The organism is Bacillus sp. FJAT-27225, from assembly GCF_001685025.1.
Lineage (GTDB): Bacteria > Bacillota > Bacilli > Bacillales > Cytobacillaceae > Bacillus_D.
In genome coordinates, this window is the sequence record NZ_MAYU01000022.1 from 458327 (window position 1) to 512472 (window position 54146).

The window sequence follows — 54146 nt, forward strand, 5'->3', positions numbered from 1 at the left end:
CATAGCCCTATCGTAAATCATTGGCGCTTTTTATTTTGTGAATTATATCACGGGGAACTTGTGAAATTTTAATCCTTCTTTCTTTTCCCTTTCCCTAAAAAATCATGCCAGAGGAGCATACAAATAGGGACGTTCCCATTCGCCGCGGCAAATGGGAACCGTCCCTGTTAGCTACTGAGCAATCGCTGCGCCTTTTTCAAGAGCCTTCTTATTTATATGAATGAGTGAGTGCTTTTCCTTTGATAGAACCTTTTTTAAAGAAGTGAGCACTGCTTCTTCCGAGACGATTCGTATCCGTTCAATAAACGCCCCGAGCAGGATCATATTTGCCGTTTTTCCATTTCCGAGTTCATTTGCAAGTGAAGTGGCGTCGATTTCAATGACGGAAATATCGGTCCGGCTTGATTTTTTATCAACAAGTGAACTGTTAACGATCAGCAGCCCTCCAGGCCTTACTTTTGGCTCGAACTTTTCAAAGGATGGAATATTCAAAACAATCGCTGCTGATGGAGCACTGACAAGCGGGGAACCAACAGGCTCATCACTCACAACAACAGCGCAGTTGGCTGTGCCTCCTCTTTGCTCTGGCCCATATGAGGGAAGCCAGGAAACATTCTTTCCTTCATGCATTCCTGCATAGGCAATTAATTGGCCCATCGACATGACTCCCTGCCCACCGAAACCTGCAATAATGATTTCTTCAAGCATCAGCTTTTCACTCCTTCAGCCTGCTTGTAAATGCCTAGTGGGTAGACGGGAACCATCTTCTCCTTGATCCAATCAAGTGATTCATGCGGGTCGAGCCCCCAATTTGTCGGGCATGTTGACAACACTTCGACCAGTGAAAAACCAAGAGCTTTTTTCTGGATTTCAAATGCCCGGCGAATCGCCTTTTTTGTTTTAATAATATTGGGGACATCATGGGAAGATACCCGTTCAATATAAGCTGCACCATCGAGGGTTGCCAGCAGCTCACTCACCCGAATTGGCGACCCCTGCAATGCTTTGTCACGTCCAAAGGGGCTGGTTGCCGTTTTTTGCCCAATTAGGGTAGTCGGGGCCATTTGGCCGCCCGTCATTCCATAAATGGCATTGTTTACAAAAATAACGGTAATATTCTCCCCCCTCGCAGCCGCATGGATGACTTCACTGATGCCGATGGAAGCAAGGTCACCGTCGCCTTGATACGTAAAAACGAACCGGTCGGGAAGCACCCTTTTAATTCCTGTGGCAACGGCCGGGGCGCGCCCATGGGCAGCCTGTGTCATATCACAATTGAAATATTCATAGGAAAGTACGGAACACCCTACCGAGGCAACCCCAATCGTGTCTTCCAGGATATCCATTTCTTCAAGGACTTCACCGACAATCCTATGGATAATACCATGTGTGCAGCCCGGGCAATAATGGGTTGGGTTGTCGGTCAGGCCCGTTGTTTTTTCAAAAACAGTTTTCATGCCCATACCGAAACCCTCCCTGCGAGCTCGATAATTTTCCCGAATATATCCTCCTGTGTCGGGACAACTCCACCTGTCCGTCCGTAAAATTCGACAGGTGCCCTTCCTTCCACAGCTAGCCGGACATCTTCAATCATTTGCCCTGCACTCATTTCCACAGACAAGTAACATTTAACCCGGTCCCTTGACTCTACAAAAGGCGCGGCAGGGAATGGCCAAAGTGAGATTGGGCGGACCAATCCGACCTTTATCCCCTGCTGGCGGGCTTTATTGATTGCATTAGTGGCAATCCTGGCTACAGTTCCAAAAGCTGTGATGATGATTTCCGCATCCTCGGTAAGGTATGTCTCATAACGGACTTCGTTCGTCTTAATCTCGGCAAATTTTTTCTGAAGCTGTATATTCCGTTGTTCTAGGCTGTCAGCATCCAACTCAAGAGAGGTTATCACTCTTCTTGCACCGTCTCCCCTAGTACCTGTTGTCGCCCATTCTTTAACTGGAAGCTCTTTTTCATATCTGTCAGTAAACTCGACCGGCTCCATCATCTGTCCCAGCATTCCGTCCCCCATCAGAATCACTGGCGTCCGGTAACGGTCAGCAATATCAAAGGCTTCCTGTGTCAAATCAACAATTTCCTGCAAGGAAGCAGGCGCCAGCACAGGGGTATAGTAATCGCCATGGCCTCCGCCTTTCGTTACTTGAAAATAATCTGACTGGGCTGGCTGGATATTCCCAAGCCCCGGTCCGCCTCTTACAATATTTACTATTACTGCCGGAAGCTCTGCACCGACTAGATAGGAGATTCCCTCCTGTTTCAGGCTGAAGCCTGGACTTGACGACGAAGTCATTACCCTTACTCCAGTCCCGGACGCGCCGTACACCATATTGATAGCCGCCACTTCACTTTCAGCCTGAAGGAATAGGCCGCCTGCTTCTGGGAGTCTCCTTGCCATATAGGCAACCAATTCGCTTTGCGGAGTGATCGGGTAGCCAAAAAAATACTTGCAGCCTGCATGAACGGCAGCTTCCGCAATCACTTCATTCCCTTTCATCAAAACCTTAGCCATATTGCTCCTCCTTCTTATATGGTGGCCCGCTTCCTCTCCGGGCGGTATACGGTGATAACGCCATCCGGACAGATTTGACCGCATTTTGCGCAGCTGATGCATTCTTCCTGCTCACTGACAGTTGCCGGCCGGTATCCTTTTCCATTCAGATAATCGGCGAGAAAGATAACGTTCACAGGGCACACCTTCACACACAAACTGCAGGACTTGCATGCATTTTCATTAAAAACAACCCTCGGTTCCATATCCTGCCTCCTCATTCCCATGGCAATTTCATAAATCTATCAATGAAAACGATATCGTCCCTCCCAGCAAATTCCGGGCAACTGGCAAGCCTTCTATCTATTGTGCTTCCAATGAACGAGATTCCCAGTTTCCTTGCAACCGCCTTCGCCAGCTGTTCCCCGGCAACAATATCCTCTATGGCTGTCTCTGCTCCGAGATTTGTATTATTAATAATCCCATTGATTGGAAGCCTTGCTGCCTTTTCAATTCCCGAGATTGCCTCTATGACCCCTTCCACGCTGCTAACATAGGGCCGCCTTGCATTCAGCACAAATATCATTGAAATATCATAGCTTCTCCACTCGTGAACATACTGGCCGAGGACCGTTGCCCCGTCCTTTTCACCTCCCGCATCAATGATGAGGTTGTACGACGGGTCATGGATCACTCTATACAATTCGCCCGATACGATGGGCAAGTCAGATGACGCCAGCCTCTTGGTTGGACCGATTAACTCAACTCCGATTTCATTCAATGTGGCAGCTATATCCCTTGACCGAAAGTAGGGATTTATAACATCAAGATCTGCCAAAGCCCTCCTTCCCGTCCCATTGCGTGTAAAGTTTAATGCCAGTTCAGTTTTGCCGCTGCCAAAATGCCCGGTCAAGATGATAATTCTCGAGAACACCTTCATTTAAACAAACCTCTTTTGTAACCGCTTTCAAAAAATAATGAACCTTTCCATCCCTATTATAAAATAACCCTTCTTTGCTGGCTTTGACCTTTGCCACACACGAACCAGAGATATGAGCATCCAACATTTTATCTGCTAATATTGCCGTTAAAATCCCTAATTCTACTTAGGGAAAAGAAAGCGGGTTCCTTGTTACGGAACCCGCCTTTACGATCAGCTCATATAGGTCAATATGACTTTTTGGGGAATCATATATGTTGCTCCTGCTTTTTTCACTTGCCCACAGGAAGGCATTTCGAATGAGAAGTCCTCTACTTCAGAAGGAATGATTCCAGTTTCCTTCAGTTGCTCAAACACCCTTTGCATTGCATCCTCGGTCGAAATTGATTCCTTTGTTTCCTCTGTCTCAAAACACTCGACGCATGTCTCGACAATATTTTCATCAATCTGTTCCTGCGCAAATACCAACCTGCCACGGGCCATATCCTCAACTTCACGGTTTTCAAGTTCAATGATTGTGGTGATATTCATTCAGTCCACCTCCGTAATTGATACATCCATTATAAAAAACTTCCACCGTGTTGTTTTCATAAACGGTTTGTTTTCGTATTTTCTTCATATGTTTTTAACAAATTTATGTCTTTTTTACAATCAGGAAAATTTCCAGTTGATTTCCTCTTCAGATGGATCACTATTCACTTTTATCATAGCACCAGTATCCGCTAAAAGTTTGGTAAGCGGCCTATTCTTTTGTTACACCGAAGCTGTCTCCAAGGTAATCGTTTTAGAGAGAAATTCCAGAGCTGAGTTTGAATTCAGGGGCTTGGCAATAGAGAATCCCTGGGCAAAATCACACGAACTGCTAGAAAGGAATTCAAGCTGTTCCCCAGTCTCGACTCCTTCTGCCACCACCTTCAAATTCAGGCTATGTGCAAGCGAAATGACTGCAGCCACTATTGATGCGTTTGCCTTGTCTAATTCCAAATTATGAATAAATGATTTATCAATTTTTAATACACTTATTGGAAAGTGTTTCAAATAGCTTAAAGAGGAAAAACCAGTTCCGAAGTCATCTATGGCGATCGACACTCCCAATTCCTTTAAAAGGTGAAGGATTTTCGCAGTTTCTTCCGGATTTTTCATAACCGTTCCTTCAGTCAGTTCAATTTCAAGCGAGTTGGAGGAAAGTCCGGTTTCTTGTAAAATTCCGCCTACTAACCTGACAAGGTCCTGTTTTTGAAATTGCAATGGAGAAAGATTAACACTTACCGTTAGTCGGCCAAATCCCATGTCATGCCATTCCTTGCATTGCCTGCACGCCTCGCGCAGCACCCATTCCCCTATTGGGACAATCAGTCCAGTTTCTTCTGCCACTTCGATAAACTCATTCGGATATAGTACATCCTTCCCGTCCCTTTTCCAGCGAATGAGAGCTTCCATTCCAACTATTTCTTTGTTACTTAGATTGTACTTCGGCTGATAGTGAAGAAGAAACTCGTCATTTTCAAGTGCCTGCCTCAGCATAATTTCCTTTTTCATTCGTTCCATTACCTGAACATTCATTGAAATGTTATATAATTGGTAACCGTTCCTGCCCAGTTCCTTTGATTTATACATGGCGAGGTCAGCCCTCTTAAAAAGACTATTCATCTCATCCCCATCCTTGGGGCTGATACTGATTCCAATGCTTGCTGTGACTGAAAATTTTTGGCCATTCAGTTCAAAAGGCTGTTCCATGACTGAGTTTATAGTTTCACAGGCTATAAGCGTTTCTTCCTTCGCCTTTACTCCAGGCATTAGTACAACAAATTCATCCCCACCAAACCGGGCTACAATATTTCCCTGGCCACAAGCCTTTTTAAGTCGATCGGCTACCTCCTTAAGCAGCAAATCACCTGCCTGGTGGCCCAGGCTGTCATTTATGATTTTGAAGTGATCCAAATCCAAAAGCAGGAAGCCAAGCTTCTCCTTTTTCTCACTTTCAAAATAGCTTTTGATAAAAAAATCAATAAACCATCTGTTCGGGAGACCGGTCAATGCATCATGAAACGCCATATGTTTAACAGTTTCTTCAGACTTTTTCCTATCCCTGATATCTCTGCATAATGCAAGATACAGGGTACTATCCCCGATTGTAATAAGCCGGATATTGATGTCGACCGGAATTTCTTCCCCTTTCTTCGTAACAATTCGGTCTTCGTATTGGCAGGAGTTTGAAGGGATTTGGCCCTTCCGGATTTCTAGCATTTTTTCCGGAAGTACCTTAAACAGATCCTTCACGTTTAACATTAACAACCTTTCCTTCTGGTAGCCAGGCAGTTCGGCTCCTGCACGGTTCACATTCAAAAAGTCTCCTTCGAGTGTGATCAGGAACAAACCATCTGCAGCCTGGTCGACAACATTCCTGAACTTTTCCTCACTTTCACGAAGTTTCTTCTCAGCTTTGACCCGGTCTGTAATATCAAGTCCAAATCCGAGCATAAAATCCTCATGCTCAGTATGGATAATGGTTTTTCCGGTAAACATCACTCTTTCTTCACCTTTGAAGTTAACGGGAACCTCCTTTGTAATGAGCTTCCCCTGTTCCCATACTTCAAGGTCATTCTGTCTGTTAATTTCGGCGATAGGGGGAGGGAAAAAATCAAAAACGGTCTTCCCCTTCAGCTCCTCCTGTGTCATTTCATGTGCCTTAAGCACCTGTTCATTCGCAAATAAGGTTCTTCCCTCTTGATCTTCCAAGAAAATATTCAAGGGCAGCGCATCAAGGATTTTTAATTTTAACGACTCACTTAATCTGAGTTTTCTTGAGAGTTCTTCCTCTTTTTTTTCCAATTCATAGATGCGGCGAAGTAAATCATTATACGTAATTTCATCCTGGTTGTTCATTATAGTAATCGGTTGGTTCATTGCCATTGGCGGCTGCCTCGCTTTTGTTTTCTATTGGTAACAGATGATTTTCTATCTTTTTATTAGGCTGTGTTAAAGGAAATTGTTGATTTTTTAAAGTGTGATTGCAGCGTAAGGCGCGAAGACTCGTTCGAAAATGCAAAGAGCGCATTTTCTCCTGCGATGCTTTTTCTTGGAAGCTTATTCAACGTCCTGCGGGAGAAAAGGTCAGTGGGAGACCCCACAGGCGCTCGCGCCGAGAAGAAAGAAAAGCGGAGGCGACTGCCCAGCTCCGACCAGCGCTCCTCGAAAAAGCTAAAGCTTTTTTCTTCGTGCGATGCCTATGCTTCCGAAGCTTACTCTTGTGCAGGGCCTGAAGCAGAAGTCGTTCTTTGACTTCAGCTGAAGGACCGAAGCGTCCTCGAGGAGCTAGGAGCCGCAGCTAGACAGGCTCCCAGACCGCCCGCGGAAAGCGAAGCGCCTCGTGACAGGCAAAGTTCGCCTGTCCCTGCGATGTTGATTCTTTGGAGCTTCCCTTTGTGGAGCGAAAATCAACATCCTTGTTTAACAGAGCCTTTTATTAAAATAGGACTATTTCTTCACCAAAATGGAAGAAACATTCATTCTATAACCATATTTTATAATGGCAATATAAACAATACGTGTACATTTTTAACAAATTCATGAAAACAGGATAACTTTTCACAGTAAATGCTTCTCAGTCCAGACACAATGTAATCAATAAAGTGTTTGGAAAGGGCAGAAAAAAGAGGCCGTCCCATTTGCAGAACGCCTCTTTTTCGCATTTTTATTAAATTCATCCTAGTTTCCATCGGTTCCATTTACCAATGTTACCTCTGCCGTCTGCTTGTCTCCTCCACGATAGAACGTGATATCAACCGTATCACCAGCCTTTGCCTCTTTATAAAGGAAGCTGCGTAAATTCGGAACGTTTTTTATTTTATTTCCATCCATTTCAACGATTACGTCAAGTTTCTGAAGACCCGCTTTTGCAGCCGGAGACCCAGGGCTTACTTCCATGATGATAACTCCTTCGGTAACATCTTTCGGCAGCCTAAGGGTTTCCTGCCAATACTGTGACGGTATGTCCCGAAGTGATAATGGGCCTACACCTAAATAAGGTCTGCTTACCTTCCCATTCTTTTCGAGATCTTCCATGACTGGCAATGCTACATGTACAGGGATGGCAAACCCAATTCCTTCGACAGCATCCTGGGCGATTTTTGCCGAATTGATTCCTATCAACTCGCCGTTAATATCTATCAAGGCGCCACCGCTATTCCCCGGATTAATGGAAGCATCGGTTTGAATGACCTCAGTCTGCCAGTCAACGGCTCCATCTTGATTCACATCGACAGGCATCGTACGCTCAGATGCACTGATTACCCCTTTTGTTACAGTACCTTCTAGGAATCCCAAAGGATTTCCAATTGCAATCGCGGAAGCCCCAGGCAGAAGGTTTGTGGAGTCACCCAATTCAACAACGTCTTCAATTTCGCTCCCATCCACCGAAAGGACGGCCAGATCAGTTAAGGGGTCAGACCCCAGCAATTCTGCAGGTATTTTAGTACCGTTACTTAGCGTGATTTCAAGCTGGGCTGCTCCGTCAATTACGTGGTGGTTTGTGACAACAAGTGCCTTTGAACCGTCTTTCTTATAAATGACACCTGAGCCTGAGCCTGCCTTGGCCAAAACATTGCCTTCCCAAATGTTCCCGCCTTGGAAATTCGCTACACTGACAACCGAATCCCTTGCTTTTTTGACAGCTTCTGTTACTTCCGATTCACGATTGTCATCATCTGCCTTGGCAGATTCCGCAACTTTTAAAGGAGGAGCCGCATTTTCCTTCCCATTACCTTGAAAAATTCCATTCACCGCTAAGCTTAGTAAAATGCCCCCGACCATCCCGATCAGCAGCAAAGGCAGCCAGCTTTTTTTGTTATTCTTTTCTTTTTCTACCATTTCCGCAGCTCCTTTCGTTTAGTTTGCCAACATATGCACATTACCTTCTTCCCTATACCGTATTGGACCAAAACTTATAGTTTCTTCCAACCCAATAAGGCAGTTGCTGTCGGAAATATTTATAAATTATAACTTCAACTAAAAAAACATAACCGGGCAGTCATGATGCTGCCCGGTTATGTTTTTTTCTCCCTTTTCAAAACAAGCTCGTATTCATATTCCAATGTTTTTAGAGGAGCATCGTATAAATGCTGGTGATCCGAAGTTTTGTAGACATTCTTAAGGATAAGCGCCTCAATTAGTTCCTCTTTTCTCCTTTCCACAAGCTCCGACAATCTTGCCATTTTCATCTCCTCCATTTTCAATACTATAATCTTAACAATGCCAAAAGAAAAACCCTCATCCTGGTGGAAGAGGGCAACATTTACGAGTTTGCTTATCTTCCAGGATTTATGTCCTGATGGATTTGGCACAGTACCCTGCAGGCCTGTTGCCGAGGCTTCAAAGGGCCATTCCCTCCACCTCTCTTGATAAGTGTATTCTTTAGTTTTCAACAAAAAATAAAAACCCTTTCCAATAAGAAGAGGGCTGCTGTTTCTCTTCTTATCTTTCAGGCTTTCGCCTGCCGGATTTGGCACAGTACCCTGCTCAGGCCTGTTGCCGAGGTTTCACAGGGCCAATCCCTCCACCTCTCTTGATAAGAACACTATTAGGTTATCAAAACCAACTCTATCGTGAAACGGATAGAAAGTCAATATCATTTATGATTGACTTTTCCGAAAAGTATTTTCAATTTCTGACATGGTGTTTTGTCCTTGAGGCCTTTGCTCAAGTACATTTCGACGGCACTGCACCCCTGTCGTCATCATTCATTTTTTTATAAATAAATACAAAAGGCTGACCTCTTCTGGGTCAGCCTCCTAGTTTTCATTCTAATGGTGATGGCCGTGGCCGCCTTTGCTTGGGTTCGTAATGACAAATTCCTCTTGTGGCACATAGAAATATTGAATCCAGACCCCATCAAGGAATTCTTCACGCTTATCCACAATGATATCGATGTCTTTATCGGTTTTCACAACTTCATCATGCTCAGTGGGTGTATCGAGGACAAGATCATAATGGGCGTGGTCCCCGTGCATATGTGTGATGACTACGCGGAACAGCTGTCCTTCCTCTGCCTGGTTCTTTACCATTTCCTTCAGGACCTTTGCGGCATTGCGGTTAATTTTTACTTTCATTCCTGTATTCTCCTTCCGGGCCAATTCACCCTATTATCTCATTTCCTTCGAAAAAAGAAAAACGAGCCGACTTTAATCCTGGTTATCCAAAGGCTCAGAAACAAATAGGCTTGGATTGAAATTTCCATTGAACACTTGCCTGGATGCCCATAGGTTCCCAAGCAGCCGTGGTACCATCTGCATGGATGGGACGATTTGATAGTGAATAAAATAGATAAAGTAAAGCAAATAAAGATAAGCGTTTGATTTTAAGTGAACCTCTTTGAAGTACTGCTCATTTTCGGTTATCGTTGCAAACGAATGGGTCTCCACCCCGGCAACATACCTTGTTTCCATTCCTTTAAACATATTCCGGACGAAATGGATGTTTGTAACGACTGTCGGGTCATCGTCTCCATCAACATTAGCCAGTCTTGCCTGGGTATCGGCGTTTACATTGGATAGCTTGTCAGTCAAAACACCAACATGGGCAAATGCTTTATCAAACCCTGGATTGGCAGCTTGAAGCCCTTCTTCCTCTAGTAAATTGTAGAGCGGAAGGGACAGATCCTCTTCCATATAGGAAGGCGGAACTGACTGCCTTGCCCATTTCAGGCCGGCAAGATTGCTTGATGTAAAAAAAGTGAGAAAATACCATTTATTATAATTATCCCTTGCCAGAAGCACCTTAGGCCCATCATCTACCCTTTCATATAATGTAAACCTAGCCTGCTGGTCAAACATGAAGGGTTCCGGGTCCTTCCTTCTGAAACCTCCCAGGTATTGTTCGGGCGGCTGTTCAATCGGCACCGCTAAGTGGATGAATAATTCGGTTAACATATATACACTCCTAACATTGTAATCTCCTTATCCATTCCTAAATCGGTCCGCCCTACACAGGTTGTCCGATAAAACTTTCGTTTATAGCAACGCAACTATAAAAACTATTTGATAATCGTACATTCTGCAGCAATAAACAAACCATTGTAATACGTTTGAACTTTTTCAATACGGACACTGTTTTCTTTTAATAGAGCTAACGTATCCCTATCCAAATGGCAGCCGTCGCAAACTCTTTTCCAAACAGGTGTCAGCAGTTGCTGGGCCTTTGCCATGGCAGGCTGCGGCATTCTGACATGCTCGAAAATCAAAAGTCTGGCATTGGGCTTTGCTACCCTTTTAATTTCTGTAAATGCACGTACCGGATCTGGGATTGTACAAAAAACTAAAGTAGCTACCACCGTGTCAAAGCTGTCATCAGGAAACGCAAGCTTCTCTGCTCCCATTTTATGAATCCGGATAGGAACTGTAGCTTTTTCCAGCCGGCTTTGTGCCCTTTTTATCATATGTGGGTTTGGTTCGATGGCATCGACACTTTCGGCTGTTACATAGAGAGGAAAATTAATCCCCGAACCAAAACCGATTTCAATGACCTTCCCTTCTGCTTTTTGCAAGAGCTCCTTCCGAATATCTTTAAAAGTATTCTCCTCAAATCCCTTCATTGCTGCATCATATATCGCAGGAAACCATTTTCCCATCTCATTTTCTCCTCATGAAAATAAGGCGGCAGTCAAAGACCGCCGCCTTTCCTATTATTTCAGCACGTATGCTGCCAGGACGCTCTGAAGCTCGTAAATATTCAGGCTTTTGTTAAATTGCTTCTGCAAGGGCAGCTGGCTTCCTGAAATCCAGATTTTCAGCTCCGCATCAAGGTCGAAGCTTCCAGCTGTTTCAATACTGAAATGGGTAATATTGCGATAAGGAATCGAATGATACTCAGTTTTCTTACCTGTAATTCCCTGCTTGTCAACCAAGATTAAACGGCGGTTTGTGAAAATAAACATATCACGTACCAGCCTGTATGCTTTTTCAATTTTTTCTTCGGGGGCCAATACTTTGGCGAACTCCTTCTGAACTTCCGGCAGGCTTACTTCTGATGCATTCCCCATTAATCCATCCAAAAATCCCATTCTGCTCTCCTCCTCTTTTGATTTACTTTTTATTATTCCCTTTTTAAAGATATTGAAAAGTCCCTTTCTGTATAACTATCAGCTTGAAAAGTCCGTTCCGTATACGAAAGCTGCCCTTCCTCCATCAACAGGACCGTCGAGCACCTCGTCCCATAGCCTTCACTTTTTATAAACATTGGCGAGAGCATCCGTTCAAGTTCAAGGCCAACACCAGTATCAGGCAGGTCGGCATCATTAGCGGGATCGGCATTTTTAAGGAGAAAGAATAAATCAGTTTTCAAAGTTGCATCTTCTTTATGAATGAGCTGTTCCAGACCCCTTTTCCCTCGTTCCACCTTTGGCCAAGAAGTATTCAAAAGATGATTGCTGACACCGTGTATGCCTGGTGCAACTTCTCGGACGACACCTTCGATATTGGAAAAATAATAGAGGCTCGATTGATCCCCCGCCAGAAAATTAAAACCTGGATAAAGGCTTCCCTTTTGTGCGGCAGCATTCATATACTCTTCCGGAGTAGCTTTTCCCCGTAAAAAATCCGCAACAAGCTCACCTCTCGACAGCTTTCCAGTCGCCTGCATTTCCTTTGGATCCCGAAAATTGGTCAAGGCTGCGAAGCGGCCGAACTTCGTCACCCCCATCCAGGTTCCCATTTTCTCGAGGTCCCTGCCGGCAAGAATCGCGGGCTCATCCTCCCAAAAATGAGCAGGCGAAGTTGGCCGCTCGTAGCTTTCATCCCGATTGGCCGCTACAATTAATGGATATCTTGGATGGACTTTATAAGCAAACAAAATTAAGCACATTGTTATCACAGCTTCCTTATGATCTTATTACACTAATAGTATCCCACTTTAAAGAGCGTTGTCTCATGATTTTACTTTATGTGGAGATACTAACAGCAATTCTGTTTAAAGGGGTGGGATGATTGAAGCGAAAGATACTAATCTGGCTGGCAGCAATTTTTTGTTTAACAGCACTTGTCCTGTTCATTTACTTTTTTAATAAAGGGGATTCTTCACGCTGGCAGGTTGCCCTGGGCGGTATTGGTGTTAGCGCTTTGCCGCTTTTGCTTCTGATTGCAAAAAAAATACCATTCAATATCCCAATCATTATCGGATATTATATAGCGATTCTTTGTACAACGTTTCTTGGTTCGATTGCCTCCTTTTATTTAAAACATAAGTGGTGGGATTCTACCCTCCATTTTTATAAAGGAATATTGGTTAGCTTTGTCGGAATTGCTTTATACAAACTGCTTGTTCCTGCAACTTCTCGGATTGGCGTCTCCAGGCTATTGGTTTTCCTGTTCACTGTCTCCCTGGCCGTAACGTCAAGTGTCATATGGGAAATATATGAATATGTTGGTGATTTATTTTTTACACATACGATGCAGCTTGGAGGGAATAAAGATACCATGCTGGATTTGCTTGCCGGGACTTCAGGCGGCCTGGCTGCCAGCCTCTATTCATTAGCCAGAAAGGAAAAGTTATAAGGGGAGTGGTAGTATGAACCGGAAATTCATAATAATTCTTTGTTTACTATATAGCGGATTTATGGCTTTTCTTGCGTTCACCTTTCATGAACAGGGAGAATCATTTAAAGTTTCAGTTGCAGCAGCCGGGGTTGGCTGCGGGCTCGTTCCGCTCATCCTTGGCATTTTCACGAAGTGGAAGTTTAATACTCCGTTAGTGGTCTCCTATCTAGTATTTTTAGTCTGTTCCCAATACCTTGGTTCGATAAAAGGCTGGTATGGTCTTGGCTGGTGGGACACATTGCTGCACGGATTGAGCGGAGCGTTGCTTGGATTCACCGGTATTGCCCTATACGAAAGGCTTGTCCACCGGGGAGCGGGTACGCAAATTTCGGCCTGGTTCGTGTTTCTTTTTGTTTTCTCATTTGCCGTTTTCGGAGGGGTAGTGTGGGAGATTTATGAATTTGCATCCGATCAGCTTCTTGGCATGACGCTTCAAGGCGGAGGTAACAAAGACACGATGACTGACCTGATAGCTGATTCAATGGGCGGACTGGCCGTAGCAATCTGGGCTGGACTGAGGACTGAGTTTAAGAATAAAAGATGATGCGGACTGGCCTGAAACGGCCGTCTTCTTTGTTTAAACCATTCTTCATAGCTGGGAACTGTTTAACGCCTGCCTTTTAAAGGAATAGTTTCCGTAATGATTATGTAAGGGCAGTGATAGGATGACTCTATGGAGTTTTATTTTTGCGGTTGGGTTAACTGCAGTGCATCTTGGTTCAAAATACTTGAAATTTCTTGAGTCCATGCCAAGAAGCAAGTTATTATCAGTAGCTGGGGGCATTTCTGTAGCGTATGTATTTTTGCATATTCTTCCCGAACTTAATGTCCATCAGCAAGAGCTCAAATACTCAGGACTGGAAAACAAGATGGGTTTCCTAAAGCACCATGTTTACCTTGTATCCATGATTGGGCTCGCCCTATTTTACGGACTTGAACGAATGGCCCGCCTGTCAAAAAAGGATTCAAAAGGCAACAAACGGATATTCTGGATTCATATGGGCGCTTTTACTTTGTACAATGGACTTATCGGCTATCTGCTAATTAGGGGAGAAATAAAAACTCTATCAGACATGTTCCTCTTTTTCCTGGCACTGGCTGTCCATTTTATATCGAATGACCAGAGTCTTCGCCAATCCCATCGGAAAACGTATGATCTATATGGGAGATGGCTGCTTGCTGCTGCTATTATGGGTGGCTGGGTTATCGGTTACTTTAGCAGCATCGACAAAGATACTGTGGCCGTATTTTTTGCACTCCTGGCTGGTGCGATTGTATTGAATGTTTTAAAAGACGAGCTGCCGGAAGAACGCAAGAGCAGCTTTTGGGCATTTTTAGGCGGTATGGCTGTTTATACAGCATTGCTGCTGGCACTTTAATCACTGTGGTTTGCCTTAATCACAGATGTACATTAAAGAACCATCCCAAAATTTTAAGCCAGCCTTTTTCGGCTGGCTCATTGGTTATGCATATTTCTTTTCCTCATCGGAGAAGAAGCTCTTCATTGCGTTAAAAACATCGGCTTTTTGCTTAAGAATGTAATACCTGAAGGTTTCATTTTTAATATTTTTGTATGCAGACATTAGAGTTGAGTGCCGGTTGTATTGGTTTACCTCGCCATACCCGAACATGTTAGATACTTCCATCAATTCCTCAACCAGCTTCACACACCGTGCATTATCCGAAGTCAGGTTGTCACCGTCCGAGAAGTGAAACGGATAAATATTGAATTTTACCGGGTCGTACTTATGGTTGATTAATTCGAGTGCTTTTCTATAGGCGGACGAGCAGATTGTTCCTCCGCTCTCACCCTTTGAGAAAAAGTCCTCTTCCGACACGACCTTCGCTTCGGTGTGGTGGGCGATAAATTCTATCTCGACAGTTTCATATTTCGTCCTCAGGAAACGCGTCATCCAGAAAAAGAAACTGCGAGCCATGTACTTTTCCCAGAGTCCCATTGAGCCAGTTGTTTTGTTTTAACTATATAAATGAAAACTGATTATAAGGGCAATGCTGTATCGAAATTGATTTCTTTAATCATCTCATCCTGGAACACAATGCTATCCACAAGCTTATGGAAAACAAGCCTTTTATGGGCAATGTCTGCTGTTTTGTGGTTTTTGAACTCATTATATAGAGCTACAATATCCAATCGCTTGTCTTCATCACTCAGTGATTGAAAAGCCTCTTCAAGTTTGCCTTTTTGTTCCCGCAGCTTAACAACTTCCTGTTGCAGCTCGTTATTTAATTCAATAAAAGTTTCAATATCATAAAATTGTCTGGACTCCAGAAGCGTCTTGGAAGCATTTAACTTCTTCTTCAACATCCCTTCAATCTGATAGATGTCGGTAAGGATCTCTTGTTTCTTGTTGTCTTTTTCCTTTACCTTGTCCGTCATATCGAGGTCTTCAAAATGCTTTAATTTCTTTTCTATAAAGTTCCAAACATCCTCTTCCAGATGGTCAGCATTTACATTGGCTTGAGGACAGACGTTTCTCCCCTTTTTATGGTAAGTAGAGCAGACGTAATAGCGGTATTCAATTTTAGTGCCATCCTTCTTCTTGTTTGTTCGTTTCTGACAGATCATAGGTGCTCCACATCTGCCACATACCAGCAACCCAGTGAGAGGATGTTTAGCAGCATTAAATTTTCTCGGATGTGCAAACATCTTTTTATTCTCTTCAATTTTCGCTTGTGCCATATAAAAAACTTCCTTTTCAATGATTGGTGGATGAGCTCCATCACATCGGGCCCAATCTTCCTCATCAATATGGACTACTTGTTGAACTTTTTTATTTCCTATTTCATCTTCAATGTAATTGTAACGAGTTTTCCCATATACAATATTTCCAATGTAAGCTTCATTTCCAAGAATATCAATTATGCTTTTATCCTGGAACAACTCTCCCTCCCTTGTCCTATATCCCAAGTCATTAATAGTCGATGCTATTTTTTTTCGGCCCATATTTTCTTTTACAAAAAGATGAAAGATTTTTTGTACAACATCTGCATACTCGTCCGGATGTAAGGATTTAGGACGCCTGCCTTGAGCTATGAGAGCATTTCTTAGTTCTTCATCGGGTAAATCCTTTACTTTCTTATAACCGATTGGCGTAGTGGTCCCCGGCCAGTCACCATTACGCGCCTTTTGTTTATTTCCTAACGATACCCGAATAGAGGTTTTCCTAGATTCTTGCTCAGCCATGACAGCATAAATTTGGAACATTGTGGGCTCGTCTCGAAATGAATCATAATTTTCTTCAAGGCTCAATACTCTGATACCTTTATTTCCTAGCCTTTTGGCTGTTGTAATGGTTTCCCCTGAATCACGAGCAAAACGGGAAATTCCCTTAAAAAAGACCGTATCAACTAAGCCTTTATCTATATCACCAAGTAAACGTCTCATAGCTGGCCGTTGCAAAAGAGTCGTTTTGAAACCTGACTCTCCATCTTCCTCATAAATAAACTTATCGTCAAAAATAACGTCCATATTGGTCCGTTTGGCAAATTCTTTTATCATAGCTACCTGGTGCTCAACTGTATCTCCTTGCCTAGCCTTCCCCAATGAACTGCGCGCGTATATAGCTGCGAATTTCATAAGCTCTTCCTCCAATAAAAAAGAATGCTGTTTATAGTTAATACTATAACCCAACATTCTCGAATTAACTATAATATTTTCATTTCTATAACTGGTCTGTCATGCAAATTATTAACATAATCCACAAACAACTCACATATCAATTCCTCTGCTTTCGCTTTAAAAGCTGATTCATCAATATTAATCTTTGTATCTTCAGTGATGAAACTTTTCCTCTCCATTGTGAATCACCTCTTGCTTAATAAATATGAGGTTCAAGGCCTGTCCTATTCAGCCGATTTTACAACTGCAATATTCAAGTTTAGAGCCAATCTATAAAAAGCTTTCCAGCGAATTTTGTTATAGGTAGGTGCTGATATTGGCGGCTGGAACACGAAGCAATAAACTTTATAATCAGTAATATATTCACTGTCTTCTGACATGTAGCGTTCTTCAATTAGGAATTTTTCCATCTTAGGCAATCTACTGACAGCTCTCTCAATGCGTTCACAATAGCTTTTCCTTTGCATTTGCAAACTGGCATTATGTACAGCTATGTCCCCTGTTTGGTCGCTGGTGTGGTTAGTTGGGCCATGATAACGAACTTCGCTGCTGGCTGTAATGGATGCTTCACGTTCTTCTAAAGTGAGGTATTTAAATAGGCGGTATTTTTCTAATGCTGATTCAACAGCAGCCTGTGTTGCTTTCCGATCCAACTCGGGCAATTCGAAACTCATTATCTTACCCCCATCCTTTGCAGGCACCCAGGGCTACCAAACAGCAACCCCGGGCTCTCTCTTTAATCTAGAAAGTCTTCATCTTCAAAATCAGGTTCAAAATCAGGATCATCCTCAAAATCGGGTACATCATCAAACGGCAGCCTGTCATCCTCGGCAACTTCTTCGAGTGTCATTTGGTCTTTAACAGTGGCAGTGCCATCCTTGTCGACTGGATACTCAACACCTTCGTGACCGTCTTTATCGTAAAATTCATCAATGCTCATCTGAGATTCAACGATATGCAAAGTGACATCTGAACCGGCTTTCTTGTAAAAATTGAAGGATTGCTCTGCGGATGTATCACCTTTGACGATAAATTCCAGGACTGTCTTTTTGCTGTCCTTGGTCGTTTTGTTGAACTCACAGGTTAACTTCTGGTCAACTCCCTCAATGGAAAGCTCCACTACTTCACGAGTCATCTGGCTGATTTCCGGCTTTTTCTCGTCCTCGCCCTTGACGTAAAACTGAATGAGCTCCTTTTTGGAGTCTTTGGTCTGTTTGTTGAAATGCGCTTTTACGGTTGCTTGCATGGTTTTAGTCTCCTTATAATTTTATTATATTACGACCTCGTAATTTTAGGAATACAGGTCGTTGCGACCTCGTTACGACCTATCCCCCTCGAAAAGTCTTAACGCCTCTCAGAAGGGCAGGAAACAGGGTCTATGAACGTGTTTTATCTTTTGGATGATTAAGCAATTCTGGATTGTCGTAAATGTTGCCGATGACTTCTACGTGATTACCACGCATAAATAATGTTCGGTCCCAACGTTGCTCCCCACTAGAATGTTTCATAATATAAAGTGTGCTGGGAGCAAGGGTTACTTCATAACGGTCAACATTTTGTCCACCTGCCAAAGGGTTATGCCATCGTTCCTCAACAACATCCCCTTCATAAATCTCCCTACCGTTCTTGTCTTTCAGGCCGGTGTATTGAAGGAATGTTAAGAACTCATGTGTTTCAATTGCAGAAAACTTCCATGTGCTTTTAAGAGAATCCCAATCGTGCATAAATTTATTTCTGTTATCCCATGCCCGAAACTTAATTTCACGCATCTTAATCAATCCTCCTGGTCAGGAACACGATGTATATTTCCAACCACTTTCACAGGAAACTCGGAAAGTAACTCATCGCTTTGTGGCCGTTCAAGTAAGGATTCAAGATAGTAAGAGCCGTTTTTAAAAACAACCTTATCCCTGCTGCCCTCGGAACGGACAATATCACCTTCAAATATTTCAACCCCGTTCTTATCGATAATCCCTGTATATTGGCCAACCGTTCCCTTGTCGACTTGACTTACCATCATATCCCCGTATTTATCCAGGCTTGCTATTCCCAGTGATCCATCATTGTCCATGGACACAAGAGAACCATAAATCCATTTGCCAGATTTTAAATCTACACCACGAAATTTTATATCACGCATCATCACGTATCTCCTTCCCAGGTAACGGATACTCCATCAAAATGCCAAGCCCATATCCGTACTCTTTAATTTCACTTGACCGTATCCACCCTCGGTCCTCATGGCTTTTAATGACCAAGTTAATGCTGTGAGTATTCATTCCATAGACAATCTTCTTGAGTATTCTTGGATGTGCTTGCTTCCAGCTGTAGCCCATTAGTTCACTTTCCCATCCATTTTTTAATTAGATTCAAAAACTCGGTTGCATTTCGGGCATATATATCCAAAAAGCTTGCTCCAAGGTTGTATCTCAACTTCTCCTTCATGGTTACAAGGCTGTTGTTTTTGCTCCTGTTCTTCAATCAACTGCTCTGCAATGGCACGGGCAACTGCGGATACTTGCACTATCTCTTTCAATGCATTGGTTGCATCTGTTGGCTTGGCATTCCCAAAATTTATTGCATTTACTGTCTGAGCAAACTCGCCAACCTCTTCCATCAAGATGCCCAGCCATTTATTTAAATCGTGCCTTTGGTGCCCCCACAACTGGTTTTGCCTTGCACGTTCCTTATGAACTAGCATGTTTGCCTTAAGCATTAACGGTGTCATTTTCACTATTGGATCGTTCACTTCCGCACCTTCTCTTTCACTACTGGATTAACAATCCTATCAATAACTTCTAGCTGGAACTTTGGAAGGTATCGTCCAACCCCCTGCTTTGCAAACCACACTTCCCGGGCAATCCTGGCCAATATGTATGCATCAACAACGTTGTCACTCGGGTTTGTGTAATTGAAAACTTCTGAAACTGCAGACTTGATTGCGCTTTTCTTCTTGCTGCCTCTCAGCCTGACTTTTTGCCCTTTTTCACCTTCCCAGCCAGTCACACCTACGAATTTTTTAACAGCATTAGGTGCTGCATCGATGTAAGGTATCTCACGTTTGTAAAGTTCGTTTCTAATACCGTGATGCAAACCACCGGCAAACATTGCCCTTTGTGTATCAAATGGAAATCCTTCAATACAGATAACATCGCCCCGTTTTACATGGGCTATAATCTCGTTGATTAGAGTTACCATCCTTTTAGGATCTGCGCCACCAACCCCGGTAAGCTCCTTCTCCCTAACAACTTCCCCAGTTTCATCTAGAGCGACAAACCCTGTTTTGCTCGCTGGGTCTATTCCTACAAATCTCATCCCGGTTCCTCCTTTTTTGTAATTCGCGAGCAGCCAGGTATCTATCTTTTAATCTAGCTCCCGTGTCTGTAGCGATTTGATAAAGTTCTTGATTAGTTGCTTTTGTTGCTTCCAAGCTCCCACCCCTTCGTTACGACCTCGTAATATTTTGTTTAAAAATTTTTGATTGGCAGCCTTGCAGATAATTCTAGAAACCATTCCTTATCGCCTATTGCTAAAGCGAAATCAATCAGTGCTTTCAGGTCCTCGTCATTATCTGGAAAGTTGTAAGGAGATAGTTGTTCCGAATAAGCCCACCAAGCACCACCCACCATTGACTTTCCTTCCGAATCCCGGGTGATAAAAATCTTAATATCCTTTTCGTTTGTTGCAACAACAAATCCCACATATCCTTTCAGCTGTGCATGATTTGTGATTTCAATCCAATCTCCCTTTGCAAATACAACTGGATCCAAATGACTCCCCTCCCTAAGGTTTTTTGCTTTTCAAAAACTAATGACTACGGCGATGATAAAAAGCATGAAGCTGACACCAGCTAGAGCGAAAAAGAAATCGGATTTAGTAAGTTTCATAGAATCACTTCCCTATTATTAGTCGCTTTCATACTCCACAAAACACCCACAGCCCCCAATGTCTTGAATGTCACAAGTTGCTGGCTTTTCCCCTAGCTCTTCTAAACTCATGGCCTTCATGAAGGTAAACTGTTTATTAATGTTCTGGCCTTTATGGTCCTTACCGAAAAGCCAATTCTTTGTATGTTTATTGGTATCTATGATGTGCTGGATTTTTGCTGATTTTTTGCCAGTACTCACAAACTCCCATACATCATTAAAGAGATAATCCTTTTGCTTTCCGCTCCTGATTGACCACTGCTTTGCATAGCGGATATAGTCACTTATAACAATCTCTTGCTCCATTAATTCAACGAAAGTTTTATAGTCTTTTTCATAAAGGTTTTTGAAATGACCTTGACCAGCCTTAACACAGCGACCTTTGCAATTATTATGAGTAAAGCCCATCGCATACAATGCCGGTTCTCTAATGTCGTACCTCTCTAAAACCTCGTAATTATCAATGATGTTTTCAATCAATGGCATTTCTACTTTAAATGGTTTCCAGTTCTTCCGTATTGGACCTTCCCGGTGCATTTCCTCAAAACTAATGCCAAAGTACAGGGTTGGGTCTTCTGTAAAATTCTCGGCCAGCAGGAAGTGCTTATTGTGCCATTTCTCTACCTCTGGAACGATGCCTTTTTTTAGAAACTGGGAAGAAACTTTCATTTTCAACTCTTTGCTGCAAGTGCCCACTCGATTGTTGGCCATAAATCTCTGTTGAACCATTAACTGTGGTGGAGTGATTCCCTTAGAATGGATCAGCATAGGAAGTTCCAGCTTATCACTAGCTTCATAAATGAACCGATATAAATCTTCGTCCTCCCAGAGGGTATCGGTGAAATATAAAACAATATTGTCATCCGGATAATTTGTTTTAACATAATCCGCAACACTGAAAGAGCTTTTACCACCAGAGAAGAAGATAATACGGTTTTGCACACTTACCCCCTCCTGCACATTTATTCGATATCATCATCCAACGGAATCAGCTGCAATCGACTGGTGCTTTTTACAAGACGTTTTGCATAAGTAGGTGTTCTCATATACCTAAGGAAATAAATGCTTTTCCCAGTTTCCTTGCTAATTTCCCTGATCGTCCCCTCTGAAAGAAAGTCATCGCCCTTGTACAACGCATAAACCCGTTTATGCCATGGAATTTTCAAGTGCAACCCCTCCATTCTTCTTCCTTGGGCCAGCTTTTCGCCCTCGGGTCGGCTTATAATCCTTGTCCAATTCCTTGCCGATTTCCCTAAGTTCGGAATATGTTGGGCAGTGGCCACAGCGTATATCAGGATGAATTACATACTCGTTTTCAAGTGGACAACTCCGGCAGTTTTCGAGAAGAGTTTCCATCTTGTAAGTTAAATTAAGCCGGTTCATTTATGACAACTCCAGAATGCGAATACTCGTACAAGTCAGATCCGCAATCACGATAGGGACAAACGTCAATCTCACTGTCCTTCTCAATTACAATTGCCCGGCCGCATCCTTCGCAACTATATACATCAACTGGCATTTCCACTATTTCCGCCTCCTTAAGAAACTTTTGTGTCATCCATTGCCAACTTTAAACCATAGAGTCTATACTCGAGTTGTATCGTTCATTTCCGCCCCGGCTTTCGGCCTTCCCAATTCCGTTGCCGGGGTTTTATGTTATACTGAGTTAGCAGTCTTCCGACTGTAACCCCGCCCCGACAGGCTATCCCTCCAAGGTGCCTTTGTCGGGGTTTTTATATGTCCTTTCTTAATTCAGCAGGACAAACCATAATTAAGTGTTCACCTAAGACATACCTTTCCGTGTCACATTCATTATTAGTGATTGTGTAGTCATATGCCGCTTTATCGGTATAAGCACCTGTTACTTCAAACAGGCCCGTTTGGCGTTTATATCTCACAATATCTGCTATTTTAAATTCCACTCTCACTCCTCCTATCGAACATAATTACTCTTTAGGCAACTCTTGAAAATGCTGTTTCCAGTTCATAAAGAGTAACTTGAATTCATTCACCCCGATGTCCCTGCCTTTAGCAAAAGTTTGATTGACAATCTTCCCGTGTTTGGTTGTCTCTCCTTCACTCCACAAAAACTCAACAACATCGGCATCTTGTTCGATGGATCCTGATTCCTTCAAATCAGATAGCTGTGGCCGCCCTTTCATTTCACTTGCTCGGCTCATCTGGGAAAGCATCATAAAGCAACAATCAAGATCCATTGCAATTTGTTTAGCCTGGCCTGTCACACGTCCTATGGCCAATGCCCTTGTATCTCCCTTTGACTGAGGGATACTCATAATCTGGAGGTAATCAACGACAATCATGGCTATCTTTCCATATTTCTTTTTAAACTGCTTGGCCGTTGCTTTTATTTCATCGATGGTTACTCCCGAGCTGTCCTGCATATAGATGGGCAAAGCTTCAAGATTTTCATAGGCCATATTCAACAACCGTTTTTCATTATCGTTAAGATTTTTTGTTTTGATTTTCTGGAATGCAATCCCGGTCTGAGCTGATAGCATTCTATCCTTTAGAGAATTACGCTTCATTTCCTGCGACCACACCAGGACAACTCCCTGCTTTTGCTTGGCAACACCCATAACCCTCTGCAATGCTAAAGCTGTTTTACCCACCGAGGGCCGGCCAGCTGATACAAACAACCAGCCTCGCCATAGCCCTTGCGCCCATTTATCGAACTCCGTGAATCCAGTTTTGATAAACTCTGCCGGTGTCTTAAGATGGGTGTAATATTCGTTTTTAGTCTCCGAGAAGCTAAGCATTTTAGAGTTATCCCGGGGCCTCATTTCCGTTACAAGCTCTTCTATGATGCTGAAATATTCCTCATCGCTTTCATAGTCGTTACGGTCCATTCCAGCGATGATATCGCCCATATTTCTGGTTCGTCTTCCTAATGCTTTCGAGCGAATAATTCTTGCATAAACCTCGGCATTCCTCGGGCTTGGACAGGATGCTGCCAATTCGGTTAAGTAGGAAACACCTCCAAGATTCTCAATGCTGCTAAACTTTACAAATGCGTCTGTTATCGTAACAACATCAATTGGAGAGCCTTTCTTTTCAAGATATCTCATAACCTTGTAAATCATTTGGTGCCGAATAACTGAGAAATCTCTTTCTTCAAGGAAAACTATTTCATCTAAAACACTAGGTTCTAGCAAGATAGCTCCTAGCACCGATTGCTCGGCAAAAATCTCATTTTCCCCAGTCGAATTTTTCAGGATCGTTCCCCTCCCCTACCCATCGCTGGAACTCTATATCTTTGTCTCTAGTATCGGTTCGCTGCTGTGTTGGCTGTGGTGGTTTAGGAGATTGAGAGGCTTTCATTTGCATTGCCAACTGCGGGAATTTCTCCCTAAGTTTTTTGGCACTAAGGATGTTCTTTTTCCAGAATGGGTCAGTAACCACCCAATTCATCACATGCCCAGCCAATTTCTTATCAACCTTGTCCAATTCAACGAGTTTACGCATGTCGTCTGACCATCTTTGCAAATCGGCCTTTATGATAAGGTGTTCCAACCCTTCAGCCTTAGCAGCTTCAGTTACCTTCTCATGAAAGTACTTAGCCATTTTGTAATAGGTATTCCCCTCGGGATATTTGTCAGCGCCCTTCTTATTTGAAGGTTTTGGCTTTCTATCTCCCTCGCCATGGTGTTCTTCCATCTGGTATGTCTCCCAATTCAGGATTGTTACCAAGGTGTATTGCCTACCACGCTGGCCTTTATGAATTGATATCATACCGTTCCGAACCATCCATTTAAGGATAGAATCAATGGTTTTGGGATTAGGCTCTTCCCACAGCCCCTTTTCGTAATAACCAACTCCCCTGGCTATCTTTCGAACCGATGTAAGGTGTTGCCCTTTTTTAATATGCAGCTTAGATCCATCACTCAAAGGTATTACAGCATCGTTGTGGTTTACTTGATATTTCAGCCATTGCCAAACCCGGTGATACAGGGGCGGCATTAGCCAAATATCGCTGTTAAGTTCTTTCCTGTGGTCCTTAATGTACCCCTGCATTCACCTCACCTTCATCCAGTCTTACTTTCAGCTTTCCTTAACTGTTCGATAGCTTCACACGATGCATGCAACCCGTAACCTAAAGCATTTACAAATAAATTCAGCCTAGCGATTTCATCATTTTTTTTGCCGAGTTCCTTTGTAAGGCATCTGACAAGTTCTTCAGCTCTCTGGCGCCTTTCCTTCTCATATTGATAATCTTCAAACCATGCAGCCTTTATCTCTTCCACTTCTTTTTCAGTGTAGATAGTTTCCTTTTTTGCTTCCTTGCAATATTCGGCGGGGATGATAAAACCTCGTTTTGGTCCTTCAGAGATAATGTAGCAACCGAAAACAGGTGTATCTTCGACCTTATAAAGCTCACCTATCCTTGTCCGGTGCTGGGCATCCGCATAAAATTTGATTACTTCAACGTACATCTATATCACCTCTAACTTGTACTTGTCTGGCCTAATGCCCTTCTTAGCCAGAATCCTTTTAACAGTCATTTCAGCTAAGCCAGGCATGTTATTTGAGCTTGAAAGGTGGGTAAGATAAATTTGTTCGCTAATCCCCTTTACAAGAAAGGATAAAGCTTCGGCTGTTTGCTGATTGCTCAAGTGACCGACATCTGAAACTATCCTAGCCTTTACGCTGTTAGGATAATCCGATGCTTCCACCATGGCTGGATCATGATTTGCTTCGATGATGTAAGCAGTGGAATATTCCATCTTGGCTAACATTTCTTCATCCACAATTCCAGTGTCTAGGCATATGGATACTTTGTTGCCGTGAAAGTCACTGATCACATATCCAACAGGATCCAGTGCATCATGATGGGAAGAGAAAGTTTCAATGTAAAACCGATTCTTTAAGTGGATGCTGTCACCAGCCTTGAAAGGGCTTTTTAAAAGTTCTTCGACGCACTGGATGTCCTTCCATTCTCCCTCCGCTGCAAAGACAGGAATCTTGTATTTATTAGCAAGTGGCAAACCTTTAATATGGTCCGAGTGGGCGTGTGTGATAAAAATGGCTGCTATCGAATCTGGCCGGATTCCTACATCAAGCAGCCTTTTTTCTATTTTCGTTTTTGCTATCCCTGCATCAACAAGTATTGCGCCTTCCGGTGCCTGGAGGGCTATACAGTTCCCTCCAGAGCCGGATGCTAGAATTTCAATCTTCATAGCTTAATCCAGTGAATCCTCATTGGAATTTTGCATTTCCCTCATATCAAGTTCCATGTCCATGATGTCTAGCAAAGCATTGATTTGAGCAAGAGAAGCGTCAAAGTTAGGAGAGTGCTGGGCAATGTAAGCCTGTTTAGCTTCTTTACCAGTTATCCCAAGCTGTTTGAATTTCTTTTGCATTTCATTCTTGGCAACATTTACTTTATCAACCTCAGGATTACCGATTGGTTGCTGTTCCTTTGGAGCGTCAATCACATCGGCATTTGGAGTGATATCTTTTCGCGGCTGTGGCTGATATTCTGGAACTTGTGATGGGCCTGCTTCATTGGAAATCGTTTCGTCTTCAAATGACAATCCGTATTGGCGTTTGAGAGCTCTTTGCTGAACATGCTTCCCGAACATATCAGAGGTCCATTTAGTCCAGTTATCCTTGTTCTGCCCTTTGAACATATGCTCTACTTCTTCAATATCCATAATGACTGTTACCGGACGGTGGCCATCTCTATAGGCGATGGAGTAAGCGCCAATAATCTTACCGCGGGGAAAACCAATTTCATGAAGTACAACTTCCATTTCCTTTGTTTCCTTGTTCATAGCAATCTTGAAATCGTCATTCTCATGAACCATTTGAGTATCAGGTGGCTGAAAACCTTCCATATCTCTGGCCTTAGAAAGGTAAGCTTCAGCAGCAAATTGGATTCGTGCAGTGTTCCCGTATTTGATGAAAAAGATTTCATTCTTGAATGGATCCAGTCCATAAGAAGCAGCCTTATGAGCAAACAACAGGAATTCAGTATCAGTTGCAGTTGGAGCGATAGAAGTACGAATTACTTCCAGTACTTGTGGAGCAAAAGCTTCGCTTATTTCTGGTGTTAATGGCAATGTTGCTAATTGATTTTTAGACATTTAATTAAACCTCCTCATTTAGTTTCATACATGGATTCATGCATGCATTTCAGATTGCAATATCGGTCAGAGCCTTTGTGCCAAACATGCTGACCGGGGTAAATAGGTGCTTCACAAGATTCATTGGCGCAAACAGTAACAGGTAGTTTTTTTACTGGATAACCGGTTTTCATAGTCCGGGTTATCGATGGGTGTTCAAGGTCCATGGTCTACCTCCTAATTGTTGTAATGCCGCTTGAAAGCTTCACGAGCCTTTTGCTTCCGTTCCCGCCGGCTAAGAATGACTCCATGCTCTTTCTTAATAGATGCAGATACCGCGGATAAACCAAGAGTGCCTGGCTCATATACCGGCTTAGTGTTTTTAGATTTCTTTGGACGAGCAGCCCGTTTAAATTCAGCAAATTCACGAGCCTTTCCAGCTTGAAGGGCAACCCTTAATGCCTGAGCTTTATCTTTAAACCATCTTAGAAAATCCATTTCTTTTCCCCCTTGGCTTTTAAGCCGGTATAATTTTTTTAGTGCCAGTCTCACGATGCACCAAATGGAGCTTGTCCCCGATAACTTTGTAAACAAGCCAGTTGTTATGGTTTAGGCCTGCAAATCCCATGGCTTTCTTTTGTTTTTTGGTAGGACGAAGACCGTGTTTCATTCCGTCCCCACCTTCAATTCCTGTCCGGCAACCACTCGGGAAATGATGAGCTGTCCGTTTGGCTCCTTGAATCGAGTGATGGACTCAGCATTATCGACAAAACAAGGTGTGATCAGTTCGCTTTGTTGGCTCAATACGTCCCTCAGCTCAAGCCCGGCTCGAATGCTTTCAGAGAGTGATAGTTTCCTATAAGGTTTGTCATCCATTTCAATTTCAAAAGTAGGCTTAATTTCACCGTTCTTTTGCTTGTCGAAAAGTCGGACTGATAGAGTAGTAAATAGGGCTTGTACCTTTTCAGCCTGCAGTTTAGCTTCTTTGGCTCTAAATGCTTTAATGCTATCCAGGATAAAGATTGAGTCATTAAGTGATTTAAGAGTTTCCTTTTCATCAGCTTCAGCCTGTTCAACCATTTTTGCTACGCCCTCGTAATTTTTATGTCGCGTTAATTCCAATTCAAGAGGAGTAATCCGTTCTTGCAAGGCACGAAGTTTTTCCATTTGTTCAGAAACATCGATGTACTCAATTTTTGCAAACTCTTCCTCAAGTTCTTTCCTTTCGATGACAACCTGGTCGAATTGCTTTTTGAACTTTTGCATCCTGGCTTGTTTGTCAGCTTCAGCTGCAGACAGTGCATCGTCTTTAAGAGGCTGTTTGCAAACTCGGCATTCGCCTTGGATTTGTTCATTTTTAAGTGTCGGCCATTCTTCCTGCATACGAATCCGTTCGTTTAAAAGAGCCTTAATTCGATTTTGCAATTGGTTGTATTTGTTATTATTATCTCCGGCTGAATCTGTCACTTTCTCAATAGCCTCACGCTCTTTTAAAAGGCCACTCAGCTCCACTTTCAGTGTGTCTAAAGCAACACTAGGGACATTAGCTTCCAATGATTCTTTGAGTGTCTTAGTACGGCTCTGTGCGGCAATATAAGCTTTATCCTTCTTGTTTTTGTTTTCCTTATGCACCTTTTCCATGTCCTCAAGAGAATGCTTCTTCAGACCAGCTCCCAGTGCTTGAGCTTGCGCTTCTGGAAGGTGTTTTAAGACCTCTTTAGCAATTGGAGTGCTAACATACTGGAGCAGCAATCCGCGTTGTTTTTCCCAATGAAGTGACGGAAAATAAGACGGATTAAAAAGTGACATAAACAGTTCTTTTTCGAATAGACTTGATAACAGCTCGTCAAATTCTTTGGCTTTGGAGGGAACCTCGTTTATGTAGTACTGAGCTTTTCCTTTCTTAAGGCCCCGGCCAAGCAATAAATTTTTCCCATCAATTTGCAATAAAAGTGAAACCATTGTTTCATCAGCTGCGTAAGTGATAGGTGAAGGATCCACCTTGCTTCCTAAAACATCATTGCCGTAAAATAACCATGAGATGGATTCCAGGATACTGGACTTCCCTTTCGCATTGTCCCCAGAAATCTTGGTCAGGTCGCCAAACTTAACTTCAAGATTTCTGTGGGATTTGTAGTTTTGTAGATTAAGAGACAAAAATTTTACTAGCACATACAATCCTCCTTTTTGAATGATAGAATACTCTAAGCAATGGGAATCTAAACAATAATTCTAAAAGTTTATTTTTCTCCCCTTATCCTCACCTCCCTCAGAGTTAATATCACCAACTACCACACCAATTACGAACATGAGTAGTCCGAATAATATAAAGGCCATTATAATCCGTGGTTCCATAAAATCTCCCTTCAACTACGACCTCGTAATTTTTTAATCTAAAAAAAAGAATCTTTCAAATGGTTCCCCGAACGCTTTAAGTACCCCTGCAATAAATGACTGACCAGGCGCGTTATAGCTTGGATGGTCAGCTGGCAATGCAGCTCTCCACAATTGAGAAGTCGAAACTCCAATTGCTTCAGCTATTTCTGCCCTTGTTTCAAGATTACGATCAATTGCCGCTTTTCTAAGTTCAATCATGTTAAGTCTAATAGCGGCCTTTTTAGCTTCCATACTTTCACCCCACTTCCTACGACCTCGTAATTGCTTGCAAGAACAATATATAACATAAATTGCATATATGCAATAAAATATTTACATTTTTATATATTTTTTCCCAATTATGAATCTTTTTGGCTCGTTTATGCGTAATTTGGCAGACACCTTCCATTGCGTGCTCGTAATTTTTTGTGATATATTTTCATTATGTAAAGACAAGCTGTAAAAAATAATTTACCAAATAAAGGGGTAAACAAATTATGAATGTAAAAACCAGTTTTGGGAGTTTCATTAAACACCATAGACTTGCTAGTGGTTTTAAGAAACAAGCGGACCTTGCCAGGGTAACTGGAATAACAACAGCAACTATGTCCAGGATTGAAAATGAAATACATCGACCAGATTTAGATACAGTTAAAAGATTAGCGAAGCATTTAAACTCTACTTCTTACGTTGAATTAATGGTTGCATGCGGTTATTGGGATAAGGAAGAATTGCTAGATCTAGATGTAAGTTTGGTAACAGGACTCGATGTATCTGATATTTCTCCTAGTGAGGTTATAGAGAAAATTAGCAAAGATATTAAGAAGAAGCAATATGAGGATAAAAAAAATACTCCACAAAATGAAGTGGAGTTTTTAAACAGTTTAGACCTGACAGATCAGGAACTTAAAGAGAAATTCGATTTAAAAATTGATGGTCAAACTTTAACTGAACAAGAGACAGCTGGAATTATTGCTTATATTCGTTCTCTTCGCCAGGTTCACAGTAAAGATTAACTAACACTAATTTTAGATTTGCAATATCAATCTCGAGCAGTTCGGCCAACTTTTCTAAGTTCACGGGTTTCTTCGCTGCCAAAATTAACAATCCTTTCTTCCGTGTCATTTTATCTATTTTTTTACACGTTTTGTGACATCGATTTTATATGTCGACCCCTGACTCTATAATTGGGAGGGGAGGGGGCGGTTACCATATTAAGGAGACTCGGAGAACTAAGAGATAAGCACAAACTTACACAAGAAGAAATTGCAGATATACTTGGGGTTGCCAGAACTACATATGCCATGTATGAACAGGGCCACCGCGAAATGGATAATCAATCACTTATTAAGCTAGCAGATTATTATAAAGTATCAACAGATTATATTTTTGGAAGAACTGACAATCCTCTTTTTGTTGAAAGCCTAACCCAAGATGAAATCATTTTTATTACTCAAACACTAGAACTGTATAGAAACCTTAAAGCCCAATGGAAGCACTTGTAAAAGTGCTTTTTTTGTGCGGTTAATGTCATTATATGCGAACAACCGTTCGTATTCAAGTATTATATTTGTTTAATTTTGTAGAAATTGTTACTTATTTTCCAGTCTCCTTGCTATATTGTACTTCGGTTCTTAGGTTTTTTTGTCCTTATTTGTATTTTTTCACTAATCCTTCACAATCTGGATATTAACTACTTTTTATTTTAAGTTTTACTTGCTCTACTTTTGGTACAATCTTTTTCGGTTCTTCCGGTCTCTTTAAGCTGTTTACAAAGCTGGTAAATGATTCAGCCTGGAACACCTTGAATGGATATTCTCCATCGATTGCATACCGTTGATCACTTAGTATCAGGACATGAGGGAATGGATCTTTGGCAATTATTCCAGTTTCATATAAGGCTACATACCTCTCGAGCTTTTCAATCATTTGTTTTTCACTGTAGACGGTCCTTTGCACTTCCACAAAAAAACTTGTATTCCTGTACTGGCAAAATATATCCGGCTCCGCACAATCCCCTTTCTTTCCGTACTTAGGCTCGACCATGAATGTCCCCAGGTCGCCCAACTGCTTTAATTCTTTGTAAACATTCAGGATGGAAAGGAAATGATTGATTTTTTGGCTATCCTTTTTAATCTGTACTTCTGGCCCAAAGTAAAGGAAAGGAACATATGCCTGGCTTCGCTGAATCTGCCCATCCCGGAACAAGCGAAGCAAAACATTATTGGCAGCATACTTGGGATTTTTCTTCCCTTGGAAGTGCAGTTCCGCGATACTATCCCGATCCATCACCCTGAACTTATTCAGGTCCTTAATAATCGCTTTATCCCTTGCAGTCAACATCAGCCAAACACATCCTCTTCGGTTAATTGTTTTGGTTCATCTGGCTTAACTTCTTTCACTTTATAACCTCTTGCGAACATATCTTTCCAATCTCGAACACGATAGTTCATCAGTATTTTTTCGGCCTCGTCCTCCGTTAGGTATGGAGCCTGCAGCTCTGTTAGCTCATCTCGTTTAATCAGGAATCGGCCCGGGGTTTCTTTGCTAATCTTCTCACTTCCTTGAGTCCCAATAATTTTAGAGTTGGTAATATCCGTGGTACGAAAGCCCATTCTCACAGTTAGCAATCCACGTATTTTTGTATCTAAAATGTCATGAGAAGGTCGTTGTAATGAGAGTATGCAATAAATCCCCAGGGCCCTACCCAGCGCCACAATCTGAACCAATTGTTTTTTCATGTCCTTGTCATCCATAATCATGACGATTTCATCAATGCAGAGCAGGATGAACGGCTGTTTTTCGCTTTCTGGTAGTTTAGTAATATGAGTGACGTTGAATTTATTTAACAGCTCTCCTCGCCGCTCCAGTTCCTTGTGAATGTATTCCAACATCCTGGCCATATCATCCGGATAAACACAAACGCTTTTTACGTGCTTCACCCTCTTGAACAGGAAGAATTCACTCATTTTCAAATCACCCAAATATATGTGCAATTCTTCTGGTGATTTAACCTGAATAAGGGTTGTGATTATCTGTCTTACTTGAGTACTTTTGCCGGCTCCTGGCTCTCCAGAGACAAGGCAATTAGGCTCCGTTACCGCATTGTAGACCATCCACTCGCCTGCGCTGTTTTTACCACACACAATAGGCATTTCTAGCCCTTCAAGCGAGGAGGTAATGTCTTTGTACTTGTAAATCAATTCCTTCGGCAAACTGTCATTATTGATGGTTAAAACATATTTCTTAAATTCACCATCTACCGTGATGTTCTTGCCAAAGACTTGCTGAAAAACATAAAGGTTCTTAGTTAGGGTTTTAGGATCTAATCCAGTAGGAAGGGTAAAAACATATTCAGTGGAGTGTTCAGTGGTTCGAATAGAGTGGATTTTGGGGTATATCTTGCGCTCGTCGCTTCCTACAGTTAGATGAATACCTCCGGCCCTGAATGCTTTAATCAGCCGCTTACGAGCCATTAAATCGCTCCAGAAGCTCATGGCAGCCACCTGAGTGTTATTGGGTTCATCTCAAGGAAATACACCCCACAGGCGAGCCCAGCAAGTGGCACTAAGAACTTAACCGCTGTTCCTAGCCAATGATAACCTAATGAATCTGCCAAACTATCAGTCATTGCAACTACCAGTACCCCTCCAGCAGCTAATAAAATCCCGGGGCCAAATAACATATTGATAACCTCCTAGTTTCATATTTGTCTAATTATTTGAAAATTCGCGGACCCCCTCGCGCTCCCCCTTCAGGACGTTCCGCTTCGCTCCACTATTAACAGATTTTGTTTTTGTTGATATGGCAGGCTTTCTCCTTGTACAAGTGTACCTTTAATAACCAGATGAAAATGATTTTAAAAACACTTCCGTAACAGATACCCTCCTTCCGGAACTTATTTGCTACCGTTTTGCAACTGTGTGGCTTTCGTGTTATTAGCCTATGCCCAGTTAGCAAGGGAATTGCCTGTCCTTCACAAAATGGCTGTGAAAAATTTACTCAACCATTTGTGACAGGAATCATATTATGAATGTCGAATGGATATAGTGGTGATGTAGATGTTGAGGAGTAACTTTAAAAAGGTTATTGATGAATCTCCATACAAGCCGGCCGCAATCCGGGATTATATGGGAGTGCATAGAAACACTTTTTCTAACTGGATGACAGGAAAACATATTCCATCAGTGGAGGATCTGTTTAAAATTGCTCGTTTTATTGGGAGAAAAGTAGATGATTTTTATGAATGGGAGGAGGAAAACGAATGAGGAAAGTTCTTTTAATTGGTTTCCTGGCAATAGTTTTATCTGGCTGCGGTGGTGATGAGGAGGCCGTGGCTACAATCAGTGTGGACGAATACAACCAAATTGAAGAAGGAATGACTTATGATGAGGTAAAGGAGATTGTTGGCGGTAAATCAGAGGAGGAGAAAAAGTCAGATGATTATACCGGGCACATATTTGATGGAGAGGGAGGGAAAGTAAAATCCTCTAAGGTGGTACTTGGTTTTGATGAAAATGGTTTATTAATTGATAAAACAGAAATTGGCCTCGTGACAGAAATATCTAGCCAGTAAGGAAATGAGTTTTTAAAATGTACGTAACAATTAAAATTAATTATCGTTCCACTTATAATAATCTTACCCAAGTAGGATCCTTCCCACTCCGTGGCAAAAAGCCAGAGCAAATTGCTTATGGATGGTGGAAACAGATAAAGTCGAATACTTATAATCCACACCTAATAAACGTAACAGTTGACGGGGTGGACATTACTCAGGATGTAAAGGGATTAGAAAAGGCATCTTTACCGCCAGATAACTTGCCCTTTTAAAGGCAAAAAGCCCCTCTCCCAATAAGGAAAGGGGCTCTTACATTACTTTTCGTATACATCAATAAAGGACTCAAATCCCGCATTTTTCAAAACTTTAACCTGTCTTTCTGCGTTTTCTCTATCGCCGAATGAGCCAGTCACTACTCGGTAAAACACGTTATCTTTTTTAGTAGATGCTGGTGTCTGTGCAACAGGTTTTACGGTTGTCTTTTTCTTCAGGCCGTATTGATCAACAAGAGCTTTTACAATTGCTCCTGCAATTTTTTTCTGGCCTTCAACAGATCTGACAAAAGCTGTGTTTTCTTTATGTGTCATGAAGCCCAGCTCGGGAAGCACTGCGGTCATCTTCGTATATTTTACCATCGCCCAATCCTCAAACTTAACGCCTCGGTCTTTAAATCCTGTAGCAGCCAATAGGTTCTTTTGCATCTTCCCTGCAAGGGCTAAAGCTTCTTTAGGCTTTGATTTGGCCACAAACACCTCAACACCGTTCCCTGTGGTCCACGTCTTGCCGTCACCGTGGGCATTCAAGTGGTAGTCAATGTGAACGTGAGCACCCCAATTATTAATTGCTGTATAGCGTTCTTTCAGTGGAATATCCCGCATACCAGTCGGATCATCAAACCGCTTTTGCTCGACTCCCTCATATAAGGTAAGCTCCGCCATGACTAACCGGCATATCGGGTCGGTTTGCTCCCATTCTTTTTTACCATCAGGAGACTGCTTACCTGGAGTTACTTTTGCATGGCCACATGCATGAGATATTTTTAATGGCATGATTCCCACTCCTTTCAAAATAAAAAATAGCCAGGCACTTAGCCTCGCTTACAAGTAGTTCTTATCGTTTTTAGGTTCAAGATATCTCATTGCCTGCCGGCTATCACCAAGACCCGCTGTGGTGGGATCAGGCACGATATTGATTGCATTAATAATCGTTAGCACTACCAGGAACGGGTTGGAGATGAAATTTATTAATAACTCGCCAACGATTGGCCATGATGTAATATCATCCACTTTAATGCCCATATAAGCTAATACCGGGATTAAAAGGGATGCAATAAACCTAATGATAAATTGCAGGTTTTTTCGACTAAAACGTACTTTCCAGTTAATCATCCCATTATCCTCCAAACCATTTTAGTATTTCATCCCATAGAGAAATGATTAAAGTTAAAACCCCTACAATTCCAGAGCCCCCAATTAAACCTAAAAAGAGATCCTTCCTGGTGGTAATTTTGGTTTTAACGATTTCCCCTTCCTGGGTAGCTCTGATTTTGTTCATTTCTCCTTCTTCTACCGTTTTTATTTTTTTGATTTCTAATGTATGCTCCAGGAGCTTGGTAGTAAGTTCTTTCTGTGAACTAAATTCTTTCAAAACCGTATTTTCCATTTGCACTTGACCGTGTTTTATTTGTGCATTCTCTTCCCTGACTTTGCCCAGGTCTTCAATGACTTTACCGTAATTTTGCTCTAATTGTGTGATCCTATTTTCGTGATTTTCTATTCTGTCTGGCACAGTCATCTCCTCCAATGTTCACCACCCCCTGAAACTCTCTCTAAATGTCACTCTGCTAAATGGCCTAACCCTTCATCCTCTAAAATTTGTTTAACCTGTGGTTTAAGCATTTCCGGTACATCGCTATAACTCTTCAAACCTCGCATAATATAGGTTGCATACAAAAGCGCCAACATCGTCACATCCCTCCTCCTAAAATTATTTCCGCTAGTTCCATGATTGCAAAAGCGTTCATCTGGTTTTCTTTCTCAGCTAATTCCAAGCGAGATTTAAGTTCCTTATTTTCCTCGGCTAGACTCTCCAAGGTAGTTGGCGGCAGGGGTGGTTCCGTGTCTTCCGGTTCTTTCGGTGAATACACTAGGTCGCCATCTATCACCTGGTAATTGCCAATGTCTTTGAAAGTTTTACCGTCCACCTCAAAAAAATAATCGTATTCCTTATCTGGTGGCAATACGAACTCTACAAATCCTCCGTAAGTTTCGATGATATTCCCTTCAGCGTCAGTGTTTAGCCATATCTTATACACGGTCCTCCCTCCTTTTACAAGAAATCAGTCTGTTTAATCCTGACAACCCTACTTTGCGCAAAACAATTAATATCCGTTGTTTGCATTTTGCAATAGATAGCGTACTCGCTGCCGTCAGGTACACCTAAATCGAGTGTTAGCCAATGTTCGGATGGTGAACCCACAATTGCGTTCGTACTCGCTGACGCAAGCCATACATCCTGGTTGCTCGTTGGTGTTACAAAGAAGTAAACTAAAGCTCCTGTTTCAGAGGCTAGGAAAATTTGTAATTTGACATATCGTGCTTTCCGTTCAAAGGTATAGACCTGGCAAATTGATGACCAGACACCATCATTCATCTGGAAGTATCGACCGTTTACTCTTGCATCAATAACAAATGGTGGGTCCGAACCGAATATGTCATACGCTTGATTTAATTTTCCATCAATCATAGTTATAAAACCATCGTCACGTTCTACTGTAAAAGCACCTTTTTTAACATATCCTCCACGATAATCAAGTTGTAAGTATCTGGTGCCATCAGGATTGCTTGCTCGAACACCATGTTGTCCCAAGTCTAAACTTGTAGGTAAGGGTGCCGTCAATCGCAAGTCCTCGCGAACCGCCTGTCCAGCAGCATTGGCTTTTGCTGTTGCATCAGCTTCTACATCTTCCGGTGCAGGAGTCCAGTCTGTCGCTTTATTTCCTTTTTCAACCTTAACCCAATTTACAGTAGCTTTACCTAAACGGCTTCCCTCACTAGGATACAAGTAGAATGTAATATTATATCTGCCAGTCCACGTTGCAACCCACTGTGCCGATACAGTAGTGTCCGTTGTTGACGTTATGGATAATGTCTTTACACCTTTAACCCAAGTCGGTTCCCACAGATAAATTTCCAACCATTTTCCATCATTTAATGCCTGTTGATCCACTCTGCCATTCACAGTGATTGTATAGGTTTCGCCCTCTATTAAATCCACCGTTAATTGCCTGTGTCCAAACCCATAAGCACTAGAAGTTTCACCTATTTTACTGTACGGTACTAGATTCCTACCACCAACTTCTATCTTTGATGGATCATATCCATTTTCAAAAGTTGAACCTGCTCCTATACGAATATTGTTTGCGTCTAGTTGCCCAATAGCACCAGCAGATAAATTAAATCCATCTGCCGTAATAGCTTCGACAAATGTATTTCCACCATCTTTACTAATGCCAAATCCTTCTGAATTTAAAAGGGTTAATCGATTCGGGTCGATTTTTGACTGTCCGATAATCCCATTTCCAAATATGAGTTCTGTCTGGGCGGACAGCAACGCTTTGGTAGTGATAATAACCCAATCGTCCAGTGCGTTAAATGGCAACTTCCCACGGCCTTCTATCAACTCATTGATGCGGTCGATAGCTGTTTGCAAGTCAGATTGGTGACGCTTGACGAGGGGTTCAGTGCCAAAGGTGAGAGCAATGTCTAAAATCTCCCCGCGCCAATTACGGGTAATGGACTGCTCGACGACGCGAACCTCGTCATTTAGTCCAATTCGTTCATCAATTAAAAATACCCTGTCGCCAAGTTCCGATTGGGCGATAGGGTATCCTTGTTTTGTCAAATCATGTATGTCAGCTGAGACGCTGATTTTCAGAGAGTTGTCCACCAGATCTTTAAGTGCTGCATCCATTGTTGAAGCATCCTTCACCCTGCCATCATATATAGGAGGAGCGTGCCTCATGCCAATGCCGGGAATTTGTGCCAATGGAGACGTGTATTCACGTTTTAACTTGGCATTTTTCTCATCCCCCTCATCATAGTCACCGAATCCTTTAGCGTGCGTCCAAAAGGCTGAAGCATCCATTTCCATGACGATATTAGAGGCATTGAGCTTGTGGCGATACATAATGCTGGTATCTCGGCCTATTTGCGTGTGGAGATAAACTGTATTCCCGGATAACCTGAATTCGGCACGATATCGGTTAAGGGCCCGTTTAAAGGATGACAGTTTTGTTTCTCCCTTGCCGAACCCCTCCCATTGGACAGCAAGGAATGAATCTACTAGGACGAAATTAAAGCCTGTCCCGGCAAAGATTAAATCGAAAGCCTGATTTGCGGTCATGCTCTCGTTATATTCCTCGTAAATCCTATTGGAGTCCAGGATATCAAAGAAGAGGGGAATTGCTTTAATATCTATGGTTTGCTTATTGCCTTCTCCTTTTTTCCGAGCGAATATAATTTTATGAACAACCTCATCCAGGTCGCTGATTTCCCACATTTCTGATAGATTGTTAATAAAGAGGTTGTTTACCTTATTGGCATGAATGACAGCCGATAGTGAGCGATTTCCGTTTAATTCGGATTCATTGGTAATCGTCGCCTGGACAGGAAATTCATCGCCGGTTAAATTTCGGACAAACATTGGTTCACCTCCCTACACAAAAAGAGCAGCCGGATCACCCCGATTGCTCTTTTTTTATTCTGCTTATTAGTGCGCAATTGATTCCGATAGCGCAACTATTGATACGAAACAACCCATTCTCTATCGGCAGTATAATCTGACGCACTAAAGTTCTTAATCCAAATGGTAAGTTTATCAGCATTAGTACAAAACGCACCATAAACCACATCGCCACGTACTCCCCATCTTGGAGAAATTGAAATGGCACTCGCAGTAGTTATTCCAGGTAAACTGACTTCTACAGTTATATAAGCGCCTGCTGGTACTACTACATTAGTTGTAACTGTTGCTTTGGATTTCTGTCTTTCTGAAATGAACTCCCTATAGCCATATACGATAAATCCATAGAAACTCAAAGAATCGGCTGTACCTATGTTCGATACTGTTATAGTTTGGAATCCTTTGCCTGTCAGGTGTATAACTTTAGTGCCGATGTCTCCTTTAACCAAAGCATTAAATGCTGTTAAGTCTAACTTTGAGCCTAAAGCAAATGTATAAACTGACGGCGGTTGGGTTACAGCAAATCTATCGGCACCGTTAATCATAAAGGATGATTCGATGTAAGGTTGTTCAGAACCGAAATTAACCTTTACTTCAGCCCGTGAATTAGCACCTGCAGTAAAAATAGGAATTAACAGTAAGTTTTCATTATCTGTATAGAATGTTGTCGTAAACTTTTGCCCTGCTGCAAGGTTGACTCTTGAACCATATTTATTAGACCATACGCCTAGCGGTGAAGCGTTGTCACCGCCAATAGCACCGTCCGTTACATACCCTATTCCGTCACCTTCAACGGATAAAATAGAGTCATTGGTCACTTTATAAGGGTTTAACAAATTCTTAGTCCCTACGAACAATCCAGCAATTTTTGTGCCGATTATGGTATAACCCTTAGTATTAAAGTGAGTTAGATCGTCAGGGCTTTGCCCCGTTGCGGGGTCGTCAGCTTGGACAGATATCATATCATGCCCATCGAGAAAGTCATCTGTATTAATTACTGGAATACCATAGATATACCCAATACTGTGTAGAGCTTCCCTATAAGATTCTAGCCAAGGATGTGCGCCACCTTGACTAATTTTAGGTGGGGTCAACAATACTACAGCCGAACCAAAATCAATTATCTGCTCAATAAGTAAGCACATATCATTTACATAAGCATCTATTTTTTGCTTTTTATCACTTGGAGTCCCAGCAGTTGAATCGTTCGTGCCTAACATAATTAAGTGTAAATCCGCACTCGGATTAGTGCTCCATTTGTTTTTAGATGCGTCTGCATAATGACCTGGAACACCACGATTTACTACAGTTGCAATAGAACTACCATAAATACTCCTTAAATGTTCTTGCATAGCTTCTGGATAGGTTTTGCCTGCTTGTGTCACAGTGCTGTTTGATTGAGAGTCCATCGTGGGGTCGCTGTTTGCGGCTCGTTTATCCGGAGAATACGTATCTTGCCCATATGTCAAACTATCTCCTTGAGCAACGATTTTAAAAGCTGTTTTTAATCCTAATTTATTTAGAAAAGCTGCGTAATACCTTGCCTGTTTTTGTCTATAATCTAGTTTTTTCGCATTTTGTGCCAACTGCGCATTAACATTTGCCAGAGCCGTAGCAGAATACCCCTGGGTAAACTCCCATTTTAAACCGTCATAACGATATACATAACCGTTATCCAATGTCTGTACCGTATCCCCTAAAACCGGATTAGGATATGTGGTAGCAATAGCGGCAAAGTTATTAACCGGTCCCTTCCAGTTCGTTTTTGCTGTGTCTCCTACTGCCTTAGCATAGTCCCCCTGTGTTTTGGCATGATTCCCTTGGGCCTTGGCATAGTCCCCCTGATTGGATGCATATAAGCCTTTTTCATCTGCATAATCACCACGATCAGCTGCATAGACAGCCTGGGTTTCAGCTTCGCTTGCCGCTTCAACGGCTTGCTGGGCACCGGCCCCTAATCGCTTGATATCTGCATCAATGTCCTCGAAGTTTTTATTAAGATCATTTCGAAAAATGCGATTAAATATAGTTCCAAGTGTTCTGTATTTCATTCACACCGCCCTCCTTATAAGTAATAAAATCTAAAATCAAAATCTACTTTGGCGCTTGTGGCTCCCGTAACAGTAAAGTCATTCCAGCCAGGAGCGAGCTCTATAAATTTCCTGTTTGTTTTTCGCAAAAACTGCAAGCTGTTTGATGTGATATTCGGGCCATCAATGACGATAACTTGGGAGCTGTTCACGGTTTCATTTACTCGAAATACTGAACCGTTTGTATCATTCTTCAATTCTAAAAATGATGTTGATCCCTGCACTTCGCTTATGGTGATTTTTAAATCTTGTTCAAATGGATGTATCGGCACATCACCAGCGTTATATATCCGGAACTGGTTTGCGGTGTGCGTGTATACTAAACTATCATCATCGGATATTAAGCCCATTCCAGGACCCCACAGCTCTTTATTGGAGTCAATTCCATCACGCTGGATGTCGGCAGTTTTCCCGATTGATTCGGCGAAGGGAAGCTCAAACAGTTCCAAGCCGAATCTTGCCGTTGCTGCTCTTTTCGTAAGCCGTTCGGGTAAGAACCATTCAACCATACTTACTTTGTAGCGTTTTCCCGACTGGTGTAATTCAGATATATACATAAATTCATTTTCACTGAAGAACGAATAAATGTTATCTCTTAGGAAACGATAATCTTTTGCGTCATAAGCTTTCATTCCAATGCTTACTTCAATATCTCTTGTGGAAAATAAGCGCCCTTTATCCACATAACCGTGTTTACCTTCGACCTCATTTCTAATTCTTTTGCTGATTATGGAGGATATAAAAATATCAAGAGGACGCGCGCCTGGTGGAAATTCTTTTTTGATCATTTGCTCATCATAAACTACAAACATACGCGTCCTCCTTAAAAGTATTTTGTCAGGCCAGCAATTGCATTTTCCGAATTTACAACTTCTGCAACTTTATCACCGCTGATATACACATCTTGATTTTTATTTAAAAGCTTATAAAGGATCCTGTTTTGTTCAGCCAACAAATCGACCAGTTGTTTGCTACCCCCGCCAGTTCCTAAATCAATCAACTCACGGCCTCTTTCTCCAACGTAGGCAACCCCGGAATTTAGCACGGTACCGCCGGACGCCATAAAAGGCACATTCCATTTTCTAAGAATTGCTTCCGTATCGTGATTAGGAATTACCTTGGCACCTGTAGGAAGATTTACTAAGCTCGGACTATTAGCCAAATATAATCCGCCACCGATGCTCATCAGTTCTCGGCCAGCTTCACCAACAACCGCCAGTCCGCCAGGCGCGAACCTTGTACCCTGAGCAAAGAAGTTGGGGAGTGCGGCTTTTAATCCCGCCTTGATTCCTGTCCATACCGCGCTCAACGTGACCTTTTTTGTTATCGCTTTGCTGACTTTCGTGTTTAGATCGTCAGCCTTTCCCTTGTCATCCACATTGACATTTTTTGTGACTCCTTTTCCCAGTTCTTTTGTCATGGCGGATGCTTTTCCAGTCCCCTCGTCAATGCGTCTATTCACCGTTGATTGTTCGCCTTGGATTTTTTGTATTTCTCCTTTGGCATTCTGGTAAAGACCAAGGGCCTTATTTAAATTGTCCAGCTCTTTTTGCTGTTCCGAATTGAGGCCGCCCTGAGCCCTCTTGGTATTATTCAATTCATTTATGCGAGTCTGCGTCTTGGTAATGGCGCTATCAAGCTGCTTTATTCCTTCTTCGCCCGTCTTATTGATTCCTGCATGTGCCAACTGCAGGTCAATCATTTTAGCGTAGAGGTCTTTGGTTTTCTGAATTTCCTTTTCCGTTTTTTCGACGCTCTTTTGCTTTTGCCCTACCTCATCAGCTATTGCAGTGACTTTGAAGTTTTGGGCGTTCAGTGCCATTTCTTGTCTGGCAATCTCCTCGATTGTCTTTTCGGCCTCTTGGTCTTTTCCTTGGTTGAGTTGCTTCTGAGCATCTATTCTGAGTTGAGCAATAGTTTTTTCAGTTTCATTTCTGGTTCTAACCGCTTCGTCCCTTTCCTGTTCCTTTGCCTTCAGTTCATCCAAAGCCGTTATATAATTTCTAATGTTTTGGTCAAGCTTCGCTTCCGCCTTTATGCGCTGATTCTCCAACTCTAGCCTGATATTTTCCCTCAGCTTTTCGTTGGCAACACCTATCGCGTCCGCATTCCCGATGATGGCATTTCCGTGATCCGACAAAGCTACGTCCACATCGGGGACCTTTTTAATTAGCTGATCGTTAAGGCCGAGCATTTCGGACAGTTCTTCATTAGACAGCCCTGATTTCTTTTGCAAAGCCCCTTGTTCATCAGTTAGTTTTTTAACTTCTTCTGCTGTGGTCGCAAATTTTAACTGATCTTGTATGTCGAGATACCTGAGCAGTTCATCATTGGACAACTTATTTTTATCTTTTAAACCATTATATTTTTCTGAAAGACCCTCTAATTCCTGCTGTTCCGCCATTAGAGACTCAGCGTGTTCAAGGTTGACCTCAGCTGCTTTTTTAACGGCTTCATTTTTATTATCAATTACCGTTTTAACGCCAATGATGGCGCCAGTTAATAGAGCAATGCCACCGATTGTCCAGCCGACTGGACCTGATAAAGCAGTTAATGTTGCCGCTAATCCTCCACCTGCACCAATTGCACCTGTAAGAGTTGATACGGCTGTAATAGTCCCGCCTATTCCGCTCATGATGGTTCCGCCAATTACAAGCAATGGTCCTGCTGCCGCAACCAAACCTCCGACTGTTAAAATAAGTTTTTTTGTTTTATCGTCTGCATCCCCAAATGATTTTACAAGAGGTTGCAACTTTTCTATTCCATCTTTTACGATGGGGATTAAATGGCCGCCCATTTCAATGCCCAAATCCTTAATTTGGTTCCACATGATTTTGATTTGGGATGCAGTGGTTTTATAACGTTGCTTAGCCTCATTTGTTAAAGCGTTATTTTCTTTCCAAGCTTTTGTTGATGTTTCTACGGCACTTGATAATAAATCAGATGCCCCTGCCATACGAAGGATTGTATCGGATTCCCGAATACCTTTAATGCCCAAATTATCTAAGATTGCAGTTAGGTTCTCACCTTCCCCGGCGGACTTTGACAGTCCTTTTATAAAGGTATCCAGGGCTGATATTGCATCTTCTTTAAACGCCTTTTTAAATTGATCTGCAGTCATACCGGATGCTTTTGCAAAGTTCTTTAAATCTGTCCCGCCTAAATCAACAGCAGACTGAATCTTTTTAAGGACCGTTGTCATTGCTGTACCGCCAGCCTCGGCCTCGATTCCAAGGGAAGACATAGTACCGGCTAAGGCCATGATCTGCGCTTCTGATAGGCCAACCTGTTTTCCTTGCGCGGCCAATCGCATGGCCATTGACATGATTTCCGCTTCAGTAGTGGCCATATTGTTTCCAAGCGCTACAACGGAACTTCCTAATTTGCTAAAATCATTTTGACTCATCCCAACAATGTTGGCAAAACGAGCAAATTCTGATGCTGCCTGTTCACGTGTTAAGTTTGTGGATTCGCCCAGGTCGATAATCGTCCTGGAGAACGATAGTATGCTTTCTTCGGCAATACCCAACTGGCCTGCCGATTCTGCAACCGCAGCTATATCATTAGCACTGGTTGGCAATTCTTTCGCCATATCCCTGATGCCTTTTTCCAACTTTTTAAATCCTTCTTCGCTGGTATCAACCGTTTTTCTAACGCCAGCAAAGGCGCTTTCAAAATCCACCGCCGCTTTAAACGCAGCTGTTCCCAAACCTACGATTGGGGCTGTTACCTTCATCGATAGATCTTTGCCAATCGATGTCATCTTATCGCCAACTGCAGTAAGTTTCGAGCCGATTGGGGCTAACTTCTCCGAAAATTGTGTCCACGAAGAGGATTGGATTTTTAACGCTGCATCCACATCTTTTAACTCGGCTTCCAGTCGATTAAATTGCGCCTGAGCATCGTTAACCTTTTTGGCCTGTCTTTCCAGCTGAGCTTCATTTGCTTTTCCGCTCTCGACCATCTCATCATATTTTTTTCGTGTTTCGGTAAGTTTGATTTTAGATGCTTCGAGGGAACGGGAGAGGATATCTTTTTTAGATGTTAGTCCATCAAGGCTTTTTCCATAATCGCCGCCTTTAGCTTTAACTGCCTTTAATTCGGACCCCATTGACTTCAAATTTCTGTCCACTTGTGCTATGCTGCCATTAAAATTAGACGCATCTAACGATAAGGAAACCGATAAGCTGCCGATTTCAGCCATGTAACTCACCTGCCTTTTACAGCCAATCTAACTCGTCCGCTGTGATATATTCCGGTTCAACTATGCTCAATTCAAGCCAAAATTTAATGTCCATTCCATCGATTTCGGGAAGCTTGTAACCTTCACGCATACGCTCTCGATACCAGTCCTTTATCCAGGCATATCCGTCAAAGTCCGTTACTTCCCCGGTTCGTTTCCCTCGTCACTTTCAATCTGCAAACCTCCGAGACTCAAAACCTCGTTGAATATTCGCATGGCTTCGGACTGTAAGTCAGCTACCGCCAGACCATCCCATACTTCATCAACTGTGAATTGTCTGTCAAAGGCAACTACCACAAATTCAACCAACTTATCAAAAAGTTCCTCTGATATTTCCTTGATTGATTTCATCTCTTTGTTCAATTTGAGCGCATTCTTGAAAATACGTGCTTTTACAAAGTCATTGGTATATGTTTTTTCCTTGCCATCTATGTTTAACGTGATTTGCATTCATTTTCCCTCCAAATAAAAATAAAAAAGGAGGTGCTGGACCTCCCTTTTCTTACGGCGCTGGTGTAACGTTAGGCTTTTTGACAGTGGCAAAGAATGTTTCGGGGGTTACTGTTACTCCGTCATCATCCGTGCGGACAGAGTATTTTAACAGCCCATCTTCCAAAGGGATAGCCTCTCCGCTGAATCCTGACTGCTTGTAAGCAATTTCACCTTTTCGCTTCGTAGTGTTTGCCTCTTCTGTCGGCTTAAATTTTGCTTTGTAAAGCCATACCAACTTAGACCCGCTTTCAAATCCCACAGCCAGGTAATTTGGATTGTCATTGACATTCATAATAAGGCCTTTCTCATCTGACAGCTCATGCCCATACCAGTCAGCCTGTACCTCCGTCGGCAGATCCGCAACCGAACCGGTGATGGAAATTGTATCGAATTGAACTTCATTCGCGACAACCCGATCCCCGGCATCGAAGGTTGCTTCGGAGAAGTTTGGCGTCAATGTCAATTCAATAGGCATTGTAAGAGTTTTAACCTCACCGTGTGTCTCATTAGACTCGTCCGTCATCACAGCGTAGTGCAGCCGCTTCAGACTTACTTTTTGCACTTTTTCTTTTACTGGCGTCATGTGTGTACCTCCTTAATATTCATCCACAAACTTAAACCTTAATACTTTATTAAAATGGCTATCACCATCTGAATAAGGCCCGTCAAATTCGGATGTTCTCTCAAATCCAGCCTGTTCTAATGTTGTCCTCACATTGTTAACAAGCTGTGTATAATTAGACTTTGACCATACATTCACCTGGATAAGCCTTTCTGTTGTCACTTCTTTATCAGCTGCTTCCAAGTCCGCTCCTGTAAAATACTCTAAAAAAGTAACGTATTGACTAGGGGTCGTAGCTCCGGCTGGGGAAACTTGAAACGAAACCGGCACCCCGACACTTGAAAGTGTGGATGTAACAAACTCAACCATGTCCCTCATAGCCCTAGCCCCTTTTTAAGTTCCGTTATCATCGCGTCTTTCGCTGGGCCTTTACTGGTTTCAAAGCCTCGAGTAAAAAATGGGTTTGGTGCCATTGGTCCCCAAGTAACACGTTGAAGCTTCCCTTTTTTCATAGCCATTGTGGAACCACCACTTCTTCCGCCCTCTATTAGATGAGCATGGTACGCTTTATCTGTATGGACAAGAACTTCACCATTTTTTGGACGCTTCAATTTAATATTTTCTTTAAGTATTCCTCGTTTTACTGGAGCCTCAATTCTTATTGCATCCCTAGTGATTTCGCCAGCTTTATTTAAAGCTTTGTTTTCAAGTTCCTCTTCCACATTCATCCTTGCCAGATTCTTCAAAATCTCTTCCAATCCCTTGACTTCAACTTCCATCTACAGCACCTCCCGGACGAGGATGGTGTACCATTCATTGTTTTCGTCATCATTCATCATGGATATAATTTCGTAGTCCTGTCCTTTGTGACGAATTCTCATCGTGTCGTTCAAGTCGGCCCGGTACCGGATACTTATTTTTTTTAGGTCCTGCATCTGTACGGCTGCCGCCTCGAATACCCGTCTGCCTTTTTGTGTTTCAATGCCAGCCCACACTGTGACATATTCCGCCCATTCCTGTGCCGGCCATCCGCCGATCACTTCTCCCGGAGGTTTCAAAAAAGTGACCCGATGCTTTAATAATCCCGTGTTTTTCTTGGGTTTATATTTTGGACGCATCGGTATCACCTTCAATTCCTTCCAGCGCCTTTGAAATAGCCAGGCTATTAATTTCTGTCAGAAAGTTTTGTGAGAAAAATTCCAATGCATCGTTATATGCATAACGGGCCCGCTCAAAAACGAGTTCCTTGAAATCTTCGTCCTTTTCAATGTCATAAGCTCCGCAATCTTTTAATAATCGCTTATGAGAAGCAGAAAGGATGCGCTTCAAGTTATCATCCTCATGATCCTCCAGGCGCATCCTGTCTTTAAATTGTTTTAAAATTTCGGGAGTGATGCTCACCTACATCACTCCTTATCTTTTTTCTTTTTGCCTTTTTCCGCGACTTTTTTAATGAATGCCACTTTATATTTCGGATGTGTTTTAGAAAGCTCTTCGATCCGTTTTTTAGTTGGCTTGTAGTCTCCTTCTCTTGGATACGGATCGCCAACCTTGTAAACGTGGTTGGCGTCCTCCGTGTCCCTAAAATCATTAGTTACTTCGTGTTCCTGTTCCATGCTGAATAACCTCCTTTAGACTGCTGGAGCTGCATTAAAATCAATGTCCAGGTCATAGACAAGAGCTGCTTTGTTGTCCTTCGGCTTGCCATTGGCAAATTTCTTGATTGTGTAGAGATTTGCATCTTCCAAGGCAAGTGTCTGATCAAATTTATTCAGTTTGTAAGCGCCGGCGATTGCTGCAAGATAACGTCCTTTTACAAAGAACACCGCTTTTCCAACAGGTACCTCTTCAGAATCTACTACCTGAATGTTATAAGGGAGAGCCATTACCCACTGGCCATTTGCAGTCTGGATAGTGTTTCTGAATTGCACGGCAATTGCATCCACTGGGTTTACTACCATAACCACCTTGTTGTTCACCTTCAATGATTTTCCTTCTGAGTCCTCAGATAGGGCTTTTACCACACCGTACAGTTCACCTGCGACAACTTCTCCTCTTTCGGAAGGTGCAAAAGTCAGGATTCCAGAAGAAGTTTTATCTGTTACCGCGCCTGTATCAGGATTAACATCCTTCATCAATCCTACGGGCTGGCTCTTTACTGCGCCGCCACCATTAACAAATCCGAATTCTAAGCCCACAGAGATGCACTCAACCAAAAGTGTACGGACATAGCGTTCGATCCACTCAGGGCCAAGTTCCTCCATATCTTTTGGAATTGCCGCGAATGCTGTCAGTTTGAGCTGGCTGATTGTTTCGGAACGGAACGCAGTGTTTACCTGGCCCTTAATATCGCCGAACAGTTCACCCCAGACGAATGCCTTGGTTGGGTCAGAATAGATATATTTTGTAACCGCACCGAGATCTTGCAGGCCAAGTGCTTCGAGTAATGGATGCTCATTAACTAGGTCTTCGAAGACGCGTTCCTGTGTAGTGACCGGCAGGATGGAATCATCCTTAAATCCACCATCTTGAACAACAGCATTGAAGAATTTCATTTCTTCGGAAGTTAAAACATTTTGACCACGCTGCTGAAGGATGGAACGGTCTAGCATTTCATCATTCACTTGGGAACGAACAGTATCAATTACGGAGGCCTGTAGCGCATCGAAAAAGTTTTGAAACGCTTGGGATTGCTCTTGCTCTGTGGATTCGCCATTGGCGAGTACAGCTGTAAGTTTTGTTTTTGCTTCGTTAAAAGTCTCATTTTTCTTAAATTTAATAGTCATTAATTATTACCTCGTTTCTAATTTTGTTTTATAAATTTAAAAAGAGTCTGCTCAAGTTCCGCTTTGCAGCTGGTGCTTGTTCAGGCTCTTTGGGTTCTTGTGGAGCAACTTCGTTTTTCAACTCATTTTTGAACTCAGCAAACATTTGCCTTAATGTTTCTTCAGTCACGAAATTGGAAGGAACAGGCTCAGACTTTTTCTCATTCATCACTTTGTTTCGAAGGCCATCAATCACCTTTTGAGGAATCAGACCAGACCCGTTCACCGATGCCGAGGCAGCAAGTTTAACTGATGTATCCATAAACATGATTTCATCCACAAAACCATTTTCCAAAGCTTGCTGTGGACCCATCCATGTTTCTTCAGCCATCATGTTCAGCAGTTCTTCTTCGGTTTTGCCTGTCTTTATCATATAGGCATTTACAATGGTTTTGTCCGTCACTCTAAGTCTTTCCGCTGTTTTGGTCATATCCCGGTGATCACCAAATCCGATTGTGGATGCGTTATGGACCATCATTTGCCCAGTGGGCGCTATGCGCACTTTTTTTGTACCAGTAGCAATAAAGGAAGCAGCACTTGCAGCAAGTCCTACTATTTGGGACTCTGTATAACCAGGGTAATTTTTGAGGGCGGTATAAATTTCTGAGCCGTCCCAAACATAACCACCAGGGCTATTAATAGAGACGATGACATCTTCTCCATTTGCATTATCCAGAGCCTCAATAATTTTCCTTGGCCAAGTCGCATCCATCTCAAACCATTCATAAATCCAAGCATCGTCATTAGAGACAATCGGTCCCTTAATATCGATTTTAACCGTCACTTATTCTCACCTCCTTCAGCCGCTTTCATTTTCTGATAGTTTTTCGTGATGTAGTGCTTGTCAAGTTCAGGGTCATCGGACTTCTCATACCCAGCCTCTAAGCGCATTTCATTACCGGTAAAGGCACCGGAAGAAATAAGCTTATCAATACTGGTTGCAAGGTCGAAAATACTTTGATAGGAAACGCCTTTCACTTCCAACTCTTTGCCCTCGAAGTATTCATTTTGTTCAAAAAACTTAAAATTACCTTCATCCTTAATCTTCTTGAGAAAAGGATTAACGGTGAACAACATATAGTTTTTGGTCTGCTTTTCAACATCAGCCATATCTCCATGCAGCAACCCGGTCGGGATGCCTATTGCCATTGCAACCTGGTCTAAAAAACCGTTGGTGACCTTGTTAATTTCATCTACGCTATTACCACTAACAGCGCCTGAACCATTAAACTTTTCATCATATTTGATGCCTTTTTGTTGAGGAACAATTGCAACATCTTTATCACTAAAAGCTTTATAAGCTTTATCAATAAATTCTTGTAGCTTTTTTACCATTTCCTCCGATTTGGCACCGATCATATCCATATCGACAGTTCCACGAATTTGGTTCTTCCTTTTTTGGGCAGCCAATACCCGTCCAAACAATTCACCGTAATCATCGAAAAGACTGTTGATTAGAGGAATTAAATCTTCATTTTTGTACCGCCAATGCAGTACCTCCCCCTGCCGGAACGTTCTTTTAAATTCATATCCTTTCACTTTTACTTTTGAAAAGATATCTTCCAAAACAGCGTATTCGCTGTGTTCAAAATCGTCAGCAATCAAAAGATCCCCATCGTCCGAAACGATGACTAGGCACTCATTGTCATAAATGAGCTTTGTGACGATCGTTTGCCAAAATGTGCTGGCTGTCATATTTTTATTCGGCCGAACATTGAGCTTGTAATAGAGTTCGTCCTTAACATAATCCTTGCCATCTTTCACCCGGAACTCTGATTGGCTTATGGTTCTGCCGAGGAAAGAAGCGCAAATATCGATGGCCAGCTTCTTCATATGCAGCCGCTTTGATGTATCCTGTAGCAGTTCCACATCGAACATAATTCCCAGTTCACTGTTTCGTTTAAAAATCAAATCTAAAAACCCAATTTTCTTCACCCCCTTTAAAAGCTAATTGCATCAAGATAAAAATCTGCCTCTTCTTGAATTTCCTCAATTCGATAAAGGCCACATACAAATGCCTGAAATCCGTCTGTTTTTCGGCGGACAGCCTCTTTTTTCAAATACTCCTTATTGCCATCCGGTTTAATTCGCACCAGGACGTTATTGGTGTACCAGCGCATCAGAGGGTTGTCTCCAAAGATAAATTGCTGGTTAGCGAAACCAAGTTCAACACGGGGAGCAAGCAGGCTGTGAATGGCTTTAGGACTCCGGATAACTTCAACTTCAAATCCAGCTTCTTGAAGTGGCCCCTTAAGTACCTCCATCCGGAAGTTATCCCCAATGATTTTCTTGATTGTGTAAAACTTGCTCATTTCCAGAAACCAATCCACTACGTGCTTTGGATTAATGGTCTCCTCATCAATAACAGTCAGGAGCCCTTGTTCTTCCCATTTTCGGATTGGAGCAAATTTTTTCTTGCCAGCCATTTCGGCATCGTGCTTTTTAGAATAGCTGTAATACTTATCTACAAATTCTTTCCTAGCAAAAGAATGCGTAATGAAGGGGTATTTACCATCATGTTTAAATAAAAGACCACATGCAGCAAAGTCCCGGATGCTCGCAAAGTCTAAGCAGCCGATACATTCTTTGCCTAACAAATCTGGCATCTCTTGATTCGTTGCCTCGATTTCTTCCCACTTGGCAACCGAACGTTCCAGATCTGTAACCGGCAAGTTCATACGCTTTGTCATAAATTCTTCACGGTTACTTGGATCGTCTTCCAAGCTTTCGTATTCTTCAAGAATTGTTTCATATAGACCCTGGGCATACCCGCTTCTAGGAAGACACAGCATTGGATTTGCCTTTTCCCAATTAGCTGGGTCGTTGACCTCTTCCTCTTTATCCAGCTTACAGATATAAGGGAAAACAGCATTAGATCTTGCTTCCCCTCTTAAAACCTTCATGGCTAATTCTTTCATTCCATCCAGGAAACCATCGCGAACATAACCATCAGTACCGATGTAAAATTCACGGGGATTCGCTTTCTTCCCAAGTCCTGAGATATGAACCCGTACATCTTTATTGGATTCATACTGATGGATTTCATCAAAGACAACAGCGCCGTCCCGCAATCCGTCTTTTGTTTCGCCATTGGATGTCCGGAATTTTAAAATGGATCCTGTCTTTTTTGATGTGATTTCGGTTTTAGTTCTCCTGAACATGGCCTTTAATGGACCAGAGCGCCCTATCACATTGTAAGTTTCGTCAAATGATGTCTTTGCCTGTTCTTCGGAGTTGGCCACAATTGAAACGTTATATTCCGGAATGCCATGAAGCGGACTAGTCAGAAAATGAGTGATGACAGAAATTAAACCGTTTTTACCTGCACCCCGGGCAATGAGCCAAAGATGTTTCCGGTAAAAAACCCGGCCACTTCCTTTGAAAAATAAAAAGACGAATGCAATGAGAAACTTATCGAATGGGACGAGTGGGAAATACCACTTCTCACCAAACCGGATACAGTTCTCAATCATTTCGTCATCAAAATACAAATCGTCACGGCTAAGCACATGCTTTTTCAAATACTCAATTAGCATGATTCGCTCTTCATTCAGTTTTATCTTTCCAGATTTCCAGAGATGGATATATTCATCAACGTACTTATTTTTTATCAAACTAAATCAGCTTCCGAATAATCATCTTCACCATTCGGAGGGTGGGTTCCCTCACTGATAAAATTAAATGATTTCTCAATAGCCAACATTTGTGCGTTCACTTTCATTTTGTCATTAACAGCAGGATGACTTTTTACAAAACGCTGTGCTCCATTTTCGGTTACAACTGTCGCGCCGTGCGCTTTAATTTCTTTATCCAGCTGCTTATTTAATTTCACCAGGCTGATATAACGCTCAACCTTCTCTACTTCAATCAGATCGTCAGTATCAATTCGACTCATCAGTTGTTTTTGTAGCTTCGAAACATTGACTGGCATGCTTCCCCACCCCCCTTATGTGAGATTTTTTTGCTGGAAATCTGGACGGTTGACTCCCCCAACCGGTGCTAAGGAATTGGGAAAAACCCAAAGTTTTTGACCGGGGGGTATGTTTTATTTTCCTATTCTTGGTTTTCCTGCTGGTCCTTCATTCGGTTTCATGGCATCTAAGACAACGTATGAAGACCGTTGCAATGCTTCTGCTGCACCAAGGTGTTCAATGATTGCCAAGTTGTTCCTTACAACTAATTGGGCTTGAGGTGAAGGATCGTTTATTATTTTGTTTATCTTGTGAGAAACTTCAACTATCACCTGCTCAAGTAAATCTTCGATCTTCCAACCATTATGATTCTCAGAACTCATTAAGATTGATTTAATTTCCACCTTGTCTTACCACCTCTCATCATTCCACCTTGGCGGTTTAAACTCAAACGCTCTGTCATGCTTAATGTTATGGCACTTAACACAAAGAGTCTCAAGGTTATCATCATCGAGTGCAAGCTCTGGATGATCCTCCAACTCTTTGATGTGGTCAACAACAAGAGCAATCTTCTTTCGCTTTGCTCTCTCGCTGTATTCATTCATATCGATAGTAACGCTGCCCTGTCTCTTACATTCCTGGCACTCGTAGTTATCGCGCTGTTTAATATGCTCGCGCTTACGTTTCCAATCTGGACTATCATAGAACTTTCGTTTCTGCTGACGAGTTTTATACTCGGCCATTCATCTTACTCCTGTTATATCCGCCATACAAAACGAGAACCGTAACCACTTGACCTACAGCAAATCCGCAAATGAATGTAATCACTTTCGTCTCACCGCCCCGTTAACTCGTCTGTATGTATCACGGTTCATGCCCATGATCTCTGGCCAATTTACACATTCCTGTTTCTTTTTAGGCTTCTTAACAGATTCCCTTGGTCTTCCTTTATTCTTTGGTACTGCCATTCTGTTCAGCTGCTGTTTTTGTTCACTGGTTAAATGATCAGCTACTCTCATTTCCCTAATCTCCCTTTTTATCTAAATAGAAAAAGCACCCATGTTTATGGATGCTTGAAAACAAATCTATTCAACCCTTGCAAAGACATTTGCGAGGTATATATATTCTTTTCATTCTTTATCATTATTGTTTATATCCAGTCGCTGTTACCTGGCTGTTACTTAAGCGTTACTTAGAGCAAAAACATTGTTCCTGAAACCATTGATACATAAGGCTTAATTTAAATTGTGTCAGTGTTACCAATAATTTAAAAATAAATTATCTGACAATTTTAACGAGACCCGGAACAACCGTTCTTATTTTTGGTTTTTATTATGTTCTCTCAAATAGTATTTATGATATTTCATTATGTTCGCACCAGAGTAAAATCTACTAATCAAAATAAAAACAAATAATCCAAGAACAATAAAGAAGTAAATCCAGTGCCAATCAACCTTTGAATTAATTTGAAAATTGGTTAATCCTATAATAAGAGCTGACAAACCTAAACTCATTGTAATTCCACCGAGTTCATGTTTTCTGGATAATAAGTACCTATACCTTTCTTTCCTTTCATTCCCCTTATCAATACTCATGAGATATTCGTCAATTTTAATTTCTTCGCTGAAATATTTATCCCATTTTCCTATCCTCGGAATCACCCAAGT

General features: G+C 42.2%; 75 protein-coding genes, 1 pseudogene and 2 riboswitches (1 of these 78 cut by a window edge). Of the genes and pseudogenes, 9 read left to right on the forward strand and 67 right to left on the reverse strand.

The window, feature by feature from the left end; translation table 11 throughout:
- Positions 1-171: 171 nt before the first annotated feature.
- From A8F94_RS18470 to A8F94_RS18500, 7 genes are all read right to left on the reverse strand, one after another.
- A complete protein-coding gene (locus tag A8F94_RS18470; protein ID WP_066203765.1) occupies positions 172-708 on the reverse strand; it encodes a 2-oxoacid:acceptor oxidoreductase family protein in 537 nt (178 codons plus the stop codon).
- The gene (locus A8F94_RS18475; RefSeq protein ID WP_254660894.1) at positions 708-1463 is read right to left on the reverse strand and encodes a thiamine pyrophosphate-dependent enzyme; all 756 of its coding nucleotides are present in this window, start codon (positions 1461-1463) and stop codon (positions 708-710) included. Before A8F94_RS18475 ends, A8F94_RS18470 begins: the two co-directional genes overlap by 1 nt.
- Positions 1454-2524 (reverse strand): 3-methyl-2-oxobutanoate dehydrogenase subunit VorB, encoded by a 1071-nt coding sequence (locus A8F94_RS18480; protein ID WP_066203773.1) that lies wholly within the window; start codon positions 2522-2524, stop codon positions 1454-1456. Before A8F94_RS18480 ends, A8F94_RS18475 begins: the two co-directional genes overlap by 10 nt.
- A 14-nt stretch (positions 2525-2538) precedes the next feature.
- Complete coding sequence (locus A8F94_RS18485) at positions 2539-2769, reverse strand: 4Fe-4S dicluster domain-containing protein (RefSeq protein ID WP_066203777.1); 231 nt, start codon at positions 2767-2769, stop codon at positions 2539-2541.
- Positions 2770-2780: 11 nt separating this feature from the next.
- Positions 2781-3443 carry a hypothetical protein gene (locus tag A8F94_RS18490; protein WP_066203781.1) on the reverse strand — a complete coding sequence of 221 codons (663 nt, stop codon included), beginning with the start codon at positions 3441-3443 and terminating at the stop codon, positions 2781-2783.
- Positions 3444-3656: 213 nt separating this feature from the next.
- Complete coding sequence (locus tag A8F94_RS18495; protein WP_066203783.1) at positions 3657-3974, reverse strand: hypothetical protein; 318 nt, start codon at positions 3972-3974, stop codon at positions 3657-3659.
- A gap of 222 nt (positions 3975-4196) precedes the next feature.
- A complete protein-coding gene (locus A8F94_RS18500; RefSeq protein WP_254660895.1) occupies positions 4197-6356 on the reverse strand; it encodes a sensor domain-containing protein in 2160 nt (719 codons plus the stop codon).
- Between the two features lie 204 nt (positions 6357-6560).
- Here A8F94_RS18500 and A8F94_RS25885 point away from each other — a divergent pair, with 204 nt between their 5' ends.
- The gene (locus tag A8F94_RS25885; protein WP_175384463.1) at positions 6561-6725 is read left to right on the forward strand and encodes a hypothetical protein; all 165 of its coding nucleotides are present in this window, start codon (positions 6561-6563) and stop codon (positions 6723-6725) included.
- A 426-nt stretch (positions 6726-7151) separates the two neighbouring features.
- On the opposite strand, the gene A8F94_RS18505 is transcribed toward A8F94_RS25885, so the two are convergent.
- The 7 genes from A8F94_RS18505 to A8F94_RS18530 form a co-directional block, all read right to left on the reverse strand.
- Entirely contained in the window at positions 7152-8312 is a 1161-nt protein-coding gene (locus tag A8F94_RS18505; RefSeq protein ID WP_066203786.1) for a S1C family serine protease, read from the reverse strand.
- Between the two features lie 176 nt (positions 8313-8488).
- On the reverse strand, positions 8489-8656 hold the full coding sequence (fbpA, locus tag A8F94_RS25150; protein ID WP_175384464.1) for a Fur-regulated basic protein FbpA: 168 nt from the start codon (positions 8654-8656) through the stop codon (positions 8489-8491).
- A gap of 89 nt (positions 8657-8745) precedes the next feature.
- A riboswitch (SAM riboswitch) is annotated at positions 8746-8849 on the reverse strand.
- 63 nt (positions 8850-8912) lie between these two features.
- A riboswitch (SAM riboswitch) is annotated at positions 8913-9016 on the reverse strand.
- Positions 9017-9244: 228 nt separating this feature from the next.
- A complete protein-coding gene (locus A8F94_RS18510; RefSeq protein WP_066203789.1) occupies positions 9245-9550 on the reverse strand; it encodes a heme biosynthesis protein HemY in 306 nt (101 codons plus the stop codon).
- Between the two features lie 72 nt (positions 9551-9622).
- Entirely contained in the window at positions 9623-10369 is a 747-nt protein-coding gene (locus A8F94_RS18515) for a hypothetical protein (protein WP_066203791.1), read from the reverse strand.
- A 104-nt stretch (positions 10370-10473) separates the two neighbouring features.
- A complete protein-coding gene (locus A8F94_RS18520; protein WP_066203797.1) occupies positions 10474-11067 on the reverse strand; it encodes a class I SAM-dependent methyltransferase in 594 nt (197 codons plus the stop codon).
- Between the two features lie 54 nt (positions 11068-11121).
- Entirely contained in the window at positions 11122-11499 is a 378-nt protein-coding gene (locus A8F94_RS18525) for a PH domain-containing protein (RefSeq protein WP_066203800.1), read from the reverse strand.
- Positions 11500-11531: 32 nt separating this feature from the next.
- A complete protein-coding gene (locus tag A8F94_RS18530) occupies positions 11532-12299 on the reverse strand; it encodes an NRDE family protein (protein WP_066203803.1) in 768 nt (255 codons plus the stop codon).
- 122 nt (positions 12300-12421) lie between these two features.
- On the opposite strand from A8F94_RS18530, the gene A8F94_RS18535 reads away from it, so the two are divergent.
- The 3 genes from A8F94_RS18535 (at position 12422) to A8F94_RS18545 (ending at position 14409) form a co-directional block, all read left to right on the forward strand.
- Positions 12422-12988, forward strand: coding sequence for a membrane-spanning protein (locus A8F94_RS18535; RefSeq protein ID WP_066203806.1), 567 nt, complete (start codon positions 12422-12424; stop codon positions 12986-12988).
- A gap of 13 nt (positions 12989-13001) precedes the next feature.
- Entirely contained in the window at positions 13002-13574 is a 573-nt protein-coding gene (locus A8F94_RS18540; RefSeq protein ID WP_066203809.1) for a hypothetical protein, read from the forward strand.
- 121 nt (positions 13575-13695) lie between these two features.
- Entirely contained in the window at positions 13696-14409 is a 714-nt protein-coding gene (locus A8F94_RS18545; RefSeq protein WP_066203812.1) for a hypothetical protein, read from the forward strand.
- 84 nt (positions 14410-14493) lie between these two features.
- Here A8F94_RS18545 and A8F94_RS18550 read toward each other — a convergent pair.
- The 25 genes and pseudogenes from A8F94_RS18550 to A8F94_RS18660 all read right to left on the reverse strand — a co-directional run.
- Positions 14494-15000 (reverse strand): annotated as a pseudogene (locus A8F94_RS18550) (DUF444 family protein); the annotation flags it as partial.
- A gap of 29 nt (positions 15001-15029) precedes the next feature.
- Positions 15030-16628: a recombinase family protein gene (locus tag A8F94_RS18555; protein ID WP_066203813.1), complete on the reverse strand. Its 1599-nt coding sequence runs from the start codon at positions 16626-16628 to the stop codon at positions 15030-15032.
- Between the two features lie 68 nt (positions 16629-16696).
- The gene (locus A8F94_RS25890; RefSeq protein ID WP_175384465.1) at positions 16697-16849 is read right to left on the reverse strand and encodes a hypothetical protein; all 153 of its coding nucleotides are present in this window, start codon (positions 16847-16849) and stop codon (positions 16697-16699) included.
- Positions 16850-16894: 45 nt separating this feature from the next.
- Complete coding sequence (locus A8F94_RS18560) at positions 16895-17344, reverse strand: ArpU family phage packaging/lysis transcriptional regulator (RefSeq protein WP_066203816.1); 450 nt, start codon at positions 17342-17344, stop codon at positions 16895-16897.
- Between the two features lie 62 nt (positions 17345-17406).
- Positions 17407-17916: a hypothetical protein gene (locus A8F94_RS18565; RefSeq protein WP_066203818.1), complete on the reverse strand. Its 510-nt coding sequence runs from the start codon at positions 17914-17916 to the stop codon at positions 17407-17409.
- A 130-nt stretch (positions 17917-18046) separates the two neighbouring features.
- A complete protein-coding gene (locus tag A8F94_RS18570) occupies positions 18047-18439 on the reverse strand; it encodes a YopX family protein (RefSeq protein ID WP_066203822.1) in 393 nt (130 codons plus the stop codon).
- A gap of 5 nt (positions 18440-18444) precedes the next feature.
- Positions 18445-18813: a YopX family protein gene (locus A8F94_RS18575; protein ID WP_066203825.1), complete on the reverse strand. Its 369-nt coding sequence runs from the start codon at positions 18811-18813 to the stop codon at positions 18445-18447.
- Positions 18803-19006 carry a hypothetical protein gene (locus tag A8F94_RS18580; protein ID WP_066203828.1) on the reverse strand — a complete coding sequence of 68 codons (204 nt, stop codon included), beginning with the start codon at positions 19004-19006 and terminating at the stop codon, positions 18803-18805. The genes A8F94_RS18575 and A8F94_RS18580 overlap by 11 nt, the downstream gene beginning before the upstream one ends.
- A gap of 23 nt (positions 19007-19029) precedes the next feature.
- On the reverse strand, positions 19030-19419 hold the full coding sequence (locus A8F94_RS18585) for a hypothetical protein (RefSeq protein WP_066203831.1): 390 nt from the start codon (positions 19417-19419) through the stop codon (positions 19030-19032).
- Entirely contained in the window at positions 19416-19985 is a 570-nt protein-coding gene (locus tag A8F94_RS18590) for a hypothetical protein (RefSeq protein WP_066203834.1), read from the reverse strand. Before A8F94_RS18590 ends, A8F94_RS18585 begins: the two co-directional genes overlap by 4 nt.
- A 152-nt stretch (positions 19986-20137) precedes the next feature.
- The gene (locus A8F94_RS18595; RefSeq protein WP_066203838.1) at positions 20138-20440 is read right to left on the reverse strand and encodes an IDEAL domain-containing protein; all 303 of its coding nucleotides are present in this window, start codon (positions 20438-20440) and stop codon (positions 20138-20140) included.
- 135 nt (positions 20441-20575) lie between these two features.
- Positions 20576-21538 (reverse strand): hypothetical protein, encoded by a 963-nt coding sequence (locus A8F94_RS18600; protein ID WP_066203841.1) that lies wholly within the window; start codon positions 21536-21538, stop codon positions 20576-20578.
- A 20-nt stretch (positions 21539-21558) separates the two neighbouring features.
- Complete coding sequence (locus tag A8F94_RS18605) at positions 21559-21762, reverse strand: hypothetical protein (RefSeq protein ID WP_077247809.1); 204 nt, start codon at positions 21760-21762, stop codon at positions 21559-21561.
- Positions 21743-21979, reverse strand: coding sequence for a hypothetical protein (locus A8F94_RS18610; protein ID WP_066203848.1), 237 nt, complete (start codon positions 21977-21979; stop codon positions 21743-21745). The genes A8F94_RS18605 and A8F94_RS18610 overlap by 20 nt, the downstream gene beginning before the upstream one ends.
- Positions 21966-22121, reverse strand: coding sequence for a hypothetical protein (locus tag A8F94_RS25895; protein WP_175384466.1), 156 nt, complete (start codon positions 22119-22121; stop codon positions 21966-21968). The genes A8F94_RS18610 and A8F94_RS25895 overlap by 14 nt, the downstream gene beginning before the upstream one ends.
- Positions 22122-22329: 208 nt before the next feature.
- Positions 22330-22518, reverse strand: a complete 189-nt coding sequence (locus tag A8F94_RS18615; protein WP_066203850.1) for a hypothetical protein — start codon at positions 22516-22518, stop codon at positions 22330-22332.
- Positions 22519-22542: 24 nt separating this feature from the next.
- Positions 22543-23832: a replicative DNA helicase gene (locus tag A8F94_RS18620; protein ID WP_066203853.1), complete on the reverse strand. Its 1290-nt coding sequence runs from the start codon at positions 23830-23832 to the stop codon at positions 22543-22545.
- Positions 23804-24628 (reverse strand): hypothetical protein, encoded by an 825-nt coding sequence (locus A8F94_RS26245; protein ID WP_254660897.1) that lies wholly within the window; start codon positions 24626-24628, stop codon positions 23804-23806. The genes A8F94_RS18620 and A8F94_RS26245 overlap by 29 nt, the downstream gene beginning before the upstream one ends.
- Before the next feature lie 11 nt (positions 24629-24639).
- Entirely contained in the window at positions 24640-25047 is a 408-nt protein-coding gene (locus A8F94_RS18630; RefSeq protein ID WP_066203856.1) for a hypothetical protein, read from the reverse strand.
- Positions 25048-25791: an MBL fold metallo-hydrolase gene (locus tag A8F94_RS18635; RefSeq protein WP_066203859.1), complete on the reverse strand. Its 744-nt coding sequence runs from the start codon at positions 25789-25791 to the stop codon at positions 25048-25050.
- A gap of 3 nt (positions 25792-25794) precedes the next feature.
- Positions 25795-26700 (reverse strand): RecT family recombinase, encoded by a 906-nt coding sequence (locus A8F94_RS18640; RefSeq protein ID WP_066203862.1) that lies wholly within the window; start codon positions 26698-26700, stop codon positions 25795-25797.
- 216 nt (positions 26701-26916) lie between these two features.
- Positions 26917-27177, reverse strand: a complete 261-nt coding sequence (locus tag A8F94_RS18650) for a hypothetical protein (RefSeq protein WP_066203866.1) — start codon at positions 27175-27177, stop codon at positions 26917-26919.
- Positions 27178-27196: 19 nt separating this feature from the next.
- Positions 27197-27349: a DUF6906 family protein gene (locus A8F94_RS25900; protein ID WP_175384467.1), complete on the reverse strand. Its 153-nt coding sequence runs from the start codon at positions 27347-27349 to the stop codon at positions 27197-27199.
- Positions 27346-28851 carry an AAA family ATPase gene (locus A8F94_RS18655; RefSeq protein ID WP_066203869.1) on the reverse strand — a complete coding sequence of 502 codons (1506 nt, stop codon included), beginning with the start codon at positions 28849-28851 and terminating at the stop codon, positions 27346-27348. The genes A8F94_RS25900 and A8F94_RS18655 overlap by 4 nt, the downstream gene beginning before the upstream one ends.
- 216 nt (positions 28852-29067) lie before the next feature.
- On the reverse strand, positions 29068-29307 hold the full coding sequence (locus A8F94_RS18660) for a hypothetical protein (protein ID WP_066203871.1): 240 nt from the start codon (positions 29305-29307) through the stop codon (positions 29068-29070).
- A gap of 245 nt (positions 29308-29552) precedes the next feature.
- On the opposite strand from A8F94_RS18660, the gene A8F94_RS18665 reads away from it, so the two are divergent.
- Both A8F94_RS18665 and A8F94_RS18670 read left to right on the forward strand, forming a co-directional pair.
- Positions 29553-30071 (forward strand): helix-turn-helix domain-containing protein, encoded by a 519-nt coding sequence (locus A8F94_RS18665; RefSeq protein ID WP_066203874.1) that lies wholly within the window; start codon positions 29553-29555, stop codon positions 30069-30071.
- 171 nt (positions 30072-30242) lie between these two features.
- Entirely contained in the window at positions 30243-30560 is a 318-nt protein-coding gene (locus A8F94_RS18670; RefSeq protein ID WP_217490922.1) for a helix-turn-helix domain-containing protein, read from the forward strand.
- A gap of 184 nt (positions 30561-30744) precedes the next feature.
- On the opposite strand, the gene A8F94_RS18675 is transcribed toward A8F94_RS18670, so the two are convergent.
- From A8F94_RS18675 to A8F94_RS18685, 3 genes are read right to left on the reverse strand one after another with little or no spacing between them, the layout of a single operon-like run.
- Positions 30745-31398, reverse strand: a complete 654-nt coding sequence (locus tag A8F94_RS18675) for a hypothetical protein (RefSeq protein WP_254660898.1) — start codon at positions 31396-31398, stop codon at positions 30745-30747.
- Positions 31398-32552, reverse strand: coding sequence for an FtsK/SpoIIIE domain-containing protein (locus A8F94_RS18680; RefSeq protein WP_066203882.1), 1155 nt, complete (start codon positions 32550-32552; stop codon positions 31398-31400). Before A8F94_RS18680 ends, A8F94_RS18675 begins: the two co-directional genes overlap by 1 nt.
- Positions 32549-32740, reverse strand: coding sequence for a hypothetical protein (locus A8F94_RS18685; protein WP_066203884.1), 192 nt, complete (start codon positions 32738-32740; stop codon positions 32549-32551). The genes A8F94_RS18680 and A8F94_RS18685 overlap by 4 nt, the downstream gene beginning before the upstream one ends.
- A gap of 376 nt (positions 32741-33116) precedes the next feature.
- On the opposite strand from A8F94_RS18685, the gene A8F94_RS18690 reads away from it, so the two are divergent.
- Genes A8F94_RS18690 through A8F94_RS18700 form a run of 3 tightly spaced genes read left to right on the forward strand, consistent with a single transcriptional unit; the run spans position 33117 to position 33885 of the window.
- A complete protein-coding gene (locus tag A8F94_RS18690; RefSeq protein ID WP_077247811.1) occupies positions 33117-33323 on the forward strand; it encodes a helix-turn-helix transcriptional regulator in 207 nt (68 codons plus the stop codon).
- On the forward strand, positions 33320-33631 hold the full coding sequence (locus A8F94_RS18695) for a hypothetical protein (protein WP_066203889.1): 312 nt from the start codon (positions 33320-33322) through the stop codon (positions 33629-33631). Before A8F94_RS18690 ends, A8F94_RS18695 begins: the two co-directional genes overlap by 4 nt.
- Positions 33632-33648: 17 nt before the next feature.
- Positions 33649-33885 carry a hypothetical protein gene (locus A8F94_RS18700; RefSeq protein ID WP_066203892.1) on the forward strand — a complete coding sequence of 79 codons (237 nt, stop codon included), beginning with the start codon at positions 33649-33651 and terminating at the stop codon, positions 33883-33885.
- A 42-nt stretch (positions 33886-33927) separates the two neighbouring features.
- Here the strand turns inward: A8F94_RS18700 and A8F94_RS18705 are convergent, their stop codons facing one another.
- The 25 genes from A8F94_RS18705 to A8F94_RS18820 form a co-directional block, all read right to left on the reverse strand.
- A complete protein-coding gene (locus tag A8F94_RS18705; protein WP_066203895.1) occupies positions 33928-34662 on the reverse strand; it encodes an N-acetylmuramoyl-L-alanine amidase in 735 nt (244 codons plus the stop codon).
- A 48-nt stretch (positions 34663-34710) separates the two neighbouring features.
- On the reverse strand, positions 34711-35001 hold the full coding sequence (locus tag A8F94_RS18710; RefSeq protein ID WP_066203898.1) for a phage holin: 291 nt from the start codon (positions 34999-35001) through the stop codon (positions 34711-34713).
- 4 nt (positions 35002-35005) lie between these two features.
- Positions 35006-35416: a hypothetical protein gene (locus A8F94_RS18715; RefSeq protein WP_066203901.1), complete on the reverse strand. Its 411-nt coding sequence runs from the start codon at positions 35414-35416 to the stop codon at positions 35006-35008.
- 32 nt (positions 35417-35448) lie between these two features.
- Positions 35449-35577, reverse strand: a complete 129-nt coding sequence (locus tag A8F94_RS26410) for a hypothetical protein (RefSeq protein WP_302621319.1) — start codon at positions 35575-35577, stop codon at positions 35449-35451.
- A 2-nt stretch (positions 35578-35579) separates the two neighbouring features.
- Positions 35580-35927, reverse strand: coding sequence for a hypothetical protein (locus A8F94_RS18720; RefSeq protein WP_066203904.1), 348 nt, complete (start codon positions 35925-35927; stop codon positions 35580-35582).
- A gap of 14 nt (positions 35928-35941) precedes the next feature.
- The gene (locus tag A8F94_RS18725; protein ID WP_066203909.1) at positions 35942-38317 is read right to left on the reverse strand and encodes a phage tail protein; all 2376 of its coding nucleotides are present in this window, start codon (positions 38315-38317) and stop codon (positions 35942-35944) included.
- Between the two features lie 95 nt (positions 38318-38412).
- Entirely contained in the window at positions 38413-40407 is a 1995-nt protein-coding gene (locus A8F94_RS18730; protein ID WP_066203912.1) for an SGNH/GDSL hydrolase family protein, read from the reverse strand.
- 14 nt (positions 40408-40421) lie between these two features.
- The gene (locus A8F94_RS18735) at positions 40422-41258 is read right to left on the reverse strand and encodes a phage tail domain-containing protein (protein ID WP_066203915.1); all 837 of its coding nucleotides are present in this window, start codon (positions 41256-41258) and stop codon (positions 40422-40424) included.
- A gap of 11 nt (positions 41259-41269) precedes the next feature.
- Entirely contained in the window at positions 41270-44650 is a 3381-nt protein-coding gene (locus A8F94_RS18740; protein ID WP_066203918.1) for a phage tail tape measure protein, read from the reverse strand.
- A 177-nt stretch (positions 44651-44827) separates the two neighbouring features.
- Positions 44828-45139 carry a phage tail assembly chaperone G gene (gpG, locus tag A8F94_RS18745; RefSeq protein WP_066203920.1) on the reverse strand — a complete coding sequence of 104 codons (312 nt, stop codon included), beginning with the start codon at positions 45137-45139 and terminating at the stop codon, positions 44828-44830.
- A gap of 52 nt (positions 45140-45191) precedes the next feature.
- Positions 45192-45764: a major tail protein gene (locus A8F94_RS18750; RefSeq protein ID WP_066203923.1), complete on the reverse strand. Its 573-nt coding sequence runs from the start codon at positions 45762-45764 to the stop codon at positions 45192-45194.
- Positions 45765-45776: 12 nt separating this feature from the next.
- Positions 45777-46121: a hypothetical protein gene (locus A8F94_RS18755; protein WP_077247812.1), complete on the reverse strand. Its 345-nt coding sequence runs from the start codon at positions 46119-46121 to the stop codon at positions 45777-45779.
- A complete protein-coding gene (locus tag A8F94_RS18760; protein ID WP_066203926.1) occupies positions 46118-46522 on the reverse strand; it encodes an HK97-gp10 family putative phage morphogenesis protein in 405 nt (134 codons plus the stop codon). The genes A8F94_RS18755 and A8F94_RS18760 overlap by 4 nt, the downstream gene beginning before the upstream one ends.
- The gene (locus tag A8F94_RS18765) at positions 46523-46861 is read right to left on the reverse strand and encodes a phage head closure protein (RefSeq protein ID WP_066203929.1); all 339 of its coding nucleotides are present in this window, start codon (positions 46859-46861) and stop codon (positions 46523-46525) included.
- Entirely contained in the window at positions 46845-47102 is a 258-nt protein-coding gene (locus tag A8F94_RS18770; protein WP_066204087.1) for a hypothetical protein, read from the reverse strand. Before A8F94_RS18770 ends, A8F94_RS18765 begins: the two co-directional genes overlap by 17 nt.
- Before the next feature lie 47 nt (positions 47103-47149).
- Positions 47150-47359, reverse strand: a complete 210-nt coding sequence (locus A8F94_RS18775) for a hypothetical protein (protein WP_066203932.1) — start codon at positions 47357-47359, stop codon at positions 47150-47152.
- Between the two features lie 15 nt (positions 47360-47374).
- Positions 47375-48529, reverse strand: coding sequence for a phage major capsid family protein (locus A8F94_RS18780; RefSeq protein ID WP_066203935.1), 1155 nt, complete (start codon positions 48527-48529; stop codon positions 47375-47377).
- Between the two features lie 28 nt (positions 48530-48557).
- Positions 48558-49352: a head maturation protease, ClpP-related gene (locus A8F94_RS18785; protein ID WP_066203937.1), complete on the reverse strand. Its 795-nt coding sequence runs from the start codon at positions 49350-49352 to the stop codon at positions 48558-48560.
- The gene (locus A8F94_RS18790; RefSeq protein WP_066204088.1) at positions 49349-50446 is read right to left on the reverse strand and encodes a phage portal protein; all 1098 of its coding nucleotides are present in this window, start codon (positions 50444-50446) and stop codon (positions 49349-49351) included. Before A8F94_RS18790 ends, A8F94_RS18785 begins: the two co-directional genes overlap by 4 nt.
- Before the next feature lie 62 nt (positions 50447-50508).
- On the reverse strand, positions 50509-52182 hold the full coding sequence (locus A8F94_RS18795; RefSeq protein ID WP_066203939.1) for a terminase TerL endonuclease subunit: 1674 nt from the start codon (positions 52180-52182) through the stop codon (positions 50509-50511).
- Positions 52179-52499: a P27 family phage terminase small subunit gene (locus tag A8F94_RS18800; protein ID WP_066203941.1), complete on the reverse strand. Its 321-nt coding sequence runs from the start codon at positions 52497-52499 to the stop codon at positions 52179-52181. The genes A8F94_RS18795 and A8F94_RS18800 overlap by 4 nt, the downstream gene beginning before the upstream one ends.
- A gap of 114 nt (positions 52500-52613) precedes the next feature.
- Positions 52614-52883 carry a hypothetical protein gene (locus tag A8F94_RS18805; protein ID WP_066203944.1) on the reverse strand — a complete coding sequence of 90 codons (270 nt, stop codon included), beginning with the start codon at positions 52881-52883 and terminating at the stop codon, positions 52614-52616.
- Between the two features lie 6 nt (positions 52884-52889).
- Positions 52890-53222 carry an HNH endonuclease gene (locus A8F94_RS18810; protein ID WP_066203946.1) on the reverse strand — a complete coding sequence of 111 codons (333 nt, stop codon included), beginning with the start codon at positions 53220-53222 and terminating at the stop codon, positions 52890-52892.
- Between the two features lie 81 nt (positions 53223-53303).
- On the reverse strand, positions 53304-53498 hold the full coding sequence (locus A8F94_RS18815; protein WP_066203948.1) for a hypothetical protein: 195 nt from the start codon (positions 53496-53498) through the stop codon (positions 53304-53306).
- 297 nt (positions 53499-53795) lie between these two features.
- Positions 53796-54146, reverse strand: the 3' portion of a protein-coding gene (locus A8F94_RS18820) for a hypothetical protein (protein WP_066203950.1). It continues 207 nt past the right edge of the window; the window shows 351 of its 558 coding nt (coding positions 208-558); its start codon lies beyond the right edge, outside the window; it ends in the stop codon at positions 53796-53798.

What these genes read in the sequence shown, in the direction of transcription:
- A8F94_RS18470 (WP_066203765.1), bottom strand. Translation starts at nt 708, where the DNA reads ATGCTTGAAGAAATCATTATTGCAGGTTTCGGTGGGCAGGGAGTCATG.
- A8F94_RS18475 (WP_254660894.1), bottom strand. Translation starts at nt 1,463, where the DNA reads ATGGGCATGAAAACTGTTTTTGAAAAAACAACGGGCCTGACCGACAAC.
- A8F94_RS18480 (WP_066203773.1), bottom strand. Translation starts at nt 2,524, where the DNA reads ATGGCTAAGGTTTTGATGAAAGGGAATGAAGTGATTGCGGAAGCTGCC.
- A8F94_RS18485 (WP_066203777.1), bottom strand. Translation starts at nt 2,769, where the DNA reads ATGGAACCGAGGGTTGTTTTTAATGAAAATGCATGCAAGTCCTGCAGT.
- A8F94_RS18490 (WP_066203781.1), bottom strand. Translation starts at nt 3,443, where the DNA reads ATGAAGGTGTTCTCGAGAATTATCATCTTGACCGGGCATTTTGGCAGC.
- A8F94_RS18495 (WP_066203783.1), bottom strand. Translation starts at nt 3,974, where the DNA reads ATGAATATCACCACAATCATTGAACTTGAAAACCGTGAAGTTGAGGAT.
- A8F94_RS18500 (WP_254660895.1), bottom strand. Translation starts at nt 6,356, where the DNA reads ATGGCAATGAACCAACCGATTACTATAATGAACAACCAGGATGAAATT.
- A8F94_RS18505 (WP_066203786.1), bottom strand. Translation starts at nt 8,312, where the DNA reads ATGGTAGAAAAAGAAAAGAATAACAAAAAAAGCTGGCTGCCTTTGCTG.
- fbpA (WP_175384464.1), bottom strand. Translation starts at nt 8,656, where the DNA reads ATGGCAAGATTGTCGGAGCTTGTGGAAAGGAGAAAAGAGGAACTAATT.
- A8F94_RS18510 (WP_066203789.1), bottom strand. Translation starts at nt 9,550, where the DNA reads ATGAAAGTAAAAATTAACCGCAATGCCGCAAAGGTCCTGAAGGAAATG.
- A8F94_RS18515 (WP_066203791.1), bottom strand. Translation starts at nt 10,369, where the DNA reads ATGTTAACCGAATTATTCATCCACTTAGCGGTGCCGATTGAACAGCCG.
- A8F94_RS18520 (WP_066203797.1), bottom strand. Translation starts at nt 11,067, where the DNA reads ATGGGAAAATGGTTTCCTGCGATATATGATGCAGCAATGAAGGGATTT.
- A8F94_RS18525 (WP_066203800.1), bottom strand. Translation starts at nt 11,499, where the DNA reads ATGGGATTTTTGGATGGATTAATGGGGAATGCATCAGAAGTAAGCCTG.
- A8F94_RS18530 (WP_066203803.1), bottom strand. Translation starts at nt 12,299, where the DNA reads ATGTGCTTAATTTTGTTTGCTTATAAAGTCCATCCAAGATATCCATTA.
- A8F94_RS18540 (WP_066203809.1), top strand. Translation starts at nt 13,002, where the DNA reads ATGAACCGGAAATTCATAATAATTCTTTGTTTACTATATAGCGGATTT.
- A8F94_RS18545 (WP_066203812.1), top strand. Translation starts at nt 13,696, where the DNA reads ATGACTCTATGGAGTTTTATTTTTGCGGTTGGGTTAACTGCAGTGCAT.
- A8F94_RS18555 (WP_066203813.1), bottom strand. Translation starts at nt 16,628, where the DNA reads ATGAAATTCGCAGCTATATACGCGCGCAGTTCATTGGGGAAGGCTAGG.
- A8F94_RS25890 (WP_175384465.1), bottom strand. Translation starts at nt 16,849, where the DNA reads ATGGAGAGGAAAAGTTTCATCACTGAAGATACAAAGATTAATATTGAT.
- A8F94_RS18560 (WP_066203816.1), bottom strand. Translation starts at nt 17,344, where the DNA reads ATGAGTTTCGAATTGCCCGAGTTGGATCGGAAAGCAACACAGGCTGCT.
- A8F94_RS18565 (WP_066203818.1), bottom strand. Translation starts at nt 17,916, where the DNA reads ATGCAAGCAACCGTAAAAGCGCATTTCAACAAACAGACCAAAGACTCC.
- A8F94_RS18570 (WP_066203822.1), bottom strand. Translation starts at nt 18,439, where the DNA reads ATGCGTGAAATTAAGTTTCGGGCATGGGATAACAGAAATAAATTTATG.
- A8F94_RS18575 (WP_066203825.1), bottom strand. Translation starts at nt 18,813, where the DNA reads ATGATGCGTGATATAAAATTTCGTGGTGTAGATTTAAAATCTGGCAAA.
- A8F94_RS18580 (WP_066203828.1), bottom strand. Translation starts at nt 19,006, where the DNA reads ATGGGCTACAGCTGGAAGCAAGCACATCCAAGAATACTCAAGAAGATT.
- A8F94_RS18590 (WP_066203834.1), bottom strand. Translation starts at nt 19,985, where the DNA reads ATGAGATTTGTAGGAATAGACCCAGCGAGCAAAACAGGGTTTGTCGCT.
- A8F94_RS18610 (WP_066203848.1), bottom strand. Translation starts at nt 21,979, where the DNA reads ATGAACCGGCTTAATTTAACTTACAAGATGGAAACTCTTCTCGAAAAC.
- A8F94_RS26245 (WP_254660897.1), bottom strand. Translation starts at nt 24,628, where the DNA reads ATGCAGGGGTACATTAAGGACCACAGGAAAGAACTTAACAGCGATATT.
- A8F94_RS18630 (WP_066203856.1), bottom strand. Translation starts at nt 25,047, where the DNA reads ATGTACGTTGAAGTAATCAAATTTTATGCGGATGCCCAGCACCGGACA.
- A8F94_RS18635 (WP_066203859.1), bottom strand. Translation starts at nt 25,791, where the DNA reads ATGAAGATTGAAATTCTAGCATCCGGCTCTGGAGGGAACTGTATAGCC.
- A8F94_RS18640 (WP_066203862.1), bottom strand. Translation starts at nt 26,700, where the DNA reads ATGTCTAAAAATCAATTAGCAACATTGCCATTAACACCAGAAATAAGC.
- A8F94_RS18650 (WP_066203866.1), bottom strand. Translation starts at nt 27,177, where the DNA reads ATGGATTTTCTAAGATGGTTTAAAGATAAAGCTCAGGCATTAAGGGTT.
- A8F94_RS25900 (WP_175384467.1), bottom strand. Translation starts at nt 27,349, where the DNA reads ATGAAACACGGTCTTCGTCCTACCAAAAAACAAAAGAAAGCCATGGGA.
- A8F94_RS18660 (WP_066203871.1), bottom strand. Translation starts at nt 29,307, where the DNA reads ATGGAAGCTAAAAAGGCCGCTATTAGACTTAACATGATTGAACTTAGA.
- A8F94_RS18665 (WP_066203874.1), top strand. Translation starts at nt 29,553, where the DNA reads ATGAATGTAAAAACCAGTTTTGGGAGTTTCATTAAACACCATAGACTT.
- A8F94_RS18675 (WP_254660898.1), bottom strand. Translation starts at nt 31,398, where the DNA reads ATGTTGACTGCAAGGGATAAAGCGATTATTAAGGACCTGAATAAGTTC.
- A8F94_RS18680 (WP_066203882.1), bottom strand. Translation starts at nt 32,552, where the DNA reads ATGAGCTTCTGGAGCGATTTAATGGCTCGTAAGCGGCTGATTAAAGCA.
- A8F94_RS18685 (WP_066203884.1), bottom strand. Translation starts at nt 32,740, where the DNA reads ATGTTATTTGGCCCCGGGATTTTATTAGCTGCTGGAGGGGTACTGGTA.
- A8F94_RS18690 (WP_077247811.1), top strand. Translation starts at nt 33,117, where the DNA reads ATGTTGAGGAGTAACTTTAAAAAGGTTATTGATGAATCTCCATACAAG.
- A8F94_RS18695 (WP_066203889.1), top strand. Translation starts at nt 33,320, where the DNA reads ATGAGGAAAGTTCTTTTAATTGGTTTCCTGGCAATAGTTTTATCTGGC.
- A8F94_RS18700 (WP_066203892.1), top strand. Translation starts at nt 33,649, where the DNA reads ATGTACGTAACAATTAAAATTAATTATCGTTCCACTTATAATAATCTT.
- A8F94_RS18705 (WP_066203895.1), bottom strand. Translation starts at nt 34,662, where the DNA reads ATGCCATTAAAAATATCTCATGCATGTGGCCATGCAAAAGTAACTCCA.
- A8F94_RS18710 (WP_066203898.1), bottom strand. Translation starts at nt 35,001, where the DNA reads ATGATTAACTGGAAAGTACGTTTTAGTCGAAAAAACCTGCAATTTATC.
- A8F94_RS26410 (WP_302621319.1), bottom strand. Translation starts at nt 35,577, where the DNA reads ATGTTGGCGCTTTTGTATGCAACCTATATTATGCGAGGTTTGAAGAGT.
- A8F94_RS18725 (WP_066203909.1), bottom strand. Translation starts at nt 38,317, where the DNA reads ATGTTTGTCCGAAATTTAACCGGCGATGAATTTCCTGTCCAGGCGACG.
- A8F94_RS18730 (WP_066203912.1), bottom strand. Translation starts at nt 40,407, where the DNA reads ATGAAATACAGAACACTTGGAACTATATTTAATCGCATTTTTCGAAAT.
- A8F94_RS18735 (WP_066203915.1), bottom strand. Translation starts at nt 41,258, where the DNA reads ATGTTTGTAGTTTATGATGAGCAAATGATCAAAAAAGAATTTCCACCA.
- A8F94_RS18740 (WP_066203918.1), bottom strand. Translation starts at nt 44,650, where the DNA reads ATGGCTGAAATCGGCAGCTTATCGGTTTCCTTATCGTTAGATGCGTCT.
- gpG (WP_066203920.1), bottom strand. Translation starts at nt 45,139, where the DNA reads ATGCAAATCACGTTAAACATAGATGGCAAGGAAAAAACATATACCAAT.
- A8F94_RS18750 (WP_066203923.1), bottom strand. Translation starts at nt 45,764, where the DNA reads ATGACGCCAGTAAAAGAAAAAGTGCAAAAAGTAAGTCTGAAGCGGCTG.
- A8F94_RS18755 (WP_077247812.1), bottom strand. Translation starts at nt 46,121, where the DNA reads ATGAGGGACATGGTTGAGTTTGTTACATCCACACTTTCAAGTGTCGGG.
- A8F94_RS18760 (WP_066203926.1), bottom strand. Translation starts at nt 46,522, where the DNA reads ATGGAAGTTGAAGTCAAGGGATTGGAAGAGATTTTGAAGAATCTGGCA.
- A8F94_RS18765 (WP_066203929.1), bottom strand. Translation starts at nt 46,861, where the DNA reads ATGCGTCCAAAATATAAACCCAAGAAAAACACGGGATTATTAAAGCAT.
- A8F94_RS18770 (WP_066204087.1), bottom strand. Translation starts at nt 47,102, where the DNA reads ATGCGCCTGGAGGATCATGAGGATGATAACTTGAAGCGCATCCTTTCT.
- A8F94_RS18775 (WP_066203932.1), bottom strand. Translation starts at nt 47,359, where the DNA reads ATGGAACAGGAACACGAAGTAACTAATGATTTTAGGGACACGGAGGAC.
- A8F94_RS18780 (WP_066203935.1), bottom strand. Translation starts at nt 48,529, where the DNA reads ATGACTATTAAATTTAAGAAAAATGAGACTTTTAACGAAGCAAAAACA.
- A8F94_RS18790 (WP_066204088.1), bottom strand. Translation starts at nt 50,446, where the DNA reads ATGTTCGATGTGGAACTGCTACAGGATACATCAAAGCGGCTGCATATG.
- A8F94_RS18800 (WP_066203941.1), bottom strand. Translation starts at nt 52,499, where the DNA reads ATGCCAGTCAATGTTTCGAAGCTACAAAAACAACTGATGAGTCGAATT.
- A8F94_RS18810 (WP_066203946.1), bottom strand. Translation starts at nt 53,222, where the DNA reads ATGGCCGAGTATAAAACTCGTCAGCAGAAACGAAAGTTCTATGATAGT.
- A8F94_RS18815 (WP_066203948.1), bottom strand. Translation starts at nt 53,498, where the DNA reads ATGAGAGTAGCTGATCATTTAACCAGTGAACAAAAACAGCAGCTGAAC.